This is a genomic window from Fundidesulfovibrio butyratiphilus (genome assembly GCF_054657235.1).
This window is the reverse complement of record NZ_BAAHXA010000002.1, coordinates 1-53,137: the sequence shown is the minus strand read 5'-3', so window position 1 is coordinate 53,137 and position 53,137 is coordinate 1. Positions and strand designations below refer to the sequence as shown.

Genomic DNA, 53,137 nt, shown 5'->3' with positions numbered 1-53,137 from the left:
GTTATCCATGTTACATGTAGTGATCAAGGATGATCTTGTTGATCACGATTTTATTCAGAAATGGTGTTACGGCTTTGAAGAGCTCTCAGAGCATATCAAGCAGTATACCCCGTGCTGGGCAGAAAGCATCACTGGAATACAGGCTGCACAGATCGAAATGGTGGCTCGTGAGTACGCCACCTGTCCAAGAGCGCTGATAGACACGGGAAATGGATTAGAGCATGCCCCTTCGGCATGCGACGCTATTCGTGCTGTGGCTATGCTCATGGCCATTACTGGGCATTTGGACCGCCCGGGTGCAAATCTGCTAAAATTGCCACCCAAAAAAAGTCCTAAAGACATCACCCTTCGCGAACGCTATACGCCAGAGCTCTTGAACAAGCTGGTTGGGCCGGAATTTCCCGTGCCATTCCAGCCATTCATGGAAGGGGCGACTTCAGCCTATTATCGCATATGTGAGAGCGCCCTCACTGGAAAGCCCTATCGCATCCGGAGTATCATCGCTCCCGGGACTCAGCCTCTCCCGAGCACCCGTGGTACTAAAACCGTGCTGGCCGCATTAGAAAAAGTGGATTTCTTTGTCGTTGTGGATGTTGCCCGCACGGCTGAAACGCCTTGGGCGGACATCGTCATGCCTGTGGCCACAAGCTATGAGACCGATCATCCTTTTCAGTTGACCCCGGGTTGGTTGATGGCCACAAACCGGGTAATCCCTTCTGTAGGGGGGCAGAAGTCCATTATTGAGTTCTTTTTGGATCTGGGCGTGGCTATGGGGTATGGCGAGGATTTCTGGCGTGGTGACATTGTTCGTTGCATGGACGATCAATTGAAGCCGATGGGGCTAGCCATGGAAACGCTTCGCCAGAACCCGACTGGGCTGCGATTCCCTCTTGCTGCACCAGAATATGAAAAATACGAGAGAGTCTTTCAACGCCCGAGTTTTCGCTTGGATAAAGGACCGTTTTTGCCACAGGGGAAAGTTGCTTTATACAATACACTATTTCAAGAGGCTGGATACGCCCCCATGCCTATATGGAGAGAGCCGCCAGAAAGTCTTTCCGCCACACCTGAATTGACTGGGTCATATCCGCTGTTGCTTTCTGATTATCACACATCAAAAAATTATAATGCATCATGGCTCAGGAATGTCCCGTTGCTTCGGGAGATACAACCAGATCCGTTGTTGCATATTCATTGTGATGCTGCAAATGCCAGAAATATAAAAAATGGAGATTGGGTAAAGGTGACATCGCCTCATGGATGGATTCGGGCCAGAGCTGAAATTTACCCTGGTATTCGTCCCGATACAGTGATGTTGCTTCACGGTTGGTGGCAAGGCTGCCGCGAATTGGGCATGGAGGACTATCCTTTGGCTGATGGCGGCGCAAATGTGAATGTGCTGTACAGTGTCGATCCAAATACTGCCTATGATCCTTTGATAACAGCGATGACCAGCCAAACCTTGGTTGAGGTGGAGCGATGCGAGAAGCCGTGATGAATGCTTACGGGAAAGAGTATTTGATCAGCTTCGATCCTGATAGCTGTATTCAATGCCATGGTTGCGAAACGGCGTGCAAGACATGGCGAAATTTACCCTTTGGTGTGAATTATCGTCGTGTTTTCAGTCTTTGGGAGGGCAGGTATCCGGAAATCAGAAGTTCGAGCCTTTCCCTGGCCTGTCTGCATTGCGTTGATCCGGCCTGTTTGAAAATCTGTCCGGAAAAAGCCATCTTAAAAAGGATCTCGGATGGACTGGTTCTTGTCGACGCCAGTCTTTGCATAGGATGTAAGGCGTGCGCTAAAGCATGTCCTTTTGGTGTTCCTCAGTTCGGGTGGGATAACCTTATGGAAAAATGCGATATGTGCTTCAGTAATCCTTCGCCCAACGGTGTCCCCCCTTGTGTAGCGACATGTCCAGGAAACGCTTTGTCTTTGAAAGAAGTTACACAAGATGCCAAAAAAATGTATGAATCAAAAACTAACTATACCATAGGAAAGGCTAGCGTAGCAACTGAAACACATAACCCCTTGTGTCTGGCAAAACAATAAATATTACTCACTCAGGGCATGAAATATCTAGCACCATGCCGTGCGGAAGTGATGCCAGGTCAGGATCTTTGTCCGGTCATCGCTTGTAAACTGCTAAATATTAAGTGTTCCCAGTAATAAACGTCTCCTCAAACTCCTTGTACGACTTCCCAGGCTTTGCTTTATTCCAAGGCTTGGCGGTGTCGTGCTTGTGACGACTGATGACGGGAATGGTGTATGCCTTTCAGGAGGAGATTTTTGTGACTAGTCCATCATCATACCCGCTCAAAAAACATTTTCAAACGAATCTGTCATGTTACCATTCAAGATTGCCGAGCTTTTCCTTTTGCGGTGAACCTGCCGGTGAACCGGGGAAATTTGTTCACCGTGTATGATTAATGACTTGAGTCTGCCTGCAGAGAGCCACGGGGCGGTTTTACAAACCAAATAACGATAGCAAAAACGAGCATGAGAATTGCAGCGTATGCGTAAAATCTATTGGTGGCGAGCATGACCGCCTGCCTGGAGAGCAACTGTGAGAAAAGAGATAATACAGCATCCTTTGGTACCCCTGCGGGGGCACTAATGAAATTTGTATGAGCAATCCCGACCAATTCCTCATGGTTTATCTTGGCGGAGTTCTCCCAGTACGTTTGGCATAGTGAGCTCCCAACGGCCATCGACATGACGCGTAGAAAATTTTGGAGACTGGTGCCGTTGGCTATTTTTTCAGGAGGCAGATCAGACACTCCGAGGGAGGTTAGGGTTATGAGGCAGGCGGGCGTGCCTGCGCCCACTATGAGCATAGGCAAGGCTATGGATTTGAAATCAACCTGAGTGGTAAATTGTGCACGCATAAAGAAAGAGATGGCCAGCACACCTAGGCCATAGGTGACAATGAGTCTTGGATCCATCCGAGGGAGCAGACGGCCAATTAACGGGGAGGAGGCAACCGCAAGCAATCCCATAGGTGCGGTAGCCAAGCCGGCCCATAGCGCTGTGTACCCCATCTGTTGTTGCAGCCAAAGAGGGGTGAGGATGACGTTTCCAAAGTATAATCCGAACATCAGGCAAAGCGTAACGGTTGAAAGTAGCCAATTGCGTGACATGAACACCGACAGATCGATTGCCGGGTTCTCATCTGTTGCCTCCCAAACAATTAAAAAAATTAATGAAATTAAAGATATTAAAAAGCAATATATAATGAAGTTCGATTCAAACCAGTCGAGTTCACGGCCTTTGTCTAACATAAATTGGAACGCTGTAACGAATATCGTGAGAAGGGTTACGCCAACTGCATCGATTTTTGCTTCGCGCGGTGCTGTTTCCCTCTTGTGTAACAACCACCATACGACAAAAGCAATAGGAGTTCCAAAAATGATGTTAATATAAAATATAATGGGCCATTCCAATGAGTCACAAATCCAGCCCCCGAGTATAGGACCTATTATGGGGGCCACCACGGTAGTCATGCCCCATATGGCAACGGCTGCAGACGATTTTTCCCTTGGAAATATAGAAATCAATAGAACAATAGAAAGCGGGATGAGCGGTCCGCCCGCTATGCCTTGTAATATTCTGAAAATAATTAACATGTTTAGAGACGTTGATAGGCCGCAACATATTGAGAAGAAAGTGAATAGCAATAGTGAGGTCAAGAAAACGCGAACTTGGCCAAATCGCAGCATAAGCCAACCTGTGAGGGGGATCATTATGGCTTCAGCGACAGCATAGAAGGTGATGACCAACGTCCCTTCACTTGTGGAAACTCCCATGTTTCCGGCAATAGTTGGTATAGAGACATTGGTGATTGTTGTATCCAACACCACTACGAAGTTGGCCATGGAGAGAAAAAGGGCACCGAGGGCAAGCTTCAACCCGGACAGTGGAGGCTGTTTTTCAACGCTCATTGAGCACTACCTATTGGAGGGGCTGCATCGGCAATTGGCTTTGGTTGTGAAGACAAATCTACGGTGACATGCATTGACATCCCTACTCGTAGCGGATGTCGTTCCAGTTGCGCTGGATCAAGTTGGATTCTGACAGGCAAGCGTTGAACCACTTTGATCCAGTTTCCCGTAGCCTCTTGAGCAGGGATGGCGGCAAACGCTGAGCCGCTTCCCCCCGAAAAACCGACAACCCGGCCTGTGTATAAGACCTCGGGACCATAGAGGTCTGAATGTACCGAAGCGCTCTGTCCGACTCGGACGCGATTAAGTTGGGTTTCCTTAAAATTTGCGTCTACATACACGTTTTGAATTGGCACGATTGTCATCAGATGCATACCTGGCTGAACATATTGACCTACTTCGACATCCCGTTTTGATACCACGCCTGCGACAGGCGAGCGTATCACAGTTCTTTCGATGTCCAAGCGGGCTTTGGCTAGAGTGGCTTGAGCTGCGAGGATATCAGGGTGCGTGTTAATCGTCGTGCCCTCAATTAACGTTTTATTGGCTGCGCGAGCTCCCAGGGATTCAGCACTTACCCCCTTGGCTGCAGCAATTTGAGCCGTTGCCTGCGCAACGGCAGCACTAGCCTTTTGTCTGATGGTTTCAGTGTTGTTAAGCTCCTCAGTAGAAATAGCTCCTGCTTGGATGAGTCTTTCACGACGGTTCACGTCCAATTCGGCTTTCATCAAATCCGCCTTTGCGCGCTGAAGATCCGCAAGGGCACTTTTTACTGATGAGGTCGTGGCGTTTACCCTGCCCGTTAGAGTCTCATCGTTGGCGAACAACTGTCGGACTCTTTGTTTGGCTGCGGCCAATCCTGCTTCAGTCTGCATTAAAGAAATTTGCATGTCCGCGTCATCAAGCCGCACCAACACATCACCCGCATGCACAAATTGTGTTTCAATAATGGGGACGGACTTCACTGGACCAGCGATCAGGGGGGTGATTTCAAAAAGCTCTACGGCCGTATAAGCATTGTCCGTCGAGACAATGTCCGCCCTGAAAAAGGTTGTCCACCCCAACCAGAGAAGACCCGCCATACAGACTCCTAGAGCCAATTGGACCAGCAATCGCTTTCGCTTCTTACCAACTGGGGGCTCTGGCGACTGCTTGTCTTCTTTGGTTTTAGTTCTCATACAAAGTCCTCGTAATTATAGAATGTTGTAGATTGTTGCAGTGGTGCAAAGAATTGATTGTTTTTATGGTAAGAATTCGCTTTAATTTCCAATATTGTTGCGTAAAATAATAAAATGTTGTGTGTTTCTGCGTAAAGGAGCAATTATGTTGTGTTTATCGCTTCTAGCGATATGAAGTAAACAAAAGGTATCTTTTTTACCGCAGTGCTATGATTTCTATTTTAAATAGTATTCTTATCTAGTTGTGACATTAGCATGAAAACAATTATGCTTTTTCGTTTTTCAATATATTTGTAAAATGAATCGTCATCCTGCTTGAGGAAAATGGCCTCAATGGCAGGTCTGGCCAAGAATGGGAATACGCATAGGCCGATCATTGTGATCATGAACTGTGATACATCAGCATCCGTATCGAATTGTAATAAATCCTTTTTGATTTGTTTCTGCATACGAACAGAAAACAGCCACTTTTTACGGAAACACGGGACTACGAGCTTAGGATTTTTGTTGAGTTCGTTAGTTATGAAGTTTGGAAGATGCTTATTCTGCATGAGCATGTCCATATATGCCGATATGAAGCGTTCAAGCCTGTTCTGAAACGAACAATCGTCGAACATGATGTTTTCAAATTCCGGTAAAAATGTGTCAAAAAGGTCGTCGAATACCGCCCTAAATAATTTCTGCTTGCTTCTAAAATAGTAATGGAGGGAAGTTCGGCTGATTTTTGCTGATGTTGCGATATCCTGCATCGAAGCGCCGTCCATTCCTTTTTGAACGAATACACGCTTGGCGGCTTCAAAAATTCGTTTTTCTACATCTGTTTGTTTTTCTTCGTGATTCATTGGATCACCTTGCGTTTGTCTGTCATGATTGACAGGTATGTCAGACCTGTTAGTCAAAACGTCTAAGCCTTGTCAAGATATGGTCTATGGTTCAGACAAATGAATTATGCCAAAGCACCGTTGGCAACCCTTTGGCTGACTGACCAAAACCTCACCACCTGCGCAACCCCAGCCGCCAACTCACCGTTGGCAGCCCCATCCCTGAAAGCCACAATTCCTTTGGCGGAAGCCAAAAAGACACATTGGCAACCGTTGGCTGGCTCGCCAAAGCTTAATAATTTCAAAATGCTGCTGGTATGGCATTCAAGAGGTCGTCGGTTCAATTCCGTCCAGCTCCACCAAAGACCTCAAGGGGTTATCCAAGAAATTGGGTAACCCCTCCTTTTTTTTACATTGGCTGCCTCCGCCAACACTTTTGTTGGCGCTCCCGGACTGGACTGACAGGACTCAAGCTTGAGTAAACCATTTTGAGCAGACACGGATGAATATCTGCGGGAGTACCCATGCCAAATGAGTTGATAAGCTATCTCCCCCTACTGTCTTCTATCGTCAGCCTATTTACGGCCATAGCCGTTGCATTTATTGGTGTTAACAACTCAAAACGTGTCGAGTCTTCAAAGATAAAGGCATCGTATATAAATTATGCAATTCAAAAACTTATGGATGTATATATATAGTATGACCCGCTCGTCAATGTAAATGATATAGATCGAGATTCGTATATACGGCGGTTGGAGCAAAAGTTTCACGAATGCAGGGCGATGATCATCAAAGTTTCTCCTTTGATTGATTCACATATTTTAGAACCGCTACGTGAGCTTGAGATTCAGCAGTGTTGCATCGTTAAAGGTGAGTGCAATGCAAAGCTTGCAGGCAAAGATCCTGATCCGATAAATGCTGACTATTATCTTGCAATACTTAGCAAGTATATTGATTTAGGCCGAGACATTATATTGTCACAGATTACATCGCTTCGGCATCAGCTTGAAGAGGCCATTTAAGAGTTTCTGTTTCAGATTTGTTGGCGCTCCCGGACACCGAAGTCTCGGTGAAGCAGCATTCCCCTGTATGAGCATCCAGAAGACGGCCCCTTGAGGAAAATTCAAGAGGTCGTTTTTTGTTGTGCTTTTTCGCTGTGTTGGAAAAAGTAATTCGCAACAAGCCGCAGCGAAGACGGAGCAAAAAGATGATGGCCTCTTGAGGGATTTTCAAGCGGTGGTGGTTTGGGTGCTCTTCGATGTCCCCCCAGGGGAAAAGAAATTTGCTCCTGGTGAGGAGGCGGACTTGCCGGAGGGGGAACAGGAGCGGTCCTGGAGATGACTTCTTGATGAAAAATCAAGGGGATGTGTGGTGGGTTGTCTTCACCTACTCCTGATGTGCCTGCTGCGGTTTGGACAAATGGACATTCCGAGTGCATCCCTGAGAAAAATTGTGGGCCGGTGCAGGACTGGGCAGGACTGGAGCTGACGAAGTGTATCCTCGGGTGCTGAAAAGGAGCGGGCTGGACCACTGCTGGCGCAGGGCCGGGTTCCTTCTCCCTGACCGCCCTGAATGAACCCTGACGCGAGTGCTGACGGAAGGGCAGACGGAGCGAGTCACAGGGGGTGGGATTTCCCCCTGCCTAGGTGTTCTCCTGGGGCTTCTCCGGTCCTCCTCCTGGCCTAGTCCCGGACCTGCCCCAATTTTCCACAAAACAGGGCCTTCCTGGGACTTTTCTGGGGTGCTGGGGATTGGTCTCCCCGCTGCTGGGGAACTTCCAGGAGGGGGTGTTTTTGGAGGAATGTACGTTTTTGCAGGGGGTTGAGGAGAGGTTGGTGGGTGCGTTTGGGTAGGCTTTAAGTTCGCTTCGTCGTGTCGGCTGGCCCAAATGTCACTCTGGAATGAAGCATTTTGATGTTATTATGCTGAAATTAAATGAGTTTTATTGAGGTGACGTTTGTGACGTTTGGTTTAGTCAGTTTTGGGCCGTTCATGATATGCTGAAGGTGACGCAGGATTGGTGCGGTGGGGGCCTGGCGCAGGGTCGGGTTCCTTCTCCCCGATTGCCCTGAATGTGCCCTGATGCGGGTGATGACGGAAGGGCAGACGGAGCGAGTCACAGGGGGTGTTGGATTTTCCCCTGCCCTGGTGGTCTGCTGGGCCTTCTCCGGTCTTCTGCAACTCCACCCTGCCGAGCAAACGTAGTGTTCCTACAGGGCGGAGCCTGTTTGTTGACGCATGGCGCTATGTTTTTATTTAGCCTCTATTTCTTGCTCGGTCAGAGGTCATTGCGGTGACATGTGTTCGCCGAGAGACAACCAACCTACTATCAGTGATGCTCTCTCAAGCCTTTGCTGAATGATTTTGTCTTTACATTGTAATAGACTTGATATTTAAATTCTCCATCTGTTCCATAGTAATTCAAATATACAAAATCAGAGTTTCGTCTGACCCCTGACTTGTCAATGAAAAAAAGCAAATACATCTCCTGCAGTTTGTTTTCGTTTCCTTGAGCTTCTACTGTCTTCGCTCTTGTCCGTACATACTCGCAGTCAAATGAGAAGTCATATTCTGGGAACTTTTCCTTAAGCATGCGCATGTGTTCGACGTCTTCCGGCTGTGGAGTAGGACAGCAAGAACGAGCGAAGAGTAATGCGGCAACAAACATAACTAAGAGAACAATAAGAGTATGCTTAGCAGCAACACCTATAAAACGTATTATACTCACTGCGTATCCATTGTTTGTTATATGTGAAGCGCGCTGTTTCTCCGCATGGATGACTACAACTCCACCCTGCCGGATAAAGGTATTGTTCCGACAGGGCAGAGCCGATTTGTCGGCGTGTGGCGCTATGGTTGTTTCTGGGCCTCTATTTCTTGCTCGGCCTTTTGGATGCCGACTTCGTTAGCGACCAAGTCGTCAGTCGAAAACGCCCAGGGCCTTTCGCCGCTATAGCGTGCTGGCAAATCGAAAATGTCATGCCAAAAAAATCCCTGCACCTCGTTGGCTAAACCTGCCAGCCGGGTCCAGTTAGGGCCGTACTCCTTGGTGAGCAGGTAACTCACCGTGGCGTGGCGTGCATCCGAGTCTTTATGTTCCCCCGCAACCTTCTGCCCCCATGAGCGGAGCTCTTTGGCTCTTTGGTAGAACTCGATCGGGTGCAATATCGGATGAATTCCATCTTTATCAGGATTCTGTTTTGATGTCCAACCAACAGGCGGAGGTAAAAACGAAAATTCCTTCGGCTTTGTCGAATTTTGCTCTCCAGTTGCCGGGGGCATGGTGTGGTTCTGTCCTCCGGCGGCTCCGAGTCCTCCTTGTCCCGCCGAACTGAATTGCGCCAATTGGGTCTTTGGCGTGCTGTCGGCCATATTGTTGTCCGCCATATAATTGTAGGCTACCGCAATGGGGTTGACGCCCCCGTTATTGGTCTCCATACGTTGCTCCTTGGGTTGCAGTGTTGTCGAGTTTGACTCGAAAATGTCTCCCGCTAGGGATTCACGCCTAACAGGTCCAAGTAGCGCACGAAGTCGTCGTCCGTGGCTTCACCTCGCTGGATGAGCGCCTTGAGATCACGCAACTTCGCCTGACGGTGAGTCTCTTCAGCGCTGTGCGCGCCTTTGCCTTTATGCGTCGTGCGCTTCTTGCGATTGTGATGGAGGGAGTTCTCCACGATTTCAGCGGCCAGACGTAGTTCCTTATAGAAAGCGAGGAAGGACGGGCTGTGACTGGCCAATCTGGGCATAACTAAAGACCGAAAGCTCTCGGAAAGTTGGCTCACATAATGGCGCATCACGTCCATGGTGCGCTCATAGAGCGGATCATGGGCGCTCAGACCGTGCACAACGGCATGATAGCCGGCGCGCTTACGCCGGTGGTGGGCTTGCTGAGCTTTTTGGGCGAGGGCTTGGGCCACAAGGGAATGCACCGCTTGGGCGCTCTGCCACAGGAAACGGTCGTGATCGTCTTGCGGCTCGGGACCGTAGTCGAACAGCCACTCCTCATGGCTCGGGGCGTCCACGTCGTCGATGGCGTAGGCGGCGTCGGGGTGGAGCGAAATCAGTTTGACGATATCGCCATAGGGGGCGAACCTGAGATTTTCCACAGGGATGTCGTATGGGAAGCCTTGGCCCAGGAAGTCATCCTCTGCCCGCATATGGGGCGGGATGGATGTTTCATGCGAGTAAGACATGGAGAGAGTCTCCTGCTGGGGGACCGGCTCGAAACCGGAATAGCGGGAGAATATGCAACTGGAAAAATTTTTCAGCCCATATAGGGCTATATGGGAAGAAATTTAAAAATAATTTGTAACGCCACGTGGAGCCAATCAAAAAAGATCACCTCCTCCTTTTCAAGAGGAGTTTTCAGATCAAGTCGAGACTCACTTAGCTAAACCACAGGCGCAGCCCCCTGCGCATACGGTTTCCCCATCCCGACCTCTGGAGGAGCCTATGCCTGACAGCCCGACCCCCAATATCATCTTCAGCTACACGCGCGCAGACGCATTGGCTGACGGCGTTCTGATCGACATCACCCCAAGTGCAAGAAATTACGGCTTCAAGCTGCCCTTCGCCATCTCGGATGCGCTCTACCATGGGTATGTGGTGCCGTCAGAGGACCTGGAAGCGTTGGGGCAGTCTCTGGAGGGACGTCTCCATGACCTTCTGACCCTGGCAAACATCGCCGCCAGAAGAAGTATGGGGGAAGACAGGGTCTACTTCAAGGTCGCGTTTCTCATGCGTCCAGCGAAGACGGAGACGGTCCAGGTCGTCCTTCACGTCGGACCTGGCGATTCCGGTGAACCAGTGTTGACCCTCTGCCTGCCGGAGGACCTGTGATGGCACCCTCCGCCCCTGATGACGCGCATGTCCCGGATCGCCTGGATCAGCTGGATACGCTTCTGGCCCGCTTCCGTCCCATCGAGCACCTCTTTCAGATGATGGGTGCTGTCGGGGATGCCGGCGACGGTGCTGAACTGATCAGGGGATGCTCTGAGATCGGACTGAACCTGACCCGGAACTTTCGAGAGGAACTGGAGAGGATTTTCGGAAGGGACGGTGGAGGTGCAGAAGCGGAGCGATTGGAGTAGCTCCAGTAGTGGTCGTTTACCTCCTCCATCACTTCGCGAGCAAGACCCTGGCCATGGTCAGGATGGCTCGTACCTGCTCTTCTGACGCACCGGCAAGCAACTGCTCCAGCTCCTTCCGGGCCTGCTCCTTCGTCAAACCGACGTCGCCCAGGTCGAAAAGGACGGTTCTCCCCTTGACTAACAGTAACATATTTGTTATCTAGGGCCGTGGAATGGGAAATATTCTATTATAGTGATTTGTTACAGGAGGAGATTCTGGCGATGCCAGTCACCCTCCAGGCTCGTTATCTGCATCTTACGGCACGGATGCGAGTATTCGGCGCTGATCTAGGGTTGCCGCATACCAGGGCGATGGGAGACGGTCTTTTCGAACTTCGTTTGAAAGGTGCTGAAGGAATTGCCAGAGTTTTCTATTGCACTCTTGTCGGGAAGAAAATTGTTATGCTTCACCACTTTATTAAAAAGTCCGATAAGACTCCCAAGCGGGAGATTCTGGTCGCAATAAAACGAATGCAGGAGGTAAAAGCATGTTAACCCATGAGGAACTTGCAAAAAAAATGCTTGCAAACCCTGCGGTCAAGGAAGCCTACGATGCCATGGCTCCAGAGTTTGCTCTCTTGGATGAGCTTCTGCGGGCAAGAAAAGAAGCTGGCCTCAGTCAGGCCCAGGTGGCTGCCTTGATGGGAACGAAAGCACCGTCCATTGCCCGTTTGGAATCTTCTTTGTCAAGTGGGAAGCATTCACCCTCCGTGTCGACATTGAGGAAGTATGCGAAGGCGGTGGGCAAGGAACTTGTTATTCAATTAAAATAGTAAGTTACCTGTTTGGATCGGTTCAAATACGCGGGAAACCGCGCTTTTAAACTCCCCTTTTCGAGGTCAACCCTATTGATAGGTTGCTTGCGGACCTCCTGCCGGGTCACGACCACCGAATGCGGGAGCTTGAGCGAACGAAAGCCCTTTTCCGTTTCATCGGGGCAAACAATATAGTCAACAATGTTAATGAGTTGACAATACATGTTCCTGCACAATCTTGCCACCTGAGCGCCACCTGCTGTCGGAGATGACGAAGGGCGGCCACTTTCCACCCGAGAGGGAGTGTCTGCCCCAGGCATCCTCCTCCTGAAATCCAGTCAGTTCCCTCGCCTGCTCCGTTCTTGTTGAAGGCCCGGTGATTTTCCTGACCCTTTCCAGGGTGCGCTTCCCCATCGAGTCAGCCGCAGGTATTGTTGCGCATTCTTTAGTATCTATTATTCAAATACTATTCAGTAAATCTCATTTTTTCATCATGAATTTCTTCTTCTTGCCTTCACCAGCACGTCAACACCATTGTGATATGAGAGGGGGGGCCAAAGGCACCCCCCCAAATATATAAGGGCGTTTTGACTTTGACTTTCCAATAAAATCAACTAGTTATCAAAGACAAACCCATTTTGACTTTGACTTTGAAATTCTGCGATAAGATATTGAAATTATTTGAAATTGAAAGTCAAAATGAAATTTGACGTCAAATGACTTTGCTGACTTACCCAAAATTTGACGTAAAAAAACAAAATTTTGTCTTTAAAATGTATATCGTTTGCTTTTCGACCCTGCAATAGAAGATTCCTTGATTTCTCCCGCCTTGATTGCCTGGTCAACGTAGTTGTTGGCGGTCCCATCGATGATTGTTTCTCCAGAGTTCATGCTCGAATATACTTTTATGACTTCCGCTTTTAAGTCCTTCTTGGAACTAGCCGTTCCTCCAAGGTTTTGCAGAGCTATGAGTACGTACTGTATATTCGTCGTCTGAGCCTTGCTCCCGACTTTTTTAAACCGAAGATAATCCAGCTCCAGCGTAACCTTCTCCTGGATCATGAAGTTTCGCGCTTTATTATGCTGGAGACTGTATTGCTTGCTCTGTTTATGAAGACTCAACTCCCACGTGTTCGGAGACCAGTCGCCTATGGCGCTTGCTCCACGACCGCCTCCAGCACCACTGTCCGTGGCAAACTTCCCATGATGATGGATCAGAAGCGGCGAAACATGAACCTCTTCAGCAAGAAGGGAAACTTGATCAAGGAGTTTTCGCATTTGATCGTTTGAATTCTCATCAAGGTTATGGAAGCTGATCAGGGGGTCAATGATCAGGATGTCAGCCTCATGAAGGGCAACCTTTTCCTTGATAATGTCCCGGAAGCTCTCCCGCATCATGTCGCCAACGGACCGGATGTCCCGGTTGACGCCGAGAAAGAAGATGCCCTCGCGCAAAACCGCATCCGGGATCGAATAGGCGGAGCGAATGGTCGAAAACCGCTTCTTCATCCCGATAAACGTGTTCTCGGACTGGACGAAAAGGACCTTGTGGGGGCCTTCTTTGACTTTGAAGGCATTCAGGAAGCCAGTTGCCGGAGGGAAAATCAGGTCCATGGCGATTTGCAGGGTCATAATCGACTTGCCCGCACCACCAGGGCCGGTGATCAAGAGCGGTTCGGCTTTCGGCCAAAAGTTCTCGATGAGAAACTCGAAATCGGAAGTTGAATTGATCACCTCGATGGCGTTGAAAGTCTCGTACCGGAACTTCCTTGCCTGGGAATCATCCTCGTCGGAAGGACGGGCAGACGACTTGGAGTTGTCAAAAGCCGTTGCGATGTGGTCTTTGGCCTTACCGATTTCACGCTCCAACCATTCGGCTCCCGCTTCCCGCGCTTTCTCACCAATCGGATACGTGGCGTAAATCTGCTTGACTGTTGCCTCATCCACCTTGGCGCTGAGCAGTCCCACCAGGACCGTCATGGATGGTTCCGACCGTTGTCCCTTCGGGAAGGCCGTGGTGATCATCTTCTTGATCTTTTCGGACACGGGCAGGGTGGCAAGGGCCTGAACGGATTGTGCGGAAGCGGCTGAATCAGTCTCGATAGGCGACAATGGGGTCGTACCTGGGGGCATGGGCGTGTCCTTGGTGGTCTCGGGAGCCACTGAATCGGCAGGGGAGTCCGGATGAGTCGTCTTGGTGAGAGTGTAATTCCGGAGCCATTCCGGGGCTACCGCCAGAGCAAGCGTTTCACCCTGGAGAGTATAGGGTCTGCGTGTCTCCGGATGGAGCGAACCAGGACAAAGGACTTGTCCTCCCGTGCCCCGGATGTCGAACACTCCCTTGACGGAACGGCACCCGTAGCGCTGTCCGTCATCAGGATAGCTGAAATAGAAGTGATACCGCTCTCCCTCGCCTCCGGTTTTCACCTTCAGGGTTTCCGGGAGAATAGCTGGAAAGCCTTGATCGACCAGCCATTCCCAAAACTTCTCCATGTCATCGACATCCAGGACCAATAGGCCACTGGCTGGACCACAGGCTATCCCCGCACGCTCGGGAGCGAACTCGGAAGAGATGAAGGGGCGCTTGGTTTCACACCACTTGTTCCAGTTGGCTTCCAGGGGACGCTTGAACTCCCGAGCCGATTGACCTGGAGCCGGGAAACCTCCGACCAACGGAATCAGGGAAAGCGACTTGGCCAGGAATTCAAAGATCTCCAGCCGAGCCGTGTCGCTGATTTGGTCAGAGCGCTGGATCAAGCGGATAGCGTCATCCGTGGTGATTGACATGGTTTTTTCTTAACCGAAGTCGAACATCAGGTCGAGAAAACGACACCGCCCGAGAGGGAGCGTTCGAGAAAACGTGCAGGCAAGTGCATTTGTTCATGATCATCAAGCTATGCAACTTCCAAATGGAGCAGGCAAGCCTGGCACTGCTTCTTTGCTACATCTCCACCATCAGCCTGACCCAGGCCTTTACCGTGTCACGAAACACGCGCCAGTGACTGCATCTCATAGAAATTGCATCAGATTTTGCTTTTCTGCTTCACCTCCGCCTTGCCCCTTCTCCCGGTTGTCGCTGGAGCGCCGAAGGTCACGAAGGTAACGAAGATAAAATTTTTTATATATTATATATAATTATTTATGTAAATATTTAAGAAACAATAAGGTAATCATCTTCGTTATCTTCGGCACATTCGGTTGCAGCAGCAGTACGAAGTCAAGTGACTATGAAGTAAATCTACTGCATTCCAGTTGAATTAAAGCTTGAGCCTGTGTCACGACGATGCGGGAGAAAGGGGCAGGCGAGGTGAAAGAAAAAGCGGAGTTCCAAGGAAACGCAATTTTCTTTGAAGAATATCTGTAGCAAATTGCTTCTGGTTGGATGCTCCAGCAACAAAGCTAAAGGAAAGCAGCTAGGTTCCCTGTCATACCAGTTGTTGGCCAATGATGTTGCCACTGTACGTAAAGACTGTTGACGCTATTGCTCCAATCCTGCCCCGAAAGGGAAGCCACTTTCACGGGATTTGTACAGATATCTACCTGAAACTCTTATCGTAATGAAGTTTCAGACGATTCCTGGCCATGGGCGCCTTGAACGTCGACCGATCCCAGTCTCGTTGGAGTACGAGCGTTGCTTCTGTTTGAAGCAGAAAGGACAAAAAATACAGTTTTTTCGGGACAATCCCAAGCGCCGTTCTCATCGAGCGTGACGGACCCGAGAAACACCAGCCGGGCAGGAGCGATCCGTCCGGTGAAGTGGTTGCGTCCGAGGAGGCGGCCCGTCTCTCCCAAACGGGAGTCAGGCAGAGGTGGCGCGGCAGAAGAGCGAGAAGCATGGCCCTTCGAAGCTCATGGAGCACATTCCATCCCCAAAGGGGTGCTGCCGTACGCGATTAGGCGCGGGACGTCTCTGAATGGATCGGTCATCAGACCAAGGGAAACCTGGCGTCGTTTCACAAACGAGCTTGAGGACTCGCACGACTCCAGGCGGCTGCGTTTTCGTAAGGAAAACACCGGGATGCTTTCGGATCAGAACAAGCCAAAAGACACAATTTTTCCGGTTTCGGCCGGGACCCCTTCGACAGGCACGGGTATAGTTGCCTGCAATCCTTAGGACTTTTTGTCCTTAACAACGCAAACATCACGTTCACCCGGTATCGCCGGATGCGGGAAAACCGCCTGTCCGGTGGTGATGCGGGGCTTCGGATCGGTGACGGTCCACTCTACCGCTCCCGGTGGGTCTTGTTTCCAGGCTTGGGACAGGGCTGACCGGGAAGAATCGTCGACACTTCATTACGAAACAAGGGTTCATCGACAACGATGGCCCTTTTTCTTTGGTATTCGAGCTAATAATCGAATATTTTCAGCATGATTTGCGCTTTTTCATGGATTTTGAAGGCAAAAACGCGGTGAACAGCGTATTTCGAGCCTGTTTTGTCGCCTTTCCAGCCCGGATCAGGGTCTGCCCCTGGACTCCTTCCCCCAAATTTCGCTCCTCCTGAGCTTTACTCCCCCGGTCAAGGCGTTGGGACCCAAAACCGCTTCCAACCCCTGGAAGGGGCCTTTCCGTTCCAAAGACCGTTTTCGTTTGCGCATCGCCAACGGATTCTTCTGTGACGCGACCAACGTTCAGCCAAAACCAATGGTTTTGAACGCATTCAATGCAATTTTGGAAAATTTATACAGATATAATAGAAATATAAGCCAACAACAAAAGGAGAATTTCCATGGCGAAGAAGCAACTCCCAGACGGAGAAGCTCCCAAGAGGTTCGAATCGAAGTACAACCCCACGGTGCTCAAGCAACTCATCAGTGAGAAGCTGAACGCCTCCCAGATCATGGAACGCATGAACATCAAGCACAAGCAGGTGCTCAAGCAGTACATTCTGCGGTTGTGCAGCGAGGAGAAGATCTACCACGACGTCGACGGACTCTACACAAAGTCCACGTCGCGTCCGCGAGTGAACTCCAAGGGACAGCTGGTGTTGAACATGGAAAATTTGCTCCCGGAGCACATGGAAGTGCTGCCCGGAAACGAATTCTCCGTCACCTTCGAAGATGACAAGCTCATTCTGACGAAGGTGTGACGCTGAATGTGGGAAAAGCCGCTCTCAGCAAGAGAAAGGCTTTTTCATTCACTGCGGATCGCAAATCGCGTCCAGAAGGAAAGTACGTTCTTGGTAAGAAACGTACATTGGAAAATTCATGGAAGATAAAGAAATTCAAGAAGATACCTGGAAAACAGGGGAAATCCCGCCGGGAGACCGGTTTTGAAAACACGATTTCCCGGCGTTTTACACAGAAAACCCAGATTCCAGGAGGTGTTGCGCATGAAGGTCGGCCCTTTCACCGACATGAAGCACGTGAAGGCCATCAAGAAGGTTCTCGCGGATCGACCGCGTGACCGCCTGCTGTTCATCCTGGGCGTCAACTCGGGTCTGCGGGTGCAGGACATCCTGGCCCTGAAGGTCAGGGACGTCTCGTCCGTCAAGGTCGGGGGTCGTATCCCGATCATCGAGAAGAAGACGGGCAAGGAGAACGTCCTGATGATGAATTCGGAAATCAAGGCCGCGTTGGACATCTACCTGTCCGCGACGAAGCCGAAGGAGGAGCACTATCTCTTCAAGTCCCGCAAGGGCAAGAACTATCCGATCACCACCTATGCTGTGACCATGATGGTCAAGCGGTGGGCGCTCGAGATCAACGTCAAGGGCAACTATGGAGCGCACTCTTTGCGCAAGACCTGGTGCTACATCCAGCGCAAGCAGTACGGCGTGAGCTGGGAGATACTCTCGCGGCGGTTGAATCATTCCAGCCCGAGCGTCACCAGGCGCTATCTTGGAATCCAGGCCGAGGAAGTCGAGGAGATTCTCCTTCACACGGTATAATCCTGTAACAGGGGCATCCGCCCCTTTTTTGTGCGCAGTGAAATACTCTCAGAAAAATTATGAGGAAAATATCATGAAATTAGTCAAGTCAGGCAAGACATCGGTCAATGTTGAAAAAATGTTGCATGAAATCAACGCGGAAAAGCACATCGAAGTTTGGATGAGCGTGGGAGAAGAAGGTGAATGTCCGCTGTCCGATGAAGAACCCGGAAACATTGCAGAGGTTCTACGCACTCTCGGTAAGCTGACGGTCAATATCTACGCGAATATCGACTAGCTTGAACACGGGGGCGGCTCATGCGGTCGCCCCTTTGCTTTGCAATAGATGCAAAAAACAAAACATATGGAGGAAATGGACATGAGCGTTTACCAACGTGATGGCCGGTACATGGTCTACTACAAGGAAGACGGGAAACGTCGCGACAAGTCCTTTGGCAGAGGGGAAACGGCTCGTCAGCAAGCGGAAGCGTTTGACCAGGCAGTGCGACAGGCCAAGGAGCAGGGAGCAACCCTCCCCGATCCAAGCGGATTCATTGTGGAATCGTCCGGTCAGCAACAGCAGTCTGAAGAGGATTCCGGAGAGAATTCGGAAGACCCCGGCCCGGCACCACGACGTGTGAAGGACAGGGGAGGCGGGATCACTTTCGGAGAGCTGTCGAAACTCTACCTTAACCACCTGCGGGTCTCCGGTCGGACGGACAAACACATCGTCACGGTCGCGGGCCTGCTCAAAAACCTCTTCTTCGACGTGCTGGGCCGGGACGCTCCGGTCGAGAGCATGACCTACCTGGACGACGTGGTGCCCTTCATCCGCCACATGCAGGGTGTGAGCGAGCACACGCGCAAGCCGCGCTCCCAGACCTCGGTGAATCGCTACTGCGACTACGTGGACGCCATCTTCAACTTCGGAGTGGAGATGGGCCTGACCACGGTGAATCCCATGAAAGGGCGCAAGAAGGCCAGGGAGCAGCCCAGAGACGTCAGAATCGGCATCGAGGACGTGAAGCGGATCATGGAGGCAGCCGAGCCCCATGTGCGCTGGGCCATGGAGGTCTGTTTCAACCTGGGAACGAGACCGGGCAGGTCGGAGCTCCTGTCGCTTCGTTGGGACCATGTGGACTTCACGAAGAGCATGGTTCGAATCTACGCGACCAAGACGAAGACCTTTCGGTCGGTCCCTGTGACGGCTGCCTTCCTGGATCGGTTGCGGGAGATGAAGGCGCAGAGCCAGTCTTCCTACCTGATCGAGTACCGGGGCAAGCCGGTGACCTCGATCCGCAAGTCGTTTCATACCGCCTGCGATCTGGCCGGCATCAAGGTGCCGGTGCGGATGTATGACCTCAGACATCTCTTCGCGACGACCATGCTCAGCAATGGTGCTGACCTGGCGGCTGTTTCGAAGCTGATGGGACACTCGACCGTGAAGATGACGGCTGATGTCTACTATCATTACCTCGAAGGTGAGAAGGAACGGGCCGTGAGCAAGCTGCCAAGTTTGGTAGCCGTGTAAACCTATAACAGGGGCGGGAGTCTTATGGAAAGAGTCCCGCCCTATTTTCTTAAAAGGAGAATTGTAATGGCAATATTCAGTTTGAATTGGCTTTGCATGGATTGTAAATGTGAATTTTCAGGATATGTTGACGAAGACGGCGATCTTATATTGTGTCCGGTGTGCGACAAAGAATTTATAGCTTTTGTGGACGAAAGTGAAGAGCGTAGTTATTCGCTTTATTGGTGGAAAGAGTTTATCAAAGTGTATGGGAATAGAAAAGAAAGAAAAGAACGATATTTAGAGCGTCTCATCGATGACGCTCTCCGTTAGTTGAGCGTTGGGGGCCAGGCCGTTGGTGCGGTCTGGTCCCCTTTTTACCGGAGAAGGGGAGAGTCCCTGGAGCGACCGAAACCGCTTGCGCAGGCCCCTGCGTTTTTGGAAAAGGTCAGAAAGGCTACCCTTCGTCGAGGTCAATCCCTTCCCCAAATGTTGCTTGCAGGAGCGTCTCCGCGTCGGCAATGTCCTTAAGGTGCTTGATCGCTTCAGGCGGGACCAGGCAGACAAGCTTGGCGAATTCCTCTTTGCTCATCTTGGCCTTTTTCCAAGGTTTGGCCGTGTCGTACTGACGGCGACTGATACCGAGGATGGCCCAGGGCTTTTCAGGAGGGGACTTGTCAGGGAAGGTCATTGGTTGGCCTGGGTGTGTCAGTTGCGTCCGCAGCAATGCTTGTACTTGCGGTTGCTGCCGCAGGGGCAGGGTTCATTGCGACCGATCTTCCTGGACGCATGCCTGAAGGGGATTCTGCCCTGTGAAGTTGAAGAGATTTGTCTTCGATGTGGTTCGAAATATTGGAAGATTCGTTTGAGCGAGGTGGAAATCATCACCAGCATCAAATCACGACGCTCTGTGTCTATAGGCTCGGGACGCATTTCAGGGTCGGGGTCGTACTCGTGAGCCAAGGCCAGGATGGGAACCAGCACGCCGCCATGCTCTTCATCGTCAAGGAGGTCCCCCCAAGCTTGTCCTCCGATCTCAAGGCCCTGCATAAAACCCAACGCCCAGTCATTCCCGTAGGAATCTTCTCCCTCGCGTTCGATGACGACGAGATCATAAAACTCATCCTCATGAAGCGAGCGCACGACGGCATTCCAGTGCCGGAGAAGGAAATCGTAGAAGTCCTCGGCTTCCTCCTGATCTGAAAACTGGCTTTCCTCGGTACCCAGGATGAAGGGTACGTATGTGCTTGGCATTACGAGCTCAGGGGAGCAGACCAGAGCAGCGAAGAAGCCATCAAGCATTTCAATGTTCATCGCCTCGGGGTAGGAGCCGAGGAGAGTCTCCAGCTTGTCCAGTTCTTCGTCGGTGAGAGAAGAGGTAAGACCGTGCGGCATGTATGGGTTATCTCCTGGCCGGTAGGATATGGCCTGAGAAGGACAGGGGGCAAGAGGAATTGTGACAAGACGCTGGCCAGCATTGGGGATGAAGTGCCGTTTGGAAGTCGGACATAATTACTTGTTTTGTAAGTCTATTGAAGACAGGCTTCACGATTAGACTCAATATCTCCTGCCTGGAAGAAGGAGAGACTTCCAGATGTATAAACGAATATAGTTGTAGCCTATCGTATAAATTGTCCTTGGCGTTCAGGAATTTGGTTGTCCTGTAGTAGCGACATTCGTAGATTCGATTTTGTTAGTTTTCAATTTCTACAGTATGATAAAGTGTTGACATTTGAAATGCTTAAGTGAATATTTGTTTTGACAGCGGGCATTAAGGCCTGTCTCTAAAAAATGTTTTGTTACTCCGGGGGGTTGTGCTATACTCCTTTAATGAGCAGGCACGATATCCCCGACGAACTCTGGAAGCGCATTGAGCCGATAGTATGTCCCTCACGGCATGAACGCCGTGGAAGGCCAGCCAAAGATACACGGCTTATGCTCAATGGCTATTTTCCTGGTTCGCACTGAAAATCTTCGAAGGTGTCATCGATTTTGATAGGTCAGCAAACTGGTATCCTGCGTCCCGCGCCTCCATGGCCTTGCGAAGTTTGTGCTCCATGCGTACTTGAGATCGATATCGGTCTTTCAAGGCAGGGCCAGAGCCGAGGTGCCATGCTTCTCTGTAGCAACTAGGTAGATAGCCCAGAACCGCTTTACGAGCAGTATCCTTGTGAGGTGCATTACCGTTCAAGCGGTGAGGGAAGTCAGGAGTTTGCACTCAATGCACGGGTATAATGAATATGTACAATCGCATCCTCTCGTGCTGTAGCAAAAGGAGTTCTTATGGAGTTTGTTGTTTTGATAATTCTTGCAATTGTTGCAATTGCTTTTGTTTGCTTAATATTTGCCTTGTTATATTCCATGTTTACAAAAAAAGGCGCACCAAAAAGCACGCCAAAAGGCGATGTATTTTTTTCTAAGCTTACAGACAGTTTTGGGTACAGATACTTTTATGATAAAACGGGTTACTCAATAGACATGAAAAATAAGTTGATTTCCCTTTACAATAAAGGGAGACACAAGACTTATAATCTGTCAGAGTTAAGAAGTATAGAGTATTCTTGGAATCAAGCAGAAATAATTAAGATAATAGGTGGGGATCCTGGCTTTTTTGAAAAGTTAAAAGTTAGCAATTTAAACTCAGATAATGCTCGTGCAGCGTATGAATCTTCCGGTATATTTATTAACGCAGTAGATGTTGACATGCCTCGATGGCAAATAAAGGTTGCAAACGAATCAGATCTCTTCAAGTCCCTTGAGATTATACAGCAAGCATTACACGGAAAACTTGCATTTGAAAAGTGTACGCCATGAATATTGCATGGCAAATGCATGTTTGATTTGACAATATAATATATTGGGAAACAGTAGAACAGGCTTAAAATAAATGTGCACAAACGATTACGCATTTAGTTTTACTCGCGAGATAAGCACGTAGCATGATAAGGTCGCCCGGTAATAATGAAGCGTGCACCCAGTAATAAGGAGACAGAGGCCGGTTATCCTTTTTGGCTGACGCACCACTGCCTCACCACCAGCGCAACCCCAGTCGCCAACTCACCGTTGGCAGGACCGTCCCTGAAAGCCAAAATTCCTTTGGCGGAAGCCAAAAAGATACGTTGGCGATCGTTGGCTGGCTCGCCAAAGCTCAATAATTTCAAAATGCTGCTGGTATGGCATTCAAGAGGTCGTCGGTTCAATTCCGTCCAGCTCCACCAAAGACCTCAAGGGGTTATCCAAGAAATTGGGTAACCCCTCCTTTTTTTTACATTGGCTGCCTCCGCCAACACTTTTGTTGGCGCTCCCGGACACCGAAGTCTCGGTGAAGCAGCATCCCCCTGTATGAGCATCCAGAAGACGACCCCTTGAGGAAAATTCAAGCGGTCGTTTTTTGTTGTGCTTTTTTGCTGTGTTGGAAAAAGTTTTCCGCAACAAGCCGCAGCGAAGACTGAGCAAAGAGACGATGGCCTCTTGAGGGATTTTCAAGCGGTGGTGGTTTGGGTGCTCTTCGACGTCACCTCCAGGGGAAAGGAAATGTGCTCCTGGTGAGGAGACGGGGTTGCCGGAGGGGGAGCAGGAGCGGTCCTAGAGACGACTTCTTGATGAAAAATCAAGGGGATGTGTGGTGGGTGGTCTTCACCTGCTCCTGGTCGGCTGCGTCGGTTTGGACATTTGGACATTCTAAGTGCATCCCTGAGAAAAACGGGCCGGGTCAGAACTGGGCAGGACTGGTGCTGACGAAGTGTCTCAGGTGCTGAAGAGGAGGGGGCTGGATGCTCTGCTGTTTTGCAGGGTCGGGAAACATATAACACTTTTTCTCTTGGATAAGTGCTGACGGTGGTCCAGTTGTTTCTTTTTTCTTGCAATTATACGTTTATAAAGTAGATTGAGAAAAAATTGTTATTTATTGGTGGGCGTTATGATCAACCAAGTTAAGTGTCCAATTTGCTTTACAGTGAACACAAAACCCGTATGGGAGCCGGGGGACGGTTTCGTTGTTGTCCATTGCGAAAAGTGCGGGAAATTTCGCATGACAGATGATGCGGTTGGATATTGGTATGACAAGTATTGTCATAATCCAAAAACCAGGGCAGTTGCTAATGCATCAAGCTGGTTATATTATAGTTGCAATCAGGCCAGTATGATTCAAGAGGATGACTTGATAAGATGCGAAAGCATGCGTATCCCGTCGTTCAACGAACGGGCAGATTTACTGCTTAAATATTTGGAAAAGAAAACAGAACATATTGGTCAGATGGTCCCGTTTTCACGGGACGAAATATTTACAGCGACCTGGTCGTATGACATTGATGAAACGCAGGCCTTGCTAAATTATCTTAGCGGTGAAGGAAGGATATGTGTATTAGAAACATATGATGCTGCGATGATTCAACACGGCGGATGGTCCCATATTGAAACATTAAGAGGAAAGAACCTATTAAGTCAGCAGGGATTTGTCGCGATGTGGTTCGGCGACCATGTTCAAAGCGCATACGACCAAGCAATTAGCCCTGCCATAGAAGAAGCGGGTTACAGTCCGCATCGTGTCGATCTCGGTGAGCATAATCAAAAAATTGACGATGAAATCATTGTTCAAATTCGTCGCAGTCGCTTTGTTGTTGCTGATTTTACAGGTCATAGGGGCGGTGTGTACTATGAGGCTGGGTTTGGGCATGGCTTAGGCTTGGAAGTGTTTTTCACCTGTCGTAATGACGATCGAGAAAATTTACATTTTGATATTCGACAGTATAACTGCATATTTTGGGAAAATGATAAATTGGATGAATTTAAACTGAAACTGGCAAAACGGATTGAAGCCGTTCTTGGCAAAGGTAATGTTTCGGTAGCTATGTAGCCCCTCTGCCTCCCCTGTCCCCTAAATTTCCAACAAAACAGGGCCTTCCTTGAGCTTTTCCCCTGATCCAGGACCTTTGGCCGTCCCGTGTCCTGTCCCTTCAAGAGGAGCCAAGTATGGAGGAATGTTCGTTTTTCCAGTGAGTTGAAAAATCTGCTCGAATTCAGAGAATCCCCTCCAGTTTCACCGTGATGGAGGAGCTGAACCACAAGCGCAGGCGGCTGCGCATACGGTTTCCCCATCTCCATCTCCACCACCATCCTCCCCAAAAACTCTCCCCCCGTCGTGACCTCCTCCCTGGGCTGAGGCTACCCTCCACGGGAATCCCCTTTCCCGACCTCTGGAGGAGCCTATGCCTGACAGCCCGACCCCCAATATCGTCTACAGCTACACGCGCGCTAACGCACTGGCTGACGGCGTTTTGGTCGACATCACCCCTATTGCAAGAAATTACGGCTTCAAACTGCCCTTCGCCATCTCGGATGCGCTCTACAACGGGTATGTCGAGCCAGCTGAAAACCTGGAATCGCTGGGGCAGTCGCTGGCGGGACGTCTCCATGATCTTCTGACCCTGGCAAACGTCTCCGCCAGACAGAGCATGGGCGAAGACAGGGTCTTCTTCAAGGTAGCGTTTCTCATGCGTCCCGAGAAGACAGAGACGATGCAGGTCGTCCTTCACGTCGGACCTGGCGATTCTGGTGAACCAGTGTTGACCCTCTGTCTGCCGGAGGACCTGTGATGACTTCCTCCACTTCTGATGACGCGCATGACCTGGATCGTCTGGATCAACTGGATGCCCTGCTGGGTCGTTTTCGTCCCATCGAGCACCTTTTTCAGGTGATGGGGGCTGTCGGGGATACCGGTGACGGTGCTGAACTGATCAGGGGATGCTCTGAGATCGGACTGAATTTGACTGGCCAGTTTCGAGAGGAACTGGTGCGGGTTTTCGGAAGAGACGGTGGAGGTGGAAGGGTGGAGTGACGGGGTAGCTCCACGCTTCGGATCTATCCTGGAGAAGCGATATGAAGAGATGCATCCTTGGGAGGGTGCAACTCGGGTGAGCCAATATTTTTAGTTTTGTCCCACATAGCCCTATATGGGGTGACAACGCAACAATTTTGCCTATTCTATCGCTCATTCCGGCATGGAGCCGGGAACAGCAACCAGTAGGAGATTATATATATGCCCTTCCAGCAGTCCGCTGACACCCAGACCATGGATCTAACTTCCTGGCTGGAGAGTCTGAAACATCAACAACAATATTTGGCTTCGTTGAAAAACGAAAATGGCGAAATCATACCGATGACGCCGCCTTTGCTGATTCTGGCTCCAACCTTGCAAAAGAAGTATCCCGATCTTTTTACACAAGAGGCTTTCAACAAATCCTTCGACTACTTTGCGCCTCGGTGGGGTTTGGATAAGGCATCTCTGGGACTGACGACCTCCAATGAATATCCCGGAGGCACCGACAGAGCCCCCAAGTAAACTTCGCAAGGCCAAGGTGTTGAGACGCGCACATCTGATATTGAGGTCCCCAAGGCGCCTCCTGGTGTGGACATTGATGAGAATATCAAAGCTGCCCAGTCCATGCAGCCATGGACGTTAATTGACAAATTCAGAGATGAAAAGGCATGGAATTACAAGAGGAACTGGAAAGACACAGAAGCATTTGGAAATTTCAACTATGGGGCGACAATGAAAGCCAATGGCATGCCCAATTGGCTCATCCATCGTGGCGCTGGGTTGTATCACTGGCTGGGTAATAAAACACCCACTGGCACTGGGAATTGGTGGGGTAGCTTTCCTTATGGCGATGCATGGGATGATCAATATAACATCGCAAGATGAATACAATACGCTGATGAAAAATTTCCCTATTCGGCTCCTGATCCAATCAACGATCAGTGGCTGCCGACCGGATACTAAACGTCAGTAGCTACAAGAGCGATGAGCGGCCACCTCCTCAGGAGTGGCTGCTCAATTTATTTGTTGATATCAACATAAGAATATTTTATCTTGTATTTCGAAAAACAACGTCAGCATGTTGGTCACGATCAACCTATGGTAAATAAAACTCTTCTCGCTCTTTTCGCCGCCGTGGTCGCCTTCGGGGGCTACCTCGCCTGGAAGATCGCCACCCGTGATCCTCGAGAAGGATGCGGTAGGGAAATTATGGCCGAGGCTATCTCCCCGGATCGCAGATTCTACGCGTATGTCATGGAATATGACTGCAATGTGTTCGTCGGAGGGAACGATGTGTTCATCACGGGCATGTACTCGAACGAGAAGCCGGTACTCATAGGGGAAATATCTTGGGCCAGGGGGTGCGACCACCCCCCTTGTATAACCTTGCGGTGGGTTTCTCCAACCTCACTCGTTGTCGAATATGGCTGCTCCAGGGAAAACAGTGGCGTTACGACCGCTCTTGTCGGTGGCGAAACGATCAAGCTCACCATCGTAAGACGTTGCGAGAACACACCATGACAGAGTCCTGGTCACATATGCTGAAAGTCCTGGCGTTCATCGTCCTGATCTGCGTTGGACTGGTCGAGTTGGCCATTTATGGCCTGCTTACTCTGGATGAATACCCGGGTTGCGATCCGGTGGTTCTTGGCGAGTCCGTCTCACCCACAGGTATGTTCCGCGCCGTGGTCAAGGACTTTGTCTGCAAAACTACGATAGAAGGCGAGAACGTCTATATCGAAAACCTGCAGGTGAAATCCGAACCGGTCTGTGTGGGGCGGATCAAGCGTGATGAGGGACGTTCCGACCCGGCTCGTGTTACCCTGCGCTGGACCTCGAAAAACACGCTGACCGTGGAGTATACGCACGGCAAGAAGGATTTCGAATACAGAAACGTACTGGTAGGGCTGGAGCGGGTTACGGTCTCGTTCGTTCCCGCTCAGGCCGACGCGCTCAATTCGACGATCATCCCCTGAAAAGAGAATCCGAACCGCCGTCCTCATCGAGCGTGACGGACCCGAGAAACACCAGCCGGGCAGGAGCGATCCGTCCGGTGAAGTGGTTGCGTCCGAGGAGGCGGCCCGTCTCTCCCCAAGCGGGAGTCAGGCAGAGGTGGCGCGGCAGGAGAGCGAGAAGCATGGCCCTTCGAAGCTCATGAAGCACATTCCATCCCCAGAGGGGTGCTGTCGTACGCGATTAGGCGCGGGACGTCTCTGAATGGATCGGTCATCAGACCAAGGGAAACCTGGCGTCGTTTCACAAACGAGCTTGAGGACTCGCACGACTCCAGGCGGCTGCGTTTTCGTAAGGAAAACACCGGGATGCTTTCGGATCAGAACAAGCCAAAAGACACAATTTTTCCGGTTTCGGCCGGCCCCCTTCGACAGGCACGGGTATAGCTGCCTGCAATCCTTAGGACTTTTTGTCCTTAACAACGCAAACATCACGTTCACCCGGTATCGCCGGATGCGGGAAAACCGCCTGTCCGGTGGTGATGCGGGGCTTCGGATCGGTGACGGTCCACTCTACCGCTCCCGGTGGGTCTTGTTTCCAGGCTTGGGACAGGGCTGACCGGGAAGAATCGTCGACACTTCATTACGAAACAAGGGTTCATCGACAACGATGGCCCTTTTTCTTTGGTTTTTGCGTCTAACGCGTGATTGTTGCAGCATATTTTGCGCTTTTCATGGATTTTGAAGGCAAAAACGCGGTAAACCGCGTATTTCGAGCCTGTTTTGTCGCCTTTCCAGCCCGGATCAGGGTCTGCCCCTGGACTCCTTCCCCCAAATTTCGATTCTCCTGAGCTTTTCTCCCCCGGTCAAGGTGTTGGGACCCAAAACCGGTTCCAATCCCGGACGTTTACCTGGATATGAAGGAGCGGTCCTTCCTGTTGAATCATCAAGCCAACAAAACCAGTCCGAAGAGGATTCCGGAGAGGCCTCGGAAGACCCCGCCCTGGCGCCGCGACGTGTGAAGGACAGAGGCGGCGGGATCACTTTCGGAGAACTGTCGAAACTCTACCTCAACCACCTGCGGGTCTCCGGTCGGACGGACAAACACATCGTCACGGTCGCGGGCCTGCTCAAGAACCTCTTCTTCGACGTGCTGGGCCGGGACACTCCGGTCGAGAGCATGACCTACCTGGACGACGTGGTGCCCTTCATCCGCCACATGCAGGGTGTGAGCGAGCACACGCGCAAACCCCGCTCCCAGACCTCGGTGAATCGCTACTGCGACTACGTGGACGCCATCTTCAACTTTGGAGTGGAGATGGGTCTGACCACGGTGAACCCCATGAAGGGGCGCAAGAAGGCCAGGGAGCAGCCCAGAGACGTCAGGATCGGCATCAAGGATGTGAAGCGGATCATGGAGGCAGCCGAACCGCATGTGCGGTGGGCCATGGAGGTCTGCTTCAACCTGGGGACCAGGCCGGGCAGGTCGGAGCTCCTGTCACTTCGGTGGGATCACGTGGACTTCACGAAGAGCGTGGTCCGAATCTATGCGACCAAGACGAAGACCTTTCGGACGGTCCCTGTGACGGCTGCCTTCTTGGAGCGGTTGCGGGAGATGATGGCGCAGAGCCTGTCTTCCTACCTGATCGAGTACCGAGGCAAGCCGGTGACCTCGATTCGGAAGAGTTTCAATACCGACTGTGATCTGGCAGGCATCAAGGTGCCAGTGCGGATGTATGATCTCAGACACTTGTTTGCGACGACTATGCTCAGCAATGGTGCTGACTTGGCAGCGGTTTCGAAGTTGATGGGGCACTCGACCGTGAAGATGACGGCGGACGTCTACTACTACTACCTGGAAGGCGAGAAGGAACGGGCCGTGAGCAAGTTGCCGAGTTTGGTAGCCGTGTGAACATATAACAGGGGCGGGTAACACCGCCCCTTACCATTTGAGGATGATGATCATGTATCAACAAAATAGAAGCTTTCGTTGTGATATTTGTAATGCGTTGTTTCTAGATGATGACTTGTATGATGGAAAGGCGATTTACTCTGAAGAAGGAAAACACGTGTGCAAGGAATGTGTTGATGATTATAAAAAGAACTCAGACTGCCCTGAAGATCTGTTCGTTGACAGCATGGAAGCGTTTGCGTCTGAACATGGAAACAGGATGGAAAGAAAGAAAAACGAAACATGTGTGTTGGATGAATTGTTGGCGGAAGCTGACAAGAAACACAAGTTGGAATAGTTGAGACGAGTTTCGGGGACCAGGCCGGTAGTGCGGTCTGGTTCCCGTTTTTACCGGAGGAGGGAAGTCCCTGGAGCAACTGAAACCGCTTGCGCAGGATCCTGCGCTTTTGGAAAAGGTCAATGAGGCTACTCCTCGTCGAGGTCAATCCCTTTCCCAAATGCTGCTTGCAGAAGGGCTTCCGCGTCGGCAATGTCCTTCAGGTGCTTGATTGCTTCTGGTAGAACCAGACATACAAGTTTGGCGAATTCTTCCTTGCTCATCTTGGCCTTCTTCCAGGGTTTGGCCGTGTCGTACTGGCGACGGCTGATACCGAGGATGGCCCAGGGTGACTGAGCGGGAGGGGTGTTTTTTTAGGGTCTTTTGTCTTGTTCCCCTGAATAATTGTATAATTTTTTTCCACTTCCCACCCATATATCCCTATATGGGTGGAAAAAATGATCTTTCTGAGTATCCTTCATGGTCATCGGCCGTTCAGGACCGAAACATCACGCTGGAGGGACTCATCAATGAGCAGCAACGAAGAGATTACTATTATCTCACAATATAGATTCGCATCAACTAGAAAAATCGAAACACATTCTTCCTGGTGGATGCATCAATGAAATCCGCTACATTCATACGACTTGATGTCTTCAAGTCCGAGTTGGTTAAAGGTGCACGCTTCAGCCCTATTTATGAATTCCCTTTATTGGAATCTGTATATTTCAAGCCTGACCAAGCGATTCCCTTTGAAAAGGCCTATAAGGCGACAGGGCAGAACAACTGGGTCCACTTTTACACCCATGACCGGAACTTTGAACGAGTCTGGAACACGCCCAAGCGATATTTCCCCATGTTTCAACGCTTTGCCGGCGTCATCACCCCGGATTTCAGCCTGTACAGAGAAATGCCCTTGGCCATGCAGATTTGGAATACCTACCGCAACAGGGCGATTGCTTTCTGGCTTCAACGCAAAGGCATTCCCATTGTGCCCAATGTGCGTTGGGGCGACGAACGGACCTATGCATTCGCCTTCGAGGGGCTGCCTCAAGGCGGAACTGTTGCAGTCAGCACCACTGGCTCATTGCGCAAAAAAGTCGACCGAAAGTACTTCAAGAACGGCCTGGCAAAAATGGTCGAGGTTCTCCAACCCAAAACTCTTATCAACTACAGCCACGCCCCGGATGACGTGTTTGGCGAATATGCGGATCGTGGTTTGGAGATACTCGTGATCCCGCATTATTTGAATACGTTCAAAAAGGAGGTGCTGTGATGGGCGGCGGTGGCGGCGGTGGACATTTCAGCGGGACAAAAGGGGCAAGTGACTGGAATCCCTTTTCCCTCGGAACTGTGTATGCGCAAGCGGGCAATGGTAACGTCGCAACAGATGCGGGGGGTAAGGCGGCTCCAGCGATCAAACCTTGGGACAAGGAGAAGGCGATACAACGTTTGGATGAAAAGGCTGGAAGTGAGAGCAAGCATAGGTGTGCAGAGTACGTAGGAAAAGCCATCGAAGCAGGAGGCATCACCTTGAATCGCGCTTTAAATTCAGAGGGGAAGAATGCTTGCGGTTACGGCCCAATTTTAAAGGATGCTGGTTTCAAGACCGTGCCTGAGGGTACGCCGCCCCAAAAGGGAGATGTTGTTGTTTTTTCGAAAAGTTCGAGAAATAAGAGTGGGCATGTTGCGATGTATGATGGGGAAAAATGGGTATCAGACTATACTCAGGACACTATGTATCCAAATCGCTGGACAAAAGAGCAGAAAATACCTTATGCAATCTATCGTCGGCCTTGAGTATAGTTTTAGCATAAAACATGTCTTACGCGCCGGAGCAGGGATGCGCCTTCGCTCCAGCGCAACTCAAAAGTATTTATGGCAAATGGCAACCAGATCATTTGTTTTTTGGGGGGGCAGTGAAATTGATAGGTAGAGCAATGTTTGTTTTATTTATACTGCTGTTTCTGTCACATCAGACAGCACATTGTGCAGAGCAAGACCCTGTTGCAGTTGTTAAGAATTTCTACAGATGGTACATTACGTTGCAAGAAAAGATGGACCCATTAAAAAATAAAAATATATATACATTCGTTGAGCGTAACACTGTTTATGAACTCAATAAAGTAAGAGTGGGTACACCTGGCTTCGAGAGAGATTATTTCCTCAAAACAACTAACCCACCACAGAATATGTCCGGCGTAAGCATCTTTGTCAACCAGTTGGAGTGTATTGGCACTGATATTGTCGTTGCTGTCGTTGAATTTAAAATTCAACATAGAAAATTTGATTTAAATAAAGTTATTGTTGTGCTAAAAAAAACAAAGTTTAATACTAAGATTGTAAAATGCATTGACGTTTTGCCCGAGGCATAAATAATGATGCGAGGGTGTCAAAAGATGAAATCGTTAATTTTTCTAGTGCATTTAAGCCTTGTTTTTTTGTCTTTTCAAGAATATGGGGTTTGTGAGATAGATTCAGCTGAGCATCATGTTAAAGAATTCTATCAAAAGTATATACAGTGTGCAAATAACTTATCACTCGACAGTGACTTGTCTATGTATGTTGACTCCTGTGTATTGAGCACAGTACGCATTTTAAATGCCAGGGGTTACTTCCAGAGTGAATACTATACAAAATCTCAAGACTGTTGGGATGCTGGGGAAGATGCGTTTGTAGTTCACAAAGAAATGAAAGTTGACAGCACTGTGAGCATTGTTCCGATATCATTCAAATTTTTAAGTCCTGCGCAGCTTAATCTTCTTGTATTTGTAAGAAGAGGTGATAGCGGGTGGCGCATAATTAAAGTGGCAGGGACAGACGGTTTTTACCAGTAGTGTTTGACATCTGCGGTGTCTTAATGGACTTGATCTGTTGCCAAAGTTGTCGTTCGTCAGAGGGTGCACTAAATCTTTTAGATTGCGATCAACTCATAGAAGCTTTACGAATCTTGACCAGCCAAAGCACCGTTGGCTACCCTTTGGCTGACTCACCACAGCCTCACCACCAACGCAACCCCAGTCGCCAATGAACCGTTGGCAGGCCCGTCCCTGAAAGCCACAATCCCTTTGGCGGAAGCCAAAAAGACACGTTGGCAATCGTTGGCTGGCTCGCCAAAGCTCAATAATTTCACAATGCTGCTGGTATGGCATTCAAGAGGTCGTCGGTTCAATTCCGTCCAGCTCCACCAAAGACCTCAAGGGGTTATCCAAGAAATTGGGTAACCCCTCCTTTTTTTTACATTGGCTGCCTCCTGTCTTGCGACACTTGGTTCTGGTTCTAGGCTGAGCCGGGATATGTCGGGAGAATGTGGGATTTAATGGGACGCCAGCCCAATGATTGCGCCAACTTGGCCAGCGCCTGGCAAAGCGTTTTCGGCCTGGGCGCGCGAAAGTTGCTTTTGCACGTTTTTGCCCAGGCCGAGGCCAAAACGACAGTTGCTTTTGCACAAGCGCGCCCAGGCCTCATGCCGCTTCTCCAGGCAAAACGACAATCGTATATACGAAATCCATTCGCATTGTTTATTGAAAGCTCGCGTGTATTTCCGTAGGCATAGATAGCTACGATTCTCATCGCCTCACAATGGTCAATAGACATCTTCTGGTTACGCGATTTTCCTGGCCGATTCATCCTGCATCACCTCGGTAGAGCCCTTGTCTGGCGCGGCTCGGGCCTCAAGCCTGGCCAATTCCACGCGTAGGTCGGCATTCTGCTTGAGCAGTTCCCGGTTCTCCTGCCGAAGCTCCCGGTTCTCACCCCGCAGTTCCCGGTTCTCTTGGCGCAGGGCATTGATCTCGCTCGTCGGGTCAACACCCGCTGGCTCAATGGCCGTTGTGGCGTTGGGGGCAGGCGTTGTTTGGTCGCTGCCTACGGTGACTGGGCCATCGCCAAATAGAAGCCATTTGGGCTCTACACCAAAGGCGAGGCAGATTTGCCTGGCAGCAACCAAATCCGGTTCAGATTCCCCACGTTCATACCTTCCTAACGTATTTTTGTGAATCCCAGCCACCTGAGCGAACTCGGCTTGGGTTCGCTTACCGCGAATAAATTTCAGACGTGCGGCTGTCGTTGAGGGGGTGTCCAAGTTTGCCTCCCGAAGTTGGACAGGAAGTCGGACACGCCATTTTTTACCAACACATTGAAATAGTGTTGGAAAAAATTTTTCCCGTTTTTTTAACTTGGACACAAAAAACGAATTGACCAACTACCAAAAACGGGGCAAGAAAGTCCTGCGGGCGGTGCCAAAAAAACATTGCCAAATTACACCTTGAGTCTACCGCCCGCGAAAACCTGGGTCAACGTCAATCGGAACACCAAAAATTGACGCCGACCCGCTGGGTGGGACCGATGAGGCAGATGAGCTTGTTCGAGGGCGACGCACAGCTGGCCGGGCTGATTCCGGCCGTGCGGGCCGCCATGAACGCAGCCGCCGGGCTCGATCCGGACGGGCGCAAGCTCCTGGTCGACAAGATCAACGCCCTGGCCGCTTCCGGCGGGGTGCGCCTCACGGCCGGCAATACGAAATCCATCAGCAAGGACACGCTCGACAAGTGGTTGTCGCCTGCGGACCGGGACCATGTGCCAAACCTGTTGGCCGTGGTCGTCTTTTGCCTGGCCACGGGTGACCTGCGGCCCATGCGGGAGGCGCTGCGGCCCTTGGGTGCGGACGTGATGACCCCCGAGGACCGCAAATATGCCGCTTATGGCCGCGCGATAATCGAGCAGAAAGCCAAGGCCAAGGCCAAGCGCCGCCTTGAGGAGGAATTGTTGGAGGGACTGTCATGATGGAGACGGGAATGCGCCGGGATGCCTGGAAAATCCGTGGTCACCTGCGCTCCAAAGGGATGGGCATGAAGGACGTCCAGCGGGCGCTGGGACTCCGCAACTACAGCCCGGTCAGGGAGACCATCATCGGCCAACGGAACCACCGGAAGGTGCTGGCGTACCTGTTGGAATTGGGGTGCTCGGAGAAGTGGTTGGACCTGCCGGAAGACATGAAATCCCAGCGGGCGGCGTGAGCTACAGGCGGTAGGAAATCGTGAAGGATACATACACAACAGCTGAAATCGCTATGGTGCTCGGCATCGCAGTGCGGAGTGTCACCCGTCGCGCCGGCCGCGAGGCCTGGCCCAGCGCGGACGGCCGCGTGCGGGGCGGGGGCCGGTTGTATCCTCTCGCGTCCCTGCCCGCCGACGTGCGCGAGGCCCTGGCCGAAGGGCCGCTCGTCGCTCCGGTGGACTCCATCCGCCGGCAAGAGCCCGTGCCCCTGCCGCCGGTCAAGGCCGAGGTGCTCACCAAGTGGCAACGCCAGGTGCGCGACGCACGACTCATCATTTTGCGCGAGCTGGAACGCATGTCTCTGCTCGAAGGCATGCCCAAGGCGATGAAACACTTCCTGGCCCTGGCAAACGAGGGGAGCCTCAACGAAGCCCTGGACCGGGCCGTGGTCACGGCCAACGCCCGCAAGGGCAAGCGCCGGGCGCTGTGCCTCTCGACCCTGCGCAACTGGCTGGACGTGCTGCAAACGCAAGGCCCGGACGGTCTGGCCCCGCGCATGCGGCCGTACAAGCCGCTGCCAACATGGTTGCCGGTCTTCCTCAAGGAGTATCGCCAGCCGCAGAAGCCATCCATCGCCTGGTGCCATGAAAAGCTGGTGGCCGCTGGCGTCGAGCTGCCCGAATTGCGCACCGTGCAGCGCACAATCAAGAGCCTCGGCGCGTTGGAGGCCAACCGGGGCCGCATGGGGCCGAGAGAGCTGAAGCGGCTCAAGGCCTACGTCAAGCGCGATTTCGATGACCTGTTGCCCACGGATGTCTACACGGGCGACGGCCACACCGCCGACATGATGGTGCAGCACCCGGACCACGGCCGGGCTTTTCGGCCGGAGATCGTCTCGATCCTGGACCTGGCCACCCGCAAGTGTGTGGGCTGGAGCGTGGGCCTGGCCGAATCGTCGCTGCTGGTCGCGGACGCCTTACGTTGTGGCGTCGAGCATGGTGGAATCTCCGCAATTTTCTATTCGGACCGGGGGGCCGGCTTCCGCAACGACATGCTGGACGGCCCGGGCCTTGGCATTTTGGCCAGAATCGGCACGAGCGTCGAACACTCCATCCCCTACAACTCGCAGGCCAGGGGCGTGATCGAGCGCTTCCAGGCCATGTGGATACGCGAAGCCAAGGCCTCGCCTTCCTTTGTGGGCAAGGACATGGACCGTGAGGCTAAAAAGCTGATGTTCGACCGCGTCAAGGCGGAAGTGAAGGATTTTGGTCGGGCCAAGAGTCTGATCGAGTGGCCGCAGTTCCTGGCCTGGGTCGCGGGCCGGGTCGAGGCGTACAACGACCGGCCCCATTCCACGCTGCCGGTGATCCGTGACGAGGTCACGGGCAAAAAGCGCCACCGGTCCCCGAACGAACAGTGGGACGCCCTGGCCCCCCAGGCGGACATCATCATGGAGTCGCCCGAGGTGCTGGCCGATCTCTTCCGCCCCTATGCCGTCAAGCTGGTCAAGCGCTGCTGGGTCAAGATCAACGGGGAGGAATACTTCAGCCGGGCCTTGACCCCCTACCACGGGCAGGAAGTCATGGTGGGCTACGACGTTCACGATCCTTCCCGCGTCTGGATTCGCGACCTGAACGAGCGCCCGGTCTGCACGGCCGAACTGAACGGCAACGTCCACGACTATTTCCCCAAATCCGTGGTCGAAAAGGCGCGCGAAGACCGGGCCAAGGGCCGCATGGAGCGCGTGCAGCGCAAGGAAGAAGAAATTTTGGCTGAGTTGAACGGCGGCAAGCCGGTGCTGGAGGTTTCGCCGCTCTCCAATAGCGAGCTGGTGCTCCACCAGCGGGTCTCCCAGGAGATCGAGACGGCCAAGGTTTTGCCGCTCAAGCCGGAACGGGAAACCGAGCGCGACCGCTTTCGGCGCGCGCTTGGCCTCGAACGCCGGCTGAACGCCGGGGAAAACATTTCGCCTGAAGAGACTGTGTGGCTCGCCCGGTACCGGACATCGAACGAGTACCGGGCCGAGGCCAGCCTGTACGAAGATTTTGGCGAGGCGATGTTTGGCGGATGAACGGTGAGGCCCCGACCGCTGCCACGGTCGAGGCCCCGAAACGAACCAAAAAGGAGACGTCAAGATGCAGCAAACCGTCGCAAAAGACAAGACCATCGCGCCCCTGCTCAACGTGAGCCTGTTCGCCGGGCTGGTGGAGACCGTGATGAACCGGGCGCCGGATTTGCCGGGCATGGCCTGCTTTTACGGGCCTTCGGGCTACGGCAAGACCTTTGCATCCACCTACGCGTCCAACAAGTACCGAGCGTTTGTCGTGCAAATCAAGTCGGTCTGGACGCGCAAGAAGCTCTGCGAGCAGATTTTGAGCGAAATGTCGATCGACCAGGAGCGCACGGTGCCCGCCATGGTCGACCAGATCGCCGAGGAACTAAGCAACTCCCACCGGCCGCTCATCATCGATGAGGCCGACTTCCTTGTGCAAAAGGGGCTGATCGAGATTGTCCGCGACATTTACGAAAGTTCGAACTCCTCAGTCATCCTGATCGGCGAAGAAAATATGCCAAGCGCCTTGCGCAAGTGGGAGCGCATCCACAACCGCATGCTGGACATGAAGCGCGCCCAGCCGGCCAGCCTTGACGACACCAGGCACTTGGCGCGCCTCTATTGCCCGGGCGTGGACCTGGCCGACGACATGCTTGCGGCCATCCACGAGGCGGCGGCCGGGTGCACGCGCCGCATCTGCGTCAGCCTGGACCGGGTGCGCGACTACGCGGCCGCACGGGGAGCTACGGCCCTGTGCCGGGCCGACTACGACGGCGAGCTGTTCAGCGGCCGTCCCGGGGGACGGTCGTGATCACGGCCAAGCTGCAACGCCCGCCAAGCCGCCAGGACGTCTGGGACGTGATGCGCGAGCGCAGGGAGTTTGTGGCCCAGGACCTCGTTCGCTTGACCGGAGCGACCCTCGCCATGGTCGCGGACTACATCGCCAGTCTGCGCAAGGCCGGATTCGTGGCGATCGCGGGCGAAACCGAGAGCCCGGGCGGGAATCCGGGATCGTTCAAGCGCGCGCTGTACCGGCTGGTCAGGGACAACGGCCGCGAAGCGCCGAGGGTGCGCAAGGACGGCACGTCCTGCCCGCCGACAAAACGCGAGAGCATGTGGCGCACCATGCCGGGCCTGGGCGCCTTTACCGCGCGGAACCTGGCCCTGGCCGCGTCAACGGAAGACGTGCCCGTGCTTGAGACCGACGCCCAGGATTACGTTTCGCATCTTTATCGCGCCGGCTACCTGGCCCTTGTCAAGCCGGCCTCTCCCAAGGGCGGCAAGGCCGTGTACCGGCTGGTGAAACGCACGGGGGGGCTGCCGCCCCAGGTGCTGCGCACCAAGGCGGTCTATGACCCCAACCGCAAGGAAATCGTGTGGATGGACCTGGGCGGGGTGACCTCATGATCCCCTCCCGTATCCCCCGCGAAACCGCCCTGGCCAAGGCCCAGGCGGCCTGGGGCGCGGACCTGCCGGATTGGGTGCGCGAGCTGGCCGTGCAGTGCGACCAGGCGGCCAGCATGGCCAAGGTGGGCGCGCAGCTGGGCGTCACCAAGGGCGCGGTGAGCCGCATTGTCCGCAACGACTGGACGAGCGACACCACGCGCATCGAAGAGGCCGTGCGCCGGGCTTGGCTGGCCGAGTGCGTGATCTGCCCGGTGCTGGGCGAAATATCCCTGGCCGAGTGCGAGGCCAACCAGGCCCGGCCCTTTTCGGCCGCCAACAACATGCGGGTGCGGCTCTACCGCGCCTGCCGGGACGGCTGTGCCCACAGTCGATTGACCGATGACCGTGCGGGGCATTGACCGGTCAATCCGCCGGCTGGGGCAACCCGCGTCACGGCGGGCGACGCCGGCCAGAAAGTGGCGGCGGCGCGAAGAGCGGGCCACCAAACGTCAACTCGAGGGGGTGCTGCGTGAGTACGCAAAACGCTGACATTCGGCGGCTGGAGCTGCTGGTGGGCTCGGTACACATCACCCTGCAGGACGCGACGCGCCTGCCTGACGACACCAGGCGCAAGCTGCTGCGTTGCGCCTGGGTGGACCTCGGCCGAGCGCGGGACGTGATTGCGAGGTGCCGCCTCGACGGGCTCGACCGCATGCAGACGCGCCTTACCCAGGCGAGCGTGGCCCTGACCGACGCCATCAAGACCGCGAAGCCCCTGCTGCGGGCCGAGCTGCTGACGCGGGCGCACGAGCATGTGCTGGCAGCCATGAGCGATTGCAACCACCTGGCCAAGCGCCAGACTACTGCGGAGGAATGTGCATGATTGCGAGCGAAATACAGACCGTGCGGCTGGCCCTGGGGACCGCAATGGAACGCGTGGACCAGGAAACTCGGGCGGTCCTGCTGCTCTGCCGCGAGCGCCTGGACGCCACGGCGGACCTGGCCGGAGAACTGGAGGCCCAGGTGGTGGCCACGAGAGCCCTCGAAGCCGCCAATCGGAAGGCGAAGCGCCGGTGGCAGACTCTCACGAGCAAGGACGGCGCGCAATGACCGCCACGATACCTGAAGGCTACATGGAAGACCCCCAGGGCCGCTTGGTGCCCCTGGCCATGGTCAAGGACGTGGACCTGGCCCGGCACGAGCTGGTGCTCGAGGTGGTGGGCAAGGCCCGCGCCGTTCACGATGACCTGGCCAAATTCCAGGCCGACGTCCAGGCCGACGTTGCCGCCTTCGTCCAGCTCTCGGCCGAACAGTACGGGGTCAAGATCGGCGGCGACAAGGGCAACCTGTCCCTGGTCTCGTACGATGGCCGGTACAAGGTGCAGCGCCAGGTGGCCGAGACCTTGGCCTTTGACGAGCGCTTGCAGGCCGCCAAGGCGCTTGTGGACGAGTGCATCACCGAATGGACCACGGGCAGCCGGGACGAAATCCGAGCCCTCATCAACGACGCCTTTCAGGTGGACAAGGAGGGCAGGATCAACACCGGCCGAGTGCTCGGCCTGCGCCGGCTCAAGATCGACGACGACCGGTGGCGTCAGGCCATGCAGGCCGTGAGCGACAGCCTGCGGGTGGCCGGCAGCAAGACCTACCTGCGCGTCTATGAACGCCGCGAAGACGGCAAATACGTGCCCATCGCCCTGGATTTGGCGGCGATGTGAGGGGATTTATGACCAAGCAAGAGTTGATCGACCGCATTGTTTGGACGCTGAAGACGGACGCCGAGACCATGCACATCGGCAAGAAGCATGTGGCCAGCGTGCTCGACATCGCCGGCGACGTGATCGCCGCCGAGCTGCTGGGCGGGGGCGAAGCGCCCCTGCCTGGCCTGGGCAAGCTGGTGACCCAGGCGACAAAGGCCCGCCAGGGACGCAACCCCCGGACCGGGGAGCCTCTCGACATCCCCGCCGGCCGTCGGGTGGCGTTTAATGCGGGCAAGGCCCTCAAGGAGGCGCTGAAGTGAGACGCTTAACTGAACATACGGACGAGGCCGCCACTGCGTTGGTGGATACGTGGAACTTGCACTACCCGATTGGGACGGAAGTCAAAGTGGTCAAGGATCGGGGCGAGGTCCTGGAGACGCGCACGCGTTCGCAAGCTTGGATTACTCCTTCTGGCGGCGTGTTGGTCATGATTGTGGGGATATCCGGCGGCTATAGCCTCTCGCGTGTCATCCCCATACCCCAAGCCTGATTGCGAAACCGCCCCACGCGGGGCGGTCGTCGGACGGTGGCGCGTCCGGCCTGACGAGCAGCCGAAAGGAAATATCGTGGCAAAACGCAACAAACGTGATTGTGCAACATGCGGCTGGGGTGTCCATTGGGAACGTAGCGGTTATGACGGCAAGCTGCATGGTCGTTGCATGTTCAGACCGTCTTGTCGCGTCCCGCGTCACTATGGATTCGCAGCCGGGTTTGGCGAAGAAACGCCGATGCCAGAAGACTGCCCGGCATGGAAGAAACCGCGAGATATGTATCTCGTGCCAGAGTGGAAAGAAGAACATCTTGAATATCTTGCGCGAGCAAATGACTATAAATGCAGAAAAATTTCAGAGGTTGCTCAACAGATTAGAGACGAAAGAGCGAGGCTTCTCGCCGAAGACCCGGAGATGGCCAAGCGCTTGGGGATACAGCAATGAACCGTAAACCAAAAAACTTCACCGTGACCCTCGAAATTGGGGGAAAGTCGTATGGCTCAGTTTCAAAAACGACGTGGGAGCAGGCTGTTCGAGCAGTGAACAAAGCGGAATGTGGAACAAAGCCAAAGCGGGTCACGGCGGCCACCATTCGGGCGGCCCTGAAGAAAAAGGTCAAGGAAGAACTGTCGCAAGAGCAACGCCAGAACATCCTGAACCTGATGTGGTCCGGGCTCACAGTAGCCGAAATCGCCACGCAAGCAGGGGTGACGCATGAAGTCGTTCAGGGAGTGTTCGAACTGAACATCAAGACGGTGAAAACGCTTCGCAAGGAGTCCCTGTGATGTCTGCCCCCAAACGCTTCCTCCCCGGCCGCGCCTACGGCGGCTCCTTGGCCGTGATCGACACCCACCGCAAGGGCCGGGCGGTCTGCATCGTGCTGCCGGACCCGGAAAAACCCGGAGCGGCGGACAAATTGGCCGTGATTTTCGCTGACGCGTTGAATCAGCTCCACGAGAAAAGCACCGGAGGGAAAAAGGCATGAGCGCCGCACAAAACTACCGCAAGGCCCTGACCACGAAGATCCACGTGGCCAAGGCCCAACTGGGCATCAGCGACCCGGACTACCGCGCGTTGCTCCAGACCATGTTTCGGGCGGCCAGCTCGAAGGCCCTGACCACGCGCCAGCTCGACCAGTTGTTGCGCCACTTCGAGGACAACTGTGGCTGGCAGCCGCGCACCACCAAGGCCCGCAAGGGCGACAAGGCCCCCAGCGAAAAGGCTCTGCGCCGCACGCCGATGCTCACGAAGATTGAGGCCTTGCTGGCCGAGCTGGCCAACATGCAGGACGCCTTTGTGCCGTGGGACTACGCCCACGCCATCCTCAAGCGGATGTACAAGGTCGACCGCCTGGAATGGGCCACGCCCAACCAGCTGCGCGCGGTGATCGCGGCCCTGGACAAGCGCGTGGCCAAGCTCATCAGGCAGGCGCTCGAAGACAAGGACACGCGCCTCGAAGTGCTGCGGGTGTGGCGCGAAAGCATGCGCAAGGCCGCCGGCCTGCGCGAGACCGTTTAGCGAGCGTTTACAGCGTGGACCAGGTCAACACCTCCTCCCTCGATCTGCCCGGCGTGCTGGCCGAGATCGCGGCCGTGGCCGGCGAGGCCGCCGCCGTGGCCGTGGCCCGTGCCAAGGGCGGCACGCGGGCCTACCTGCCCGGTCCGGACCGCTTGCTGCCTGGTCACTGGCTGGTGGCCGCCGTGGGGATGGAGGCCGCCCAGGCCATCGCCGCCCGCCTGGGCGGCGGCGACGTGGAGATACCGCTGGGGCCGTACGCCGGCAACCGGGCCAGGGTGCATGCCGCAATCCGCGAGGCCGCCCGGCGAGGCGAGTCCGAGGCCGCCATCGCCCGCCTGGTCGGAGTAACGGACCGCACCGTGCGCAACCTCAAGGCCGCCCGGCGGGACCGCAAGGGCCTCCGCTCCGACCAGACCACGCTGTTTTGAGGAGTTTTGCCCATGACTGAGGAATTTACATTGTGCAACGCGCTGCTGGCGCACGGCTCGGCCCGCTCGATCCTGCTGGTGCTGGACGACGGACGGTCCGTGACCCTGCCGGATAGGCTGTTGCGCTATGACCGGGACGGCGCCCGGTGCGGCGAGAAGATCACCCTGGCCATGCCCCTGTGGCTGGCCAGAAAGGAAGGGTTGCTATGAACGCGCTGGAACGCTTCAACAAGGCCAAGGACGAATACGTCGCAGAAGTCGAGCTGATGTATATGGCTGCGGAGAAGATTTACGGCCCTGACGATCCCTACATGGAACGCATGGCCGCCGCGATGGAGCGAATGGCGGCCGGTTTGCGGGCCGGCAGGTTGCAGGCCGAACGCAAGGCGGAAGCAGAAACGCCCGGCATCGTCGCCCAGATGGGCGCGTATCTCCGGAGCAAGGCGCACTGACATGGCTGACGACGGTCGCGTGATCGAAGTGGATTTCACGAAGCGCCAGCCGCCCGTGATACAAAAGACGTTCGCGGATCTGCCCCCATGCTCCCACAAGGTGATCGCGGTGGACAGGGGCGCGCGCCGGGTCTTTTGCGACGCCTGCGGTCAGGAACTTGACCCCATCCAGGTGCTTATCGACCAGGCGAGCGGCCATCGCCGCGTGGACCATCGCATCCAGGAGTTGAGGAAGCTGCAAGCCGAGATGTCCGAGCGGGAGACCCTGCGGTTGCGCCTGGCGGCCGACCAGGCCAAAAACCGCCTGCGCATTGTTTCCGGTCTGCAAGACGCGGGGCCAGGCGAGCGCGTTGTGCAGATCGCGGTCAAGTGTCGCGCCACCGGGAACAGCTATGGCTTTTTCGTGGCCATACCGACCAAGCGGTGGCGCAAGGGCTTTGATCTCGCCGTGCTGGAGCTGCTCGCCCCTCGACTGTTCAACGTGTTTCAGTGGGTTTGGACAGGGCCGGCGTTTGAAGGTGAGCAAAATGGCTGACCGTCGCCGGCCCGAGGCCCGTATCACCCTGGAGACTCCCGCCGGCCGGCGCGTGGCCGAGTTGTTCCCGGCGGAGCTGTTTGCCGGGCGCCCTGGCGCCACGCCCGGGCGCTACCGGGTGCGGATCGATCGGGCCTGGTACGCGCCGGGCGAAAAGTACGTGTTCGTGACCTTGCAGGAGGCCTTCGCCGTCTTGGCCGGCCTGGCGGGCGTGGCCCCGTCCGAGCCCGCCCCGAAGATCCCCGTGGGTAGTTGGGTGCGCGTCCCCAGCCGGGTGATCGCCGGCGCGAAGCTCTACACCCGCACCCACACCATCCGCCCGCCGTTCCAGGGTGTGGACGGCCGGTGGCGGGTGTTTTGTGCGCTGTTCAACGCCCCTGTTCTTGTAGACGATATCGCCTGACGCCCGGTGTTTACCAGATGACGAGATTCGTTTACACGCTTGCGCAGAGAACCTTTGAGCCTGCGGGAGAATGTGTATGTGGATATTCGTTGCTTGGATAGTGTGTGGAGTCGCTACGGCGGCCGTCGCGACCTAAAAAACGGGATGGGTACCTGCCATGAAAAGACTGTTTCTGCTCGTCGTTTGTGTAGCCCTATTCTGCTCAACTGCCTATGCCGGATGGCCACCGACTCAAAAAGAAGTGACGGAAGCGATTAAGGCCGCCGTTATCATGAGTCGGAAGGGGTATGTAACTGTTGATATTGACAATAACACCGCATTTATTGAGCCTCTTGGGTGGAAAGGCTTCACCACGCAAGACAAGATGCTTTTCACGTTGACCATCATGAGAGTGTTCTCTGAAAAACGTGGCGGAAACCAGCCTTATGTATTCATCCGCGAACAAGTCAGTAAAGACCTGCTGGCTACAGGTTTCCTCGAAGACGGGCGAATCGAGCTGAAGCGTTGAAGGTCGCCAGTCCCCGTGAGCAACCTTGACACCACCGAACGTTTCAGGCATGGGCCGTCCAGGAGCCTCAGAACTCCTTTATCGTAGGACGGCCCCACGCCCGTCAGCCGTGCCATAGGCGCGCAAGCGCCGTTTGTTTTACCTGACCGGTTCTCTGCCGGGTGTGGGCTAATACAATACCTTTCGGGGGAATACGCCCGCCGCTCCTACGCGGTTCTGAGCACCCGGCAGTTTTCATTTCCGAAGCTGTCCATCAGAAAATTGTAGGAGGCCTTTCATGTCCACGACCATTTCCCTTCCCACCCCCGCGATTTCCGTTGAGTTCCTGTCTGGCGAGCGTCCGGCTGTTCGGTCTGTCGAGCTGGCCCAGCATTTCGGCTTGCAGCACAAGCATGTGCTGCGCGACATTGACGGATTGCGGAAGAAGCTTCCGGCATCCTTCACTGAGCCCAACTTTGGGCCGAGTGAATACCGAGACTCGACCGGCCGCACCTTGCCCGCCTTCCTCCTCACCCGCGACGCCTTCACCCTGCTCGTCATGGGCTGGAACAGCCAGCGGGCCATCGAGTGGAAGCTCAAGTACATCGAAGCCTTCAACGCCCTGGAGCGTGCCGCGTTGGAGAACGCCCGGCAACAGGCCCTGGAAGACGCGGCCACGGCCCGGCGCGAGGGCGTGGCCGTTGGGGCCAGGGCCGTGCTGGCGGTCTCGCCGGAGCGTTTGCAGGCCTTTCGCCGGGTGGTGCGCTACAAGCGCATGGGGCTTTCCACGTCCGAGGTGGCCAAGCTCATGGACATGGGTGCGACAACGGTGCGCATGTGGGCGCGCAAGGCCCGCACCCTCGGCCTGGAGGCGTAGCATGCTGGTGGACCCTGACGACACCTGCGCGGACCTCTTGGAGAAGGTAAGCGAGCTGACCGGCTTTCTGGCCGAGGCCGTTCCGGCCTGGCTCGACCACGGTCCGGGCTCGCCGGCTCCTTCGCCCAGGGCGGTCGCCGGCCTGAGCTGGATAGCCCTGCTGCTGGCCGACATGGCCGACCAGGCGGCCAAGCGCCACCGGCTGGAAACCCAACGCCAGGCGGCCTGACGCCGAACACCGACAACCAACCGGCCCCCGCTCACGCGGGGGCCTTTGTTTGACATCGCCTATTTGATCTGCGAAGAGGCAGAATAGGCCGCCCCTCCCGACCACCCCGGAAAATTTTCCGGGTTAGCCTCCCGCCCGCCAAATTCTACACCGTCCACGTTGCCAACCTCAACGTGGACGGTGTTTTCATGCACATCATCTTCTCGTCTCCCGGTGTGTTCTCTTCGTTTGTGACCGACATGGCTCCGGGGTATCGGATACCCCCCGAGATCGCTTTGGCCTTGGTCCACGTGGAATCCGGGGGCTGCTATGACGCCTGGAACCCTGAACCCCGCTACAATTACCTGTGGGACGTGCGGGAAAACCGACCTTTCAAACGTCTCACTCCCGCTGAATTGGCGTCCAAGTACCCCCCCAAGGGCTTTCCGGCCCCGCCCGGCGTTGATCCCGACGCCGAGTACTGGGGCCAGCAGGCCAGCTGGGGCCTGGGGCAGATCATGGGCGCCAACGCCCGGGCCTTGGGCTACAATGGCAAGTTTTTGACCGGCCTGTGCGAACCCGGCGTGGGGCTCTCCTACGCCCTGCAACACCTGTCCCGCCTGCGCGACCAGTTTCTTGCCTCCACCGGCTGGCCCGGAGTGCTGGCGGCCTACAACGCGGGCTCCCCGCGCAAGACGCCTGACGGCACGTGGGAGAACCAGGCCTACGTGGACAAGATCGCCCTGGCCCTGGGCGGCGCGTGGCCGTCGTGAGGGCCTGGCTGCAACAGTGTTGCAACGCCGCGCATGTGTACTGCCGGCTGCGCGGTCTCGGGCTCTCAACCTCTCGGGCCAGGCGCTGGGCCGCAACCTGGGAGCGTCTCGTCAACCGCATCCTCTACAACAGGTGACCCCATGTACGACATCAAACCTTGGTATCGATCGACCGGCGTGGTCGGCGCGCTCATTGTGCTGGCCGGCGCGTGTCTCAACCTGCTGGGCATGCATGTGTCCAGCGAAGACCTGGTCTTGCTCTGCCGGGAGCTGACGACCCTGGCCGGGGCCGTGGGCGGCGTCATGGCCTTGATCGGCCGGCTCAAGGCCACGGCCGCCATCGGCAAGCCGGCGCTGATCACCGGGAGCTACGTCGGCGGCGCGCTGGAATCCGTCGATCCGCCCGCCGGGCCGTATCTCGCTTCCGTGGCCGAGCCCATTCTGTCCGTCCGGCCCGAAGCGCCGCCGGTGCAGGCCCCGCCCGCGCCGCAACCCGCGCCCGCGCCCCAGCCGGCCCCTGTCGCTCCGGTCCCGGCGGGCAGTGATGGATGCTTGTGACATGGCTCAAGAGGCGGAACGCGTCTACCTGGCCCAGGCTCTGGCCCGCGCCGGGCAGGCCGCCCCCCGGCAGAGTCAACGCACGCGCGCCGGCCGCGTCGTCTGCCTGGACTGCGGCGAGCCCATCCCGGCCGGGCGGCTGGCCGCCGTGCCTGGGGCGTGCCGGTGCGTGGGATGTCAAACCGAATACGACGAGGGGTAAACAATGGAAGAAACAACGCTCAAGTGGGCGAGCATCATCGTCCCCTGCGTCGTACTGGTGTTCCAGAGCGTGTTGGCGTGGGCCAGCTGGTCGATGAACAAGAAGTTCGTGCCTAGCGAAGAGTGCGCCAAGTGCCGCGAAGAAATGAGCGGCCGGGTCGCCAAGGCCGAAACCACGCTCACCTGCCTGGACTCCCGGCTGGAGCGCCTGCCCTCGGAAAGCGACATCCGGGCGCTTTCCGCCAAGCTGAGCGAGCTTGGCGGAAAGATCGACACGTTGTCGGCCCGGATCGACGGCCAGGAACAGGTCATGGAACGTGTTGAACGCCCGCTCAATCTCTTGATGGAACACCATTTGCGAGGTGCGTCGTGAATCAGTTTGCCGCGCTCGTCAGCGAGGACCGCCGTCTGGGCATCCTGCGCTTCCTGGCGGAAGACAAAGGGTTTTCTCTCAACACCAGCGTATTGCAAGACGCCTTGTGCGCCATCGGTCACACCGTGAGCCGCGACGAGGTACACACTTTGGCCGCCTGGCTGGCCGAGCAGGGGCTTGTGGAACTGGAAAAGGTCGGTCCCGTGACCGTGGTCAAGATCACCGCGCGCGGCGTGGACGTGGCCTCCGGTCGGGCCGAGCAGCCGGGCGTGAAACGTCCGATGCCCCGGTAAACGGGGTAAACATGGCTCGCAAGTCCACCGTGAAACAACTGCCCAAGGCGGTTCAGGAGAGCATCCACCGCCTGTTGGATTCCGGGCGTACTCTCGACGAGATCGTCCAGCACCTGGACGCAATGGGGGCCAAGGTCTCGCGTTCGGCGCTTGGACGCTACGCCCAGAACTACGAAGAAGTCGCCAAGAAGCTTCGGGAAACCCGCGATATCGCCACGTTCCTGGGCTCGCGCCTGGACGATCTGCCCAACAACGTGGGCCGGATCACCACGGAGCTGCTCCACAAGCTGCTGTTTCAGGTGACGCTCAAACAGTTGGACGCCGACGATCCCGATGTGAGCGCCCGCGACCTGATGGCCCTGGGCAAGGCCCTCAAGGACACCATCATCGCCACCAAGACCAGCGCGGACATGGAGCTGCGCATCCGCGAGGCGGCCCGCAAGGAAGTGGAGGCCGAGGCCAAGCAGAAGATGGGCGAGGCCGTGGGCACGGGCAAGCTGGACGCCGAGGCGGCCGAAGAGGCGCTTCGCATCCTGGGGTTTGGCGGATGAGCGACACCCTGCTGCATTTTCATCCTTACCAGATGGCCTGGAAAAACGACCAGGCCCGGTTCAAGATCGGCATGCTCTCCAGACAAATTGGCAAGACCTTCACCACCAGCGCCGAGATCGTGGAAGACTGCATCCGGGCTGAGATTGAAGGCCGCCGGGTGCGTTGGGTCATGCTGTCTCGGGGCGAGCGCCAGGTCAAAGAGACCGTGGAAGAGACGATCAAGCCCTTCACCAAGGCGTTCTACCACGTCTATGGCGCGCTCAAGGGCGCGCCGGTGTTCGAGGAGCAGAAGTTCCACACCGGCGGCGACGTGGCCTACCTGGCCCAGGAGGTCAAGTTTCCGGGCGGCTCGCGCATCACCGGCCTGCCGGCCAATCCCGACACGGCGCGCGGCTATTCGGCCAACGTCTACCTGGACGAATTCGCCATCCACGACAATTCCCGCGAAATCTGGAAAGCCCTTTTCCCGGTAATCTCCAAGAACGGCTTGCGGTTGCGCATCACCTCCACGCCCAACGGCAAGGACAACAAGTTCTACGAGATTTGGTCGGCCAACGACAATGTCTGGAGCCGCCACCGCGTGGACATCCACGAGGCCGTGCGCCAGGGCCTGGACCGCAACATCGCGGAGCTGCGCGCGGGCCTGAACGACGAAGAGGCCTGGGCGCAGGAATACGAGCTGCAATTTCTGGAAACGTCCTCGGCCTGGCTGCCCTTCGACGTGATCGTTGGCTGCGAGCATGCCGACGCGGGCCGGCCGGAACTCTACACCGGCGGTCCGGTCTACATCGGCAACGACATCGCGCGCCGTCGCGACCTGTGGGTGGCCTGGGTCTGGGAACTGGTGGGCGACGTGCTCTGGACGCGGGAAATCAGCGTGCTGCACAACGCCCCCTTCCACGTGCAGGACGCGGAGATGGACCGTCTGGTCAAAAAGTACCGCATGCTGCGGCTCACCATGGACCAGACCGGTATGGGCGAAAAGCCGGTCGAGGACATGCAACGGCTCTACGGCGCGGACCGTGTCGTGGGCGTGCTGCTTTCCGGCGCGACCCCGCTCAACGTGGCCACGGCTGCCAAGCAGGCCTTCGAGGACCGCCGGGTGCGCATTCCGGCCGGCGATCCCGTTCTGCGCGACGATCTGCACAAAATTCAAAAGGTGGTCGGCCCCACCGGCGCGCCGCGCCTGGTGGCGGACCGGGACGGCAACGGCCACGCGGATCGTGCTTGGGCTTGTTTTCTGGGCGTGGCTGAAGCGTTTTCGAGCTTCATGGAGTACGGCTACATGCCGGCCTCCAAATCCGAAGAGCACTGGCTGAACCCCATGTCCGGCCTGGGCCGGTCCAGATTCGGCAAAGGAGCATTCTGATGGCGACGTACCTCTATGACGCACGGGGCAACCTGGTGGACACGGGGGCCTTGAAAGAAGACGTCGCGGCCCCGGACAGGTTCGACTTTCGGCCCGTGGTGTCGGGCCACCCGGCCCAGGGCCTCAACCCCCAGCGTCTGGCCTCGATCCTTCGGCAGGCCGAGTACGGCGAACCCTTGAGCTATTTCGAGCTGGCCGAAGAGATGGAAGAAAAGGACCTCCATTACAGAAGCGTCCTGGCCACCAGGAAAAACCAGGTGGCGGGCTTGGAAATCACGGTCGAGGCCGCAAGCGACGATGCCCAAGACGTCAAGCGCGCCGACTTCATTCGCGACTGGCTCCAACGTGACGAATTACGCCTGGAGCTGTTCGACATTCTGGACGCCGTGGGCAAGGGGCTTAGCCTGGTGGAAATCCGTTGGGACACCACGGGCAAGCAGTGGGTCCCGTCCGGGCTCGAATGGCGCGATCCCCGGTGGTTTCTCTTCAGCGAGCAGGACGGCGGCACGCCGCTTCTGCGTTCCGTGGCCGGCCCGAAGCCGTTGCCGGCCTACAAGTTCATTCGGCATGAGCACAAGTCGAAGTCGGGGCTGGCCCTTCGCGGCGGTCTGGCCCGCGCGGCCTCCTGGGGTTACCTCTTCAAGAATTTCGACGTGAAAGCCTGGGTGGCGTTCGCAGAGGTCTACGGCGTGCCGGTGCGCGTGGGCAAGTATGGCCAGGGCGCCAGCGACAAGGACAAGCAGGTACTTCTGGAAGCGGTCACTAATATCGCCAACGACGCGGCGGCCATCATTCCGGCGTCCATGGCCCTGGAGTTCGTCGAAGCCAAGATATCCGGCAACCTGGACCTGTTCGAGCGCCTGGCCGAATTTCTGGACAAGCAGATTTCCAAAGCTGTTTTAGGCCAGACCGGCACCACGGACGTGGGCCAGCACGTGGGCACGGCCAACGCCCACGAACAGGTGCGCCAGGACATCGAGACAGCCGACGCGGTGCAGCTTTCGGCCACGCTCAACCGCGACCTGGTCAGGCCGATGATTGACCTGAACTTCGGCGCGCAAAAGCTCTATCCCCGAGTGAAGATCTTCCGGCCCGACTCCGAGGACATGGAGAAGGAGGCGAAGATCCTGGCCACCCTGGTTCCGCTCGGCCTGCGGGTTGAGGAATCCGTCGTCAGGGACAAGCTCGGATGGCCCGACCCCGCCCCGGACGCCGTAACCCTGCAAACCCAGCGGACGGAAACCCCTCTCCAGCCTATCCCCGAGCCAGGGGCTTTGCCTGTCGAGAAACCCGGTAAAGCCCTACAAAGCGCGGTCCATTCGGCCGCGCCGCCCGCGCCACCTTCCGACGCCATCGACCAGGCCGTGGCCGAAGAGCTGGGCGACTGGCAGCCGCTGGTCAAGCCCCTGGTGGACCCGATCCAGGCGCTGCTGGAAGACTGCTTATCTCGCGGCCAGGATCTGGAGACCTTCCGCCGCCGCCTGGCCGAGCTGCCGGCCAAACAGGACCCCTCGGCCCTGGCCGGGCATCTGGGGGGCATGCTGTTCAAGGCCCAAGGCCTGGGCGAAACCGGAGAAGACCTTGACCTGGTTTAAGCCCCAACCCTTCCAGGAGGCGGTCGACTCCATCAAGGCCCGGGGCGCATCCCTGCCGCAGACGTTTGGCTGGCAAGACATGTGGCAGTCCGCCCACGCCACGGGGTTTACCGTGGCGAAAAGCGCCGGCTTCGACATCTTGAAGGACATCCACGGAGCCGTGCTCAAGGCCCAGGAGTCGGGTCTGACCCTCAAGGAATTTCAGGCCCAGCTCACCCCCATCTTGCAAGCCAAGGGCTGGTGGGGCCGCAAAGAGGTCACGGACCCCGCCACGGGCGAAAAGGTCATGGCGCAGCTCGGCAGCCCGCGCCGGCTGGAAATCATTTACGATACCAACCTGCGGGTGAGCTACGCGGCCGGGCGCTGGGCGCAGATTGAGCGCACCAAGGCCCGGCGGCCGTACCTGCGCTACGTGGCCCTGCTGGACGGGCGCACCCGCCCTCAGCACCGGGCCTGGCACGGCACCATACTGCCCGTGGACCATCCCTGGTGGCGCACGCACTACCCGCCCAACGGCTGGCGTTGTCGATGCACCGAGCAACAGCTTTCGCAACGAGACCTGGACGAATTCGGCTACCAGGTGAGCGACGATCCGCCCCCGGACGAGATGACGCCCTGGACCAATAATCGCACCGGCGAGGTGACGTTGGTGCCGAAGGGCATCGATCCGGGCTGGGCGTACAACCCGGGGCAGGCGGCCGTCGAAGAAAACGCGGCTCGCGCGCTCATGGGCAAGATTGTCAACGCCACGCCCGACCTTGCCGCCGCCCAGGCGGCGAGCGCCCGGTTCGTGGCGCCGGCGCTCGAACGTGAGTTGGGCACTTGGATCGAGGACGTGGCCAGATCAGTGGAGGGCGGCGCGCCCATGACCACCGGCGACCGCCGGGTGGTGGGGGCGCTCGATGACCAGGTCATCGCCTACCTGCGGGGCAAGGGCTACGAGCCTGACAGCGGGGCCATCACCCTGAGCGACAAGGACGTGACGCACATGTACCGCGAAGCCAAGCGCGAACGCGGAGACACCTTGTCGATCGGGGAGCTTTCGCGGCTGCCTCGCGTGCTGGCCAACCCCAAGGCGATCTTGTGGGACAAGGAGCGCCCCGGTCTGATTTATCTTTTCGACCAGGGAGAGGGCGCGGGGAAGGTGGTGGTGCAAGTCGATTACGCCACGAAAGTCCGTTCACCGGAAGGGAAGCGCGTAGCGATCAAAACCAACAATGCCCGTTCGGCTCGCATTGTTGATCGAATCAACACCTTCGAGAACCAAAGCGCATACGACTTGATAGAAGGGGAATTGTGATCGACCGCCCAGGTGGTGCGCCACTTCCACCGAGGGACATCCTGCTCTGCGACAGGGCAGCCCCAGCCGGGAGCGATATGCCGGCCATTCTGGGCGGTCAGATAGGGCACTCTTCAAATAAGCCCTGTGGGCGCTCCTGACAAGCCCTCCCGGCCCGTTCATCGTCCGAAACCGGTAAACGCGCGAGTAAACGGCATTCTGGCGAAATGCGGGGCATGCCCTCCCGTCGGCCAGGGTTGCCCTGGCGCGCCATGAGCGCTACACAGCAATAACGCCACAAAAAGGATGCCCCGGAAAACTTTCCGGGTTATCCCCTTCGTCCTCCCGTCCTAGACCTGCCCTCATGCAGAGGGAACTCCACGCCATCCATTCCATGGAACTGCCCGCCGGCGTCGCGCCGGACTGGGTGCAGCTATTGCCGGCCGGCACATTCGCGGGCCGCGACGGCCGGGGGCCGTACGCCCTTGGCGACGCCCAAGCCGTCATCGCCGCCACCATGGCCCATCAGGCCGGGGCGGACCTGCCCATAGACTACGACCACCAGATTTATCGCTCCGAGGCCAACGGTCGTCCGGCCGTGGCCGCCGGCTGGATCACGGAGTTGCAGTCCCGGTCCGACGGTATCTGGGGCCGCGTGGAGTGGACCGTCCGAGCGGCCGAGCACCTCAAGAACCGCGAATATCGCTACCTGTCCCCCGCTTATGTCCACGATCGGGACGGGAACGTCCTGCGCATCGAGGGCGCGGGGCTCGTCAACAACCCCAATTTGGAGCTGACGGCGCTGGCCAGCCAGCTTCCCGGAGGGAACAACGTGAACAAGCTCCTCGAAGCGCTGGCCAAAGCCATGGGGCTGCCCGAGGATGCGACGGAAGAAACCGTCGTCACCCACGCCAAGGCTCTGGTGGCCGAACGCGCCCAACTGGCCGAGCTGGCCAAGGTTTTTGGCGCGCCCGACGGCTCCACGCCCGAGCAACTCGCGGTCCATGCCAAGACGGCCATGACCGGTCTGGCCCAGGCTCTGGGAGCCGCCGAAGGCTCCACCCCCGAGCAGCTCGTCGCTCACGCCAAGACCGCCACCGGCGAACCCGATCCGGGCAAGTACGTGTCGCTGGCCGTGCATAACGTCCTTGCCGGCGAGTTGCAGGGCCTCAAACGCGAGCGCGACCAAGAGAAGGCCCAGGCCGCCGTGGGTCGGGCCAAGGCCGCCGGCAAGCTGATACCGGCGCAGGAGCCGTGGGCCTTGGCCCTCGCCTCCAAGAGCCTGGAAGATTTTTGCGCCTGGGAAGCCGGCGCTCCCGTGGTGATCGAGCCCGGTCGGGTCGCCCCGGTCG

Annotated in this window: 71 protein-coding genes and 1 other RNA gene (1 of these 72 cut by a window edge); 59 read left to right on the top strand and 13 right to left on the bottom strand. The window is 55.6% G+C overall.

The features are described 5' to 3' along the window. On the top strand, window positions 1-1,495 hold the 3' portion of the coding sequence (locus tag ACYQ01_RS11340) for a molybdopterin-containing oxidoreductase family protein (RefSeq protein WP_459933983.1). It extends 713 nt beyond the left edge of the window; only the last 1,495 of its 2,208 coding nucleotides appear in the window; its start codon lies off the left edge, out of view; its stop codon occupies window positions 1,493-1,495. Then, complete coding sequence (locus ACYQ01_RS11335; RefSeq protein ID WP_459933982.1) at window positions 1,480-2,049, top strand: 4Fe-4S dicluster domain-containing protein; 570 nt, start codon at window positions 1,480-1,482, stop codon at window positions 2,047-2,049. Before ACYQ01_RS11340 ends, ACYQ01_RS11335 begins: the two co-directional genes overlap by 16 nt. Before the next feature lie 374 nt (window positions 2,050-2,423). On the opposite strand, the gene ACYQ01_RS11330 is transcribed toward ACYQ01_RS11335, so the two are convergent. The 3 genes from ACYQ01_RS11330 to ACYQ01_RS11320 form a co-directional block, all read right to left on the bottom strand. Continuing rightward, window positions 2,424-3,938, bottom strand: a complete 1,515-nt coding sequence (locus ACYQ01_RS11330) for a DHA2 family efflux MFS transporter permease subunit (RefSeq protein ID WP_459933981.1) — start codon at window positions 3,936-3,938, stop codon at window positions 2,424-2,426. Further along, window positions 3,935-5,020 carry an HlyD family secretion protein gene (locus ACYQ01_RS11325; RefSeq protein WP_459933980.1) on the bottom strand — a complete coding sequence of 362 codons (1,086 nt, stop codon included), beginning with the start codon at window positions 5,018-5,020 and terminating at the stop codon, window positions 3,935-3,937. The genes ACYQ01_RS11330 and ACYQ01_RS11325 overlap by 4 nt, the downstream gene beginning before the upstream one ends. 317 nt (window positions 5,021-5,337) lie before the next feature. Further along, window positions 5,338-5,958 (bottom strand): TetR/AcrR family transcriptional regulator, encoded by a 621-nt coding sequence (locus tag ACYQ01_RS11320; RefSeq protein ID WP_459933979.1) that lies wholly within the window; start codon window positions 5,956-5,958, stop codon window positions 5,338-5,340. 761 nt (window positions 5,959-6,719) lie between these two features. Here ACYQ01_RS11320 and ACYQ01_RS11315 point away from each other — a divergent pair. Further along, window positions 6,720-6,959, top strand: a complete 240-nt coding sequence (locus ACYQ01_RS11315) for a hypothetical protein (protein WP_459933978.1) — start codon at window positions 6,720-6,722, stop codon at window positions 6,957-6,959. Between the two features lie 1,307 nt (window positions 6,960-8,266). Here the strand turns inward: ACYQ01_RS11315 and ACYQ01_RS11310 are convergent. The 3 genes from ACYQ01_RS11310 to ACYQ01_RS11300 form a co-directional block, all read right to left on the bottom strand. Continuing rightward, window positions 8,267-8,665, bottom strand: a complete 399-nt coding sequence (locus tag ACYQ01_RS11310) for a hypothetical protein (protein WP_459933977.1) — start codon at window positions 8,663-8,665, stop codon at window positions 8,267-8,269. Window positions 8,666-8,787: 122 nt separating this feature from the next. Then, complete coding sequence (locus ACYQ01_RS11305; protein WP_459933976.1) at window positions 8,788-9,375, bottom strand: hypothetical protein; 588 nt, start codon at window positions 9,373-9,375, stop codon at window positions 8,788-8,790. A gap of 53 nt (window positions 9,376-9,428) precedes the next feature. Then, entirely contained in the window at window positions 9,429-10,130 is a 702-nt protein-coding gene (locus tag ACYQ01_RS11300; RefSeq protein ID WP_459933975.1) for a hypothetical protein, read from the bottom strand. A gap of 259 nt (window positions 10,131-10,389) precedes the next feature. Between ACYQ01_RS11300 and ACYQ01_RS11295 the strand changes: the two genes are divergently transcribed. Further along, window positions 10,390-10,776, top strand: a complete 387-nt coding sequence (locus ACYQ01_RS11295) for a DUF6573 family protein (protein ID WP_459933974.1) — start codon at window positions 10,390-10,392, stop codon at window positions 10,774-10,776. Beyond that, window positions 10,773-11,027: a hypothetical protein gene (locus tag ACYQ01_RS11290; protein ID WP_459933866.1), complete on the top strand. Its 255-nt coding sequence runs from the start codon at window positions 10,773-10,775 to the stop codon at window positions 11,025-11,027. Before ACYQ01_RS11295 ends, ACYQ01_RS11290 begins: the two co-directional genes overlap by 4 nt. A gap of 28 nt (window positions 11,028-11,055) precedes the next feature. On the opposite strand, the gene ACYQ01_RS11285 is transcribed toward ACYQ01_RS11290, so the two are convergent. After that, the gene (locus tag ACYQ01_RS11285; protein ID WP_459933865.1) at window positions 11,056-11,217 is read right to left on the bottom strand and encodes a hypothetical protein; all 162 of its coding nucleotides are present in this window, start codon (window positions 11,215-11,217) and stop codon (window positions 11,056-11,058) included. 17 nt (window positions 11,218-11,234) lie between these two features. On the opposite strand from ACYQ01_RS11285, the gene ACYQ01_RS11280 reads away from it, so the two are divergent. Both ACYQ01_RS11280 and ACYQ01_RS11275 read left to right on the top strand, forming a co-directional pair. Further along, entirely contained in the window at window positions 11,235-11,561 is a 327-nt protein-coding gene (locus ACYQ01_RS11280) for a type II toxin-antitoxin system RelE/ParE family toxin (protein ID WP_459933864.1), read from the top strand. Then, window positions 11,555-11,839: a helix-turn-helix domain-containing protein gene (locus ACYQ01_RS11275; RefSeq protein WP_459933973.1), complete on the top strand. Its 285-nt coding sequence runs from the start codon at window positions 11,555-11,557 to the stop codon at window positions 11,837-11,839. Before ACYQ01_RS11280 ends, ACYQ01_RS11275 begins: the two co-directional genes overlap by 7 nt. 750 nt (window positions 11,840-12,589) lie before the next feature. Here the strand turns inward: ACYQ01_RS11275 and ACYQ01_RS11270 are convergent. Next, entirely contained in the window at window positions 12,590-14,608 is a 2,019-nt protein-coding gene (locus ACYQ01_RS11270; protein ID WP_459933972.1) for an AAA family ATPase, read from the bottom strand. Between the two features lie 1,940 nt (window positions 14,609-16,548). Between ACYQ01_RS11270 and ACYQ01_RS11265 the strand changes: the two genes are divergently transcribed. From ACYQ01_RS11265 to ACYQ01_RS11245, 5 genes are all read left to right on the top strand, one after another. Continuing rightward, window positions 16,549-16,908 carry a hypothetical protein gene (locus ACYQ01_RS11265; protein WP_459933971.1) on the top strand — a complete coding sequence of 120 codons (360 nt, stop codon included), beginning with the start codon at window positions 16,549-16,551 and terminating at the stop codon, window positions 16,906-16,908. 243 nt (window positions 16,909-17,151) lie between these two features. Next, window positions 17,152-17,709, top strand: coding sequence for a tyrosine-type recombinase/integrase (locus ACYQ01_RS11260; RefSeq protein ID WP_459933970.1), 558 nt, complete (start codon window positions 17,152-17,154; stop codon window positions 17,707-17,709). A gap of 73 nt (window positions 17,710-17,782) precedes the next feature. Further along, window positions 17,783-17,986 carry a hypothetical protein gene (locus ACYQ01_RS11255; RefSeq protein WP_459933969.1) on the top strand — a complete coding sequence of 68 codons (204 nt, stop codon included), beginning with the start codon at window positions 17,783-17,785 and terminating at the stop codon, window positions 17,984-17,986. Window positions 17,987-18,067: 81 nt separating this feature from the next. Next, a complete protein-coding gene (locus tag ACYQ01_RS11250) occupies window positions 18,068-19,219 on the top strand; it encodes a tyrosine-type recombinase/integrase (RefSeq protein WP_459933968.1) in 1,152 nt (383 codons plus the stop codon). A 66-nt stretch (window positions 19,220-19,285) separates the two neighbouring features. After that, window positions 19,286-19,531 (top strand): hypothetical protein, encoded by a 246-nt coding sequence (locus ACYQ01_RS11245; RefSeq protein WP_459933967.1) that lies wholly within the window; start codon window positions 19,286-19,288, stop codon window positions 19,529-19,531. 124 nt (window positions 19,532-19,655) lie between these two features. Here the strand turns inward: ACYQ01_RS11245 and ACYQ01_RS11240 are convergent, their stop codons facing one another. Further along, a complete protein-coding gene (locus ACYQ01_RS11240) occupies window positions 19,656-19,889 on the bottom strand; it encodes a hypothetical protein (RefSeq protein WP_459933966.1) in 234 nt (77 codons plus the stop codon). Between the two features lie 17 nt (window positions 19,890-19,906). Beyond that, window positions 19,907-20,593, bottom strand: coding sequence for a UPF0149 family protein (locus ACYQ01_RS11235; protein WP_459933965.1), 687 nt, complete (start codon window positions 20,591-20,593; stop codon window positions 19,907-19,909). Between the two features lie 888 nt (window positions 20,594-21,481). Here ACYQ01_RS11235 and ACYQ01_RS11230 point away from each other — a divergent pair. From ACYQ01_RS11230 to ACYQ01_RS11195, 8 genes are all read left to right on the top strand, one after another. Continuing rightward, window positions 21,482-22,012: a DUF4755 domain-containing protein gene (locus ACYQ01_RS11230; protein ID WP_459933964.1), complete on the top strand. Its 531-nt coding sequence runs from the start codon at window positions 21,482-21,484 to the stop codon at window positions 22,010-22,012. Window positions 22,013-23,228: 1,216 nt separating this feature from the next. Then, complete coding sequence (locus ACYQ01_RS11225; RefSeq protein WP_459933963.1) at window positions 23,229-24,053, top strand: hypothetical protein; 825 nt, start codon at window positions 23,229-23,231, stop codon at window positions 24,051-24,053. Between the two features lie 352 nt (window positions 24,054-24,405). After that, window positions 24,406-24,792: a DUF6573 family protein gene (locus ACYQ01_RS11220; RefSeq protein ID WP_459933962.1), complete on the top strand. Its 387-nt coding sequence runs from the start codon at window positions 24,406-24,408 to the stop codon at window positions 24,790-24,792. Then, entirely contained in the window at window positions 24,792-25,034 is a 243-nt protein-coding gene (locus ACYQ01_RS11215) for a hypothetical protein (protein ID WP_459933961.1), read from the top strand. Before ACYQ01_RS11220 ends, ACYQ01_RS11215 begins: the two co-directional genes overlap by 1 nt. Window positions 25,035-25,235: 201 nt before the next feature. Further along, window positions 25,236-25,538 carry a hypothetical protein gene (locus ACYQ01_RS11210; protein WP_459933960.1) on the top strand — a complete coding sequence of 101 codons (303 nt, stop codon included), beginning with the start codon at window positions 25,236-25,238 and terminating at the stop codon, window positions 25,536-25,538. A gap of 66 nt (window positions 25,539-25,604) precedes the next feature. Beyond that, on the top strand, window positions 25,605-25,901 hold the full coding sequence (locus ACYQ01_RS11205; protein ID WP_459933959.1) for a polymorphic toxin type 44 domain-containing protein: 297 nt from the start codon (window positions 25,605-25,607) through the stop codon (window positions 25,899-25,901). 213 nt (window positions 25,902-26,114) lie between these two features. After that, the gene (locus ACYQ01_RS11200; protein WP_459933958.1) at window positions 26,115-26,537 is read left to right on the top strand and encodes a hypothetical protein; all 423 of its coding nucleotides are present in this window, start codon (window positions 26,115-26,117) and stop codon (window positions 26,535-26,537) included. Window positions 26,538-26,554: 17 nt separating this feature from the next. Further along, window positions 26,555-26,992 carry a hypothetical protein gene (locus ACYQ01_RS11195; protein WP_459933957.1) on the top strand — a complete coding sequence of 146 codons (438 nt, stop codon included), beginning with the start codon at window positions 26,555-26,557 and terminating at the stop codon, window positions 26,990-26,992. Here the strand turns inward: ACYQ01_RS11195 and ACYQ01_RS11190 are convergent. Then, the gene (locus ACYQ01_RS11190) at window positions 26,982-27,155 is read right to left on the bottom strand and encodes a hypothetical protein (RefSeq protein ID WP_459933956.1); all 174 of its coding nucleotides are present in this window, start codon (window positions 27,153-27,155) and stop codon (window positions 26,982-26,984) included. The genes ACYQ01_RS11195 and ACYQ01_RS11190 overlap by 11 nt on opposite strands. An 831-nt stretch (window positions 27,156-27,986) precedes the next feature. On the opposite strand from ACYQ01_RS11190, the gene ACYQ01_RS11185 reads away from it, so the two are divergent. Beyond that, complete coding sequence (locus ACYQ01_RS11185; RefSeq protein ID WP_459933955.1) at window positions 27,987-28,880, top strand: tyrosine-type recombinase/integrase; 894 nt, start codon at window positions 27,987-27,989, stop codon at window positions 28,878-28,880. 52 nt (window positions 28,881-28,932) lie between these two features. After that, window positions 28,933-29,217, top strand: a complete 285-nt coding sequence (locus ACYQ01_RS11180; RefSeq protein ID WP_459933954.1) for a hypothetical protein — start codon at window positions 28,933-28,935, stop codon at window positions 29,215-29,217. A gap of 128 nt (window positions 29,218-29,345) precedes the next feature. Here ACYQ01_RS11180 and ACYQ01_RS11175 read toward each other — a convergent pair whose 3' ends face one another. After that, window positions 29,346-29,480 (bottom strand): hypothetical protein, encoded by a 135-nt coding sequence (locus ACYQ01_RS11175; protein ID WP_459933953.1) that lies wholly within the window; start codon window positions 29,478-29,480, stop codon window positions 29,346-29,348. Between the two features lie 338 nt (window positions 29,481-29,818). On the opposite strand from ACYQ01_RS11175, the gene ACYQ01_RS11170 reads away from it, so the two are divergent. The 4 genes from ACYQ01_RS11170 to ACYQ01_RS11155 are packed head-to-tail and all read left to right on the top strand — an operon-like array spanning window position 29,819 to window position 32,033. Then, window positions 29,819-30,472, top strand: coding sequence for a DUF4417 domain-containing protein (locus ACYQ01_RS11170; protein ID WP_459933952.1), 654 nt, complete (start codon window positions 29,819-29,821; stop codon window positions 30,470-30,472). Beyond that, window positions 30,472-30,996 (top strand): CHAP domain-containing protein, encoded by a 525-nt coding sequence (locus ACYQ01_RS11165; protein ID WP_459934847.1) that lies wholly within the window; start codon window positions 30,472-30,474, stop codon window positions 30,994-30,996. Before ACYQ01_RS11170 ends, ACYQ01_RS11165 begins: the two co-directional genes overlap by 1 nt. Before the next feature lie 20 nt (window positions 30,997-31,016). Continuing rightward, window positions 31,017-31,571, top strand: a complete 555-nt coding sequence (locus tag ACYQ01_RS11160) for a hypothetical protein (RefSeq protein WP_459933951.1) — start codon at window positions 31,017-31,019, stop codon at window positions 31,569-31,571. A 24-nt stretch (window positions 31,572-31,595) separates the two neighbouring features. After that, a complete protein-coding gene (locus ACYQ01_RS11155; RefSeq protein ID WP_459933950.1) occupies window positions 31,596-32,033 on the top strand; it encodes a hypothetical protein in 438 nt (145 codons plus the stop codon). 767 nt (window positions 32,034-32,800) lie between these two features. Here ACYQ01_RS11155 and ACYQ01_RS11150 read toward each other — a convergent pair. Next, window positions 32,801-33,280, bottom strand: a complete 480-nt coding sequence (locus tag ACYQ01_RS11150; RefSeq protein ID WP_459933949.1) for a helix-turn-helix domain-containing protein — start codon at window positions 33,278-33,280, stop codon at window positions 32,801-32,803. A gap of 272 nt (window positions 33,281-33,552) precedes the next feature. Between ACYQ01_RS11150 and ACYQ01_RS11145 the strand changes: the two genes are divergently transcribed. The 33 genes from ACYQ01_RS11145 to ACYQ01_RS10985 form a co-directional block, all read left to right on the top strand. Continuing rightward, a complete protein-coding gene (locus tag ACYQ01_RS11145) occupies window positions 33,553-33,981 on the top strand; it encodes a hypothetical protein (protein ID WP_459933948.1) in 429 nt (142 codons plus the stop codon). Continuing rightward, window positions 33,978-34,214: a hypothetical protein gene (locus ACYQ01_RS11140; RefSeq protein WP_459933947.1), complete on the top strand. Its 237-nt coding sequence runs from the start codon at window positions 33,978-33,980 to the stop codon at window positions 34,212-34,214. Before ACYQ01_RS11145 ends, ACYQ01_RS11140 begins: the two co-directional genes overlap by 4 nt. Window positions 34,215-34,234: 20 nt before the next feature. Continuing rightward, on the top strand, window positions 34,235-36,265 hold the full coding sequence (locus ACYQ01_RS11135) for a Mu transposase C-terminal domain-containing protein (RefSeq protein WP_459933946.1): 2,031 nt from the start codon (window positions 34,235-34,237) through the stop codon (window positions 36,263-36,265). 64 nt (window positions 36,266-36,329) lie between these two features. Then, window positions 36,330-37,058 carry an AAA family ATPase gene (locus ACYQ01_RS11130; protein WP_459933945.1) on the top strand — a complete coding sequence of 243 codons (729 nt, stop codon included), beginning with the start codon at window positions 36,330-36,332 and terminating at the stop codon, window positions 37,056-37,058. Then, window positions 37,055-37,654 carry a hypothetical protein gene (locus ACYQ01_RS11125; protein ID WP_459933944.1) on the top strand — a complete coding sequence of 200 codons (600 nt, stop codon included), beginning with the start codon at window positions 37,055-37,057 and terminating at the stop codon, window positions 37,652-37,654. Before ACYQ01_RS11130 ends, ACYQ01_RS11125 begins: the two co-directional genes overlap by 4 nt. Beyond that, entirely contained in the window at window positions 37,651-38,052 is a 402-nt protein-coding gene (locus ACYQ01_RS11120) for a hypothetical protein (protein WP_459933943.1), read from the top strand. The genes ACYQ01_RS11125 and ACYQ01_RS11120 overlap by 4 nt, the downstream gene beginning before the upstream one ends. Window positions 38,053-38,162: 110 nt before the next feature. After that, on the top strand, window positions 38,163-38,516 hold the full coding sequence (locus tag ACYQ01_RS11115; protein WP_459933942.1) for a hypothetical protein: 354 nt from the start codon (window positions 38,163-38,165) through the stop codon (window positions 38,514-38,516). Next, window positions 38,513-38,743, top strand: a complete 231-nt coding sequence (locus tag ACYQ01_RS11110; protein ID WP_459933941.1) for a hypothetical protein — start codon at window positions 38,513-38,515, stop codon at window positions 38,741-38,743. Before ACYQ01_RS11115 ends, ACYQ01_RS11110 begins: the two co-directional genes overlap by 4 nt. Further along, a complete protein-coding gene (locus ACYQ01_RS11105; protein ID WP_459933940.1) occupies window positions 38,740-39,351 on the top strand; it encodes a DUF3164 family protein in 612 nt (203 codons plus the stop codon). The genes ACYQ01_RS11110 and ACYQ01_RS11105 overlap by 4 nt, the downstream gene beginning before the upstream one ends. 8 nt (window positions 39,352-39,359) lie before the next feature. After that, complete coding sequence (locus ACYQ01_RS11100; RefSeq protein WP_459933939.1) at window positions 39,360-39,653, top strand: HU family DNA-binding protein; 294 nt, start codon at window positions 39,360-39,362, stop codon at window positions 39,651-39,653. Window positions 39,654-39,883: 230 nt separating this feature from the next. Further along, window positions 39,884-39,950: hammerhead ribozyme type II (locus ACYQ01_RS11095), an RNA gene on the top strand. 9 nt (window positions 39,951-39,959) lie between these two features. Then, a complete protein-coding gene (locus tag ACYQ01_RS11090) occupies window positions 39,960-40,328 on the top strand; it encodes a hypothetical protein (RefSeq protein WP_459933938.1) in 369 nt (122 codons plus the stop codon). After that, complete coding sequence (locus ACYQ01_RS11085; protein WP_459933937.1) at window positions 40,325-40,669, top strand: hypothetical protein; 345 nt, start codon at window positions 40,325-40,327, stop codon at window positions 40,667-40,669. The genes ACYQ01_RS11090 and ACYQ01_RS11085 overlap by 4 nt, the downstream gene beginning before the upstream one ends. Further along, complete coding sequence (locus ACYQ01_RS11080; protein WP_459933936.1) at window positions 40,669-40,869, top strand: hypothetical protein; 201 nt, start codon at window positions 40,669-40,671, stop codon at window positions 40,867-40,869. Before ACYQ01_RS11085 ends, ACYQ01_RS11080 begins: the two co-directional genes overlap by 1 nt. Next, window positions 40,866-41,402, top strand: coding sequence for a phage protein GemA/Gp16 family protein (locus ACYQ01_RS11075; protein ID WP_459933935.1), 537 nt, complete (start codon window positions 40,866-40,868; stop codon window positions 41,400-41,402). The genes ACYQ01_RS11080 and ACYQ01_RS11075 overlap by 4 nt, the downstream gene beginning before the upstream one ends. A gap of 14 nt (window positions 41,403-41,416) precedes the next feature. Then, entirely contained in the window at window positions 41,417-41,830 is a 414-nt protein-coding gene (locus ACYQ01_RS11070) for a hypothetical protein (protein ID WP_459933934.1), read from the top strand. 12 nt (window positions 41,831-41,842) lie between these two features. Then, window positions 41,843-42,040, top strand: coding sequence for a hypothetical protein (locus ACYQ01_RS11065; protein ID WP_459933933.1), 198 nt, complete (start codon window positions 41,843-41,845; stop codon window positions 42,038-42,040). Beyond that, complete coding sequence (locus tag ACYQ01_RS11060) at window positions 42,037-42,282, top strand: hypothetical protein (protein ID WP_459933932.1); 246 nt, start codon at window positions 42,037-42,039, stop codon at window positions 42,280-42,282. Before ACYQ01_RS11065 ends, ACYQ01_RS11060 begins: the two co-directional genes overlap by 4 nt. 1 nt (window position 42,283) lies before the next feature. Next, window positions 42,284-42,817: a hypothetical protein gene (locus ACYQ01_RS11055; RefSeq protein ID WP_459933931.1), complete on the top strand. Its 534-nt coding sequence runs from the start codon at window positions 42,284-42,286 to the stop codon at window positions 42,815-42,817. Further along, the gene (locus ACYQ01_RS11050; RefSeq protein WP_459933930.1) at window positions 42,810-43,220 is read left to right on the top strand and encodes a hypothetical protein; all 411 of its coding nucleotides are present in this window, start codon (window positions 42,810-42,812) and stop codon (window positions 43,218-43,220) included. The genes ACYQ01_RS11055 and ACYQ01_RS11050 overlap by 8 nt, the downstream gene beginning before the upstream one ends. Window positions 43,221-43,377: 157 nt before the next feature. Next, on the top strand, window positions 43,378-43,728 hold the full coding sequence (locus ACYQ01_RS11045) for a hypothetical protein (RefSeq protein ID WP_459933929.1): 351 nt from the start codon (window positions 43,378-43,380) through the stop codon (window positions 43,726-43,728). A 277-nt stretch (window positions 43,729-44,005) separates the two neighbouring features. Continuing rightward, window positions 44,006-44,584: a Rha family transcriptional regulator gene (locus ACYQ01_RS11040; protein WP_459933928.1), complete on the top strand. Its 579-nt coding sequence runs from the start codon at window positions 44,006-44,008 to the stop codon at window positions 44,582-44,584. Between the two features lies 1 nt (window position 44,585). Continuing rightward, complete coding sequence (locus ACYQ01_RS11035; RefSeq protein WP_459933927.1) at window positions 44,586-44,813, top strand: hypothetical protein; 228 nt, start codon at window positions 44,586-44,588, stop codon at window positions 44,811-44,813. 188 nt (window positions 44,814-45,001) lie between these two features. After that, entirely contained in the window at window positions 45,002-45,565 is a 564-nt protein-coding gene (locus ACYQ01_RS11030; protein ID WP_459933926.1) for a transglycosylase SLT domain-containing protein, read from the top strand. A 141-nt stretch (window positions 45,566-45,706) separates the two neighbouring features. Then, a complete protein-coding gene (locus ACYQ01_RS11025; RefSeq protein WP_459933925.1) occupies window positions 45,707-46,123 on the top strand; it encodes a hypothetical protein in 417 nt (138 codons plus the stop codon). 1 nt (window position 46,124) lies between these two features. Then, window positions 46,125-46,325 carry a TraR/DksA C4-type zinc finger protein gene (locus tag ACYQ01_RS11020; protein WP_459933924.1) on the top strand — a complete coding sequence of 67 codons (201 nt, stop codon included), beginning with the start codon at window positions 46,125-46,127 and terminating at the stop codon, window positions 46,323-46,325. A gap of 3 nt (window positions 46,326-46,328) precedes the next feature. After that, window positions 46,329-46,697 (top strand): DUF2730 family protein, encoded by a 369-nt coding sequence (locus ACYQ01_RS11015; protein WP_459933923.1) that lies wholly within the window; start codon window positions 46,329-46,331, stop codon window positions 46,695-46,697. Beyond that, window positions 46,694-46,990: a VpaChn25_0724 family phage protein gene (locus ACYQ01_RS11010; protein ID WP_459933922.1), complete on the top strand. Its 297-nt coding sequence runs from the start codon at window positions 46,694-46,696 to the stop codon at window positions 46,988-46,990. The genes ACYQ01_RS11015 and ACYQ01_RS11010 overlap by 4 nt, the downstream gene beginning before the upstream one ends. Window positions 46,991-47,001: 11 nt before the next feature. Continuing rightward, a complete protein-coding gene (locus tag ACYQ01_RS11005) occupies window positions 47,002-47,541 on the top strand; it encodes a phage protein Gp27 family protein (protein WP_459933921.1) in 540 nt (179 codons plus the stop codon). Next, window positions 47,538-48,911 carry a terminase large subunit domain-containing protein gene (locus tag ACYQ01_RS11000; RefSeq protein ID WP_459933920.1) on the top strand — a complete coding sequence of 458 codons (1,374 nt, stop codon included), beginning with the start codon at window positions 47,538-47,540 and terminating at the stop codon, window positions 48,909-48,911. The genes ACYQ01_RS11005 and ACYQ01_RS11000 overlap by 4 nt, the downstream gene beginning before the upstream one ends. Then, window positions 48,911-50,506, top strand: a complete 1,596-nt coding sequence (locus ACYQ01_RS10995) for a DUF935 domain-containing protein (protein WP_459933919.1) — start codon at window positions 48,911-48,913, stop codon at window positions 50,504-50,506. The genes ACYQ01_RS11000 and ACYQ01_RS10995 overlap by 1 nt, the downstream gene beginning before the upstream one ends. Further along, a complete protein-coding gene (locus ACYQ01_RS10990) occupies window positions 50,493-51,806 on the top strand; it encodes a phage minor head protein (protein ID WP_459933918.1) in 1,314 nt (437 codons plus the stop codon). Before ACYQ01_RS10995 ends, ACYQ01_RS10990 begins: the two co-directional genes overlap by 14 nt. 343 nt (window positions 51,807-52,149) lie before the next feature. Further along, on the top strand, window positions 52,150-53,137 hold a 988-nt coding region (locus tag ACYQ01_RS10985), incomplete at its 3' end, for a phage protease (RefSeq protein ID WP_459933917.1).

Excerpts from the sequence above, each read along its gene's own strand:
- ACYQ01_RS11055 (WP_459933931.1), top strand. The coding sequence starts at position 42,284 with ATGGCTGACGACGGTCGCGTGATCGAAGTGGATTTCACGAAGCGCCAG.
- ACYQ01_RS11220 (WP_459933962.1), top strand. The coding sequence starts at position 24,406 with ATGCCTGACAGCCCGACCCCCAATATCGTCTACAGCTACACGCGCGCT.
- ACYQ01_RS11190 (WP_459933956.1), bottom strand. The coding sequence starts at position 27,155 with ATGCTTCTCGCTCTCCTGCCGCGCCACCTCTGCCTGACTCCCGCTTGG.
- ACYQ01_RS11165 (WP_459934847.1), top strand. The coding sequence starts at position 30,472 with ATGGGCGGCGGTGGCGGCGGTGGACATTTCAGCGGGACAAAAGGGGCA.
- ACYQ01_RS11035 (WP_459933927.1), top strand. The coding sequence starts at position 44,586 with ATGCTGGTGGACCCTGACGACACCTGCGCGGACCTCTTGGAGAAGGTA.
- ACYQ01_RS11170 (WP_459933952.1), top strand. The coding sequence starts at position 29,819 with ATGAAATCCGCTACATTCATACGACTTGATGTCTTCAAGTCCGAGTTG.
- ACYQ01_RS11300 (WP_459933975.1), bottom strand. The coding sequence starts at position 10,130 with ATGTCTTACTCGCATGAAACATCCATCCCGCCCCATATGCGGGCAGAG.
- ACYQ01_RS11250 (WP_459933968.1), top strand. The coding sequence starts at position 18,068 with ATGAGCGTTTACCAACGTGATGGCCGGTACATGGTCTACTACAAGGAA.
- ACYQ01_RS11040 (WP_459933928.1), top strand. The coding sequence starts at position 44,006 with ATGTCCACGACCATTTCCCTTCCCACCCCCGCGATTTCCGTTGAGTTC.
- ACYQ01_RS11325 (WP_459933980.1), bottom strand. The coding sequence starts at position 5,020 with ATGGCGGGTCTTCTCTGGTTGGGGTGGACAACCTTTTTCAGGGCGGAC.
- ACYQ01_RS11020 (WP_459933924.1), top strand. The coding sequence starts at position 46,125 with ATGGCTCAAGAGGCGGAACGCGTCTACCTGGCCCAGGCTCTGGCCCGC.
- ACYQ01_RS11275 (WP_459933973.1), top strand. The coding sequence starts at position 11,555 with ATGTTAACCCATGAGGAACTTGCAAAAAAAATGCTTGCAAACCCTGCG.
- ACYQ01_RS11330 (WP_459933981.1), bottom strand. The coding sequence starts at position 3,938 with ATGAGCGTTGAAAAACAGCCTCCACTGTCCGGGTTGAAGCTTGCCCTC.
- ACYQ01_RS11245 (WP_459933967.1), top strand. The coding sequence starts at position 19,286 with ATGGCAATATTCAGTTTGAATTGGCTTTGCATGGATTGTAAATGTGAA.
- ACYQ01_RS11015 (WP_459933923.1), top strand. The coding sequence starts at position 46,329 with ATGGAAGAAACAACGCTCAAGTGGGCGAGCATCATCGTCCCCTGCGTC.
- ACYQ01_RS11335 (WP_459933982.1), top strand. The coding sequence starts at position 1,480 with ATGCGAGAAGCCGTGATGAATGCTTACGGGAAAGAGTATTTGATCAGC.
- ACYQ01_RS11155 (WP_459933950.1), top strand. The coding sequence starts at position 31,596 with ATGAAATCGTTAATTTTTCTAGTGCATTTAAGCCTTGTTTTTTTGTCT.
- ACYQ01_RS11305 (WP_459933976.1), bottom strand. The coding sequence starts at position 9,375 with ATGGAGACCAATAACGGGGGCGTCAACCCCATTGCGGTAGCCTACAAT.
- ACYQ01_RS11060 (WP_459933932.1), top strand. The coding sequence starts at position 42,037 with ATGAACGCGCTGGAACGCTTCAACAAGGCCAAGGACGAATACGTCGCA.
- ACYQ01_RS11005 (WP_459933921.1), top strand. The coding sequence starts at position 47,002 with ATGGCTCGCAAGTCCACCGTGAAACAACTGCCCAAGGCGGTTCAGGAG.
- ACYQ01_RS11175 (WP_459933953.1), bottom strand. The coding sequence starts at position 29,480 with ATGAGCAAGGAAGAATTCGCCAAACTTGTATGTCTGGTTCTACCAGAA.
- ACYQ01_RS11320 (WP_459933979.1), bottom strand. The coding sequence starts at position 5,958 with ATGAATCACGAAGAAAAACAAACAGATGTAGAAAAACGAATTTTTGAA.
- ACYQ01_RS11180 (WP_459933954.1), top strand. The coding sequence starts at position 28,933 with ATGTATCAACAAAATAGAAGCTTTCGTTGTGATATTTGTAATGCGTTG.
- ACYQ01_RS11080 (WP_459933936.1), top strand. The coding sequence starts at position 40,669 with ATGTCTGCCCCCAAACGCTTCCTCCCCGGCCGCGCCTACGGCGGCTCC.
- ACYQ01_RS11100 (WP_459933939.1), top strand. The coding sequence starts at position 39,360 with ATGACCAAGCAAGAGTTGATCGACCGCATTGTTTGGACGCTGAAGACG.
- ACYQ01_RS11240 (WP_459933966.1), bottom strand. The coding sequence starts at position 19,889 with ATGACCTTCCCTGACAAGTCCCCTCCTGAAAAGCCCTGGGCCATCCTC.
- ACYQ01_RS11225 (WP_459933963.1), top strand. The coding sequence starts at position 23,229 with ATGACAGATGATGCGGTTGGATATTGGTATGACAAGTATTGTCATAAT.
- ACYQ01_RS11260 (WP_459933970.1), top strand. The coding sequence starts at position 17,152 with ATGAAGGTCGGCCCTTTCACCGACATGAAGCACGTGAAGGCCATCAAG.
- ACYQ01_RS11235 (WP_459933965.1), bottom strand. The coding sequence starts at position 20,593 with ATGCCGCACGGTCTTACCTCTTCTCTCACCGACGAAGAACTGGACAAG.
- ACYQ01_RS11270 (WP_459933972.1), bottom strand. The coding sequence starts at position 14,608 with ATGTCAATCACCACGGATGACGCTATCCGCTTGATCCAGCGCTCTGAC.
- ACYQ01_RS11215 (WP_459933961.1), top strand. The coding sequence starts at position 24,792 with ATGACTTCCTCCACTTCTGATGACGCGCATGACCTGGATCGTCTGGAT.
- ACYQ01_RS11230 (WP_459933964.1), top strand. The coding sequence starts at position 21,482 with ATGGAGTTTGTTGTTTTGATAATTCTTGCAATTGTTGCAATTGCTTTT.
- ACYQ01_RS11050 (WP_459933930.1), top strand. The coding sequence starts at position 42,810 with ATGGCTGACCGTCGCCGGCCCGAGGCCCGTATCACCCTGGAGACTCCC.
- ACYQ01_RS11075 (WP_459933935.1), top strand. The coding sequence starts at position 40,866 with ATGAGCGCCGCACAAAACTACCGCAAGGCCCTGACCACGAAGATCCAC.
- ACYQ01_RS11255 (WP_459933969.1), top strand. The coding sequence starts at position 17,783 with ATGAAATTAGTCAAGTCAGGCAAGACATCGGTCAATGTTGAAAAAATG.
- ACYQ01_RS11025 (WP_459933925.1), top strand. The coding sequence starts at position 45,707 with ATGTACGACATCAAACCTTGGTATCGATCGACCGGCGTGGTCGGCGCG.
- ACYQ01_RS11110 (WP_459933941.1), top strand. The coding sequence starts at position 38,513 with ATGATTGCGAGCGAAATACAGACCGTGCGGCTGGCCCTGGGGACCGCA.
- ACYQ01_RS11265 (WP_459933971.1), top strand. The coding sequence starts at position 16,549 with ATGGCGAAGAAGCAACTCCCAGACGGAGAAGCTCCCAAGAGGTTCGAA.
- ACYQ01_RS11160 (WP_459933951.1), top strand. The coding sequence starts at position 31,017 with ATGTCTTACGCGCCGGAGCAGGGATGCGCCTTCGCTCCAGCGCAACTC.
- ACYQ01_RS11000 (WP_459933920.1), top strand. The coding sequence starts at position 47,538 with ATGAGCGACACCCTGCTGCATTTTCATCCTTACCAGATGGCCTGGAAA.
- ACYQ01_RS10995 (WP_459933919.1), top strand. The coding sequence starts at position 48,911 with ATGGCGACGTACCTCTATGACGCACGGGGCAACCTGGTGGACACGGGG.
- ACYQ01_RS11315 (WP_459933978.1), top strand. The coding sequence starts at position 6,720 with ATGATCATCAAAGTTTCTCCTTTGATTGATTCACATATTTTAGAACCG.
- ACYQ01_RS11145 (WP_459933948.1), top strand. The coding sequence starts at position 33,553 with ATGAGCTTGTTCGAGGGCGACGCACAGCTGGCCGGGCTGATTCCGGCC.
- ACYQ01_RS11085 (WP_459933937.1), top strand. The coding sequence starts at position 40,325 with ATGAACCGTAAACCAAAAAACTTCACCGTGACCCTCGAAATTGGGGGA.
- ACYQ01_RS11200 (WP_459933958.1), top strand. The coding sequence starts at position 26,115 with ATGGTAAATAAAACTCTTCTCGCTCTTTTCGCCGCCGTGGTCGCCTTC.
- ACYQ01_RS11120 (WP_459933943.1), top strand. The coding sequence starts at position 37,651 with ATGATCCCCTCCCGTATCCCCCGCGAAACCGCCCTGGCCAAGGCCCAG.
- ACYQ01_RS11030 (WP_459933926.1), top strand. The coding sequence starts at position 45,002 with ATGCACATCATCTTCTCGTCTCCCGGTGTGTTCTCTTCGTTTGTGACC.
- ACYQ01_RS11195 (WP_459933957.1), top strand. The coding sequence starts at position 26,555 with ATGCTGAAAGTCCTGGCGTTCATCGTCCTGATCTGCGTTGGACTGGTC.
- ACYQ01_RS11140 (WP_459933947.1), top strand. The coding sequence starts at position 33,978 with ATGATGGAGACGGGAATGCGCCGGGATGCCTGGAAAATCCGTGGTCAC.
- ACYQ01_RS11295 (WP_459933974.1), top strand. The coding sequence starts at position 10,390 with ATGCCTGACAGCCCGACCCCCAATATCATCTTCAGCTACACGCGCGCA.
- ACYQ01_RS11210 (WP_459933960.1), top strand. The coding sequence starts at position 25,236 with ATGCCCTTCCAGCAGTCCGCTGACACCCAGACCATGGATCTAACTTCC.
- ACYQ01_RS11130 (WP_459933945.1), top strand. The coding sequence starts at position 36,330 with ATGCAGCAAACCGTCGCAAAAGACAAGACCATCGCGCCCCTGCTCAAC.
- ACYQ01_RS11285 (WP_459933865.1), bottom strand. The coding sequence starts at position 11,217 with ATGTTACTGTTAGTCAAGGGGAGAACCGTCCTTTTCGACCTGGGCGAC.
- ACYQ01_RS11105 (WP_459933940.1), top strand. The coding sequence starts at position 38,740 with ATGACCGCCACGATACCTGAAGGCTACATGGAAGACCCCCAGGGCCGC.
- ACYQ01_RS11065 (WP_459933933.1), top strand. The coding sequence starts at position 41,843 with ATGACTGAGGAATTTACATTGTGCAACGCGCTGCTGGCGCACGGCTCG.
- ACYQ01_RS11045 (WP_459933929.1), top strand. The coding sequence starts at position 43,378 with ATGAAAAGACTGTTTCTGCTCGTCGTTTGTGTAGCCCTATTCTGCTCA.